Origin of the sequence: Psychrobacter sp. FME5 (assembly GCF_014861375.1) — a bacterium.
In the GTDB taxonomy this organism is placed as follows: Bacteria; Pseudomonadota; Gammaproteobacteria; order Pseudomonadales; family Moraxellaceae; genus Psychrobacter.
In genome coordinates, this window is record NZ_RRYX01000012.1 from 1 (window position 1) to 49480 (window position 49480).

At 43.3% G+C, this 49480-nt stretch carries 33 protein-coding genes; 6 read left to right on the top strand and 27 right to left on the bottom strand.

The window, feature by feature from the left end:
* Nucleotides 1–239: 239 nt before the first annotated feature.
* From EI161_RS03250 to mfd, 3 genes are all read right to left on the bottom strand, one after another.
* Nucleotides 240–1661 (bottom strand): adenylate/guanylate cyclase domain-containing protein, encoded by a 1422-nt coding sequence (locus EI161_RS03250; protein WP_192528995.1) that lies wholly within the window; start codon nt 1659–1661, stop codon nt 240–242.
* A gap of 313 nt (nt 1662–1974) precedes the next feature.
* The gene (locus EI161_RS03255) at nt 1975–2406 is read right to left on the bottom strand and encodes an HIT domain-containing protein (RefSeq protein ID WP_192522485.1); all 432 of its coding nucleotides are present in this window, start codon (nt 2404–2406) and stop codon (nt 1975–1977) included.
* A gap of 228 nt (nt 2407–2634) precedes the next feature.
* The gene (mfd, locus tag EI161_RS03260) at nt 2635–6342 is read right to left on the bottom strand and encodes a transcription-repair coupling factor (protein WP_192528996.1); all 3708 of its coding nucleotides are present in this window, start codon (nt 6340–6342) and stop codon (nt 2635–2637) included.
* Nucleotides 6343–6656: 314 nt separating this feature from the next.
* Between mfd and EI161_RS03265 the strand changes: the two genes are divergently transcribed.
* Nucleotides 6657–8291: a BCCT family transporter gene (locus EI161_RS03265; RefSeq protein WP_192528997.1), complete on the top strand. Its 1635-nt coding sequence runs from the start codon at nt 6657–6659 to the stop codon at nt 8289–8291.
* A gap of 204 nt (nt 8292–8495) precedes the next feature.
* Here EI161_RS03265 and rraA read toward each other — a convergent pair whose 3' ends face one another.
* Together rraA and EI161_RS03275 are read right to left on the bottom strand one after the other, a co-directional pair.
* Nucleotides 8496–9011 carry a ribonuclease E activity regulator RraA gene (rraA, locus tag EI161_RS03270; RefSeq protein WP_225735204.1) on the bottom strand — a complete coding sequence of 172 codons (516 nt, stop codon included), beginning with the start codon at nt 9009–9011 and terminating at the stop codon, nt 8496–8498.
* Nucleotides 9012–9146: 135 nt separating this feature from the next.
* Nucleotides 9147–9848: an NAD-dependent epimerase/dehydratase family protein gene (locus EI161_RS03275; RefSeq protein WP_192522481.1), complete on the bottom strand. Its 702-nt coding sequence runs from the start codon at nt 9846–9848 to the stop codon at nt 9147–9149.
* Nucleotides 9849–10505: 657 nt separating this feature from the next.
* Here EI161_RS03275 and rpsT point away from each other — a divergent pair.
* A complete protein-coding gene (gene rpsT, locus EI161_RS03280; protein ID WP_192522480.1) occupies nt 10506–10772 on the top strand; it encodes a 30S ribosomal protein S20 in 267 nt (88 codons plus the stop codon).
* Nucleotides 10773–10903: 131 nt separating this feature from the next.
* Here the strand turns inward: rpsT and EI161_RS03285 are convergent, their stop codons facing one another.
* The 19 genes from EI161_RS03285 to EI161_RS03375 all read right to left on the bottom strand — a co-directional run bounded on the left by EI161_RS03285 (nt 10904) and on the right by EI161_RS03375 (nt 33742).
* Complete coding sequence (locus tag EI161_RS03285; protein WP_192522479.1) at nt 10904–11740, bottom strand: histidine phosphatase family protein; 837 nt, start codon at nt 11738–11740, stop codon at nt 10904–10906.
* Between the two features lie 125 nt (nt 11741–11865).
* Nucleotides 11866–12666 carry a metallophosphoesterase gene (locus tag EI161_RS03290; protein WP_192522478.1) on the bottom strand — a complete coding sequence of 267 codons (801 nt, stop codon included), beginning with the start codon at nt 12664–12666 and terminating at the stop codon, nt 11866–11868.
* Nucleotides 12667–12785: 119 nt separating this feature from the next.
* Complete coding sequence (gene pyrF / locus EI161_RS03295) at nt 12786–13484, bottom strand: orotidine-5'-phosphate decarboxylase (protein ID WP_192522477.1); 699 nt, start codon at nt 13482–13484, stop codon at nt 12786–12788.
* Nucleotides 13485–13560: 76 nt separating this feature from the next.
* A complete protein-coding gene (locus EI161_RS03300) occupies nt 13561–13971 on the bottom strand; it encodes a LapA family protein (protein ID WP_192522476.1) in 411 nt (136 codons plus the stop codon).
* A 116-nt stretch (nt 13972–14087) separates the two neighbouring features.
* Entirely contained in the window at nt 14088–14393 is a 306-nt protein-coding gene (locus tag EI161_RS03305; protein WP_192522475.1) for an integration host factor subunit beta, read from the bottom strand.
* Nucleotides 14394–14677: 284 nt separating this feature from the next.
* Nucleotides 14678–16366, bottom strand: coding sequence for a 30S ribosomal protein S1 (gene rpsA, locus EI161_RS03310; protein ID WP_192522474.1), 1689 nt, complete (start codon nt 16364–16366; stop codon nt 14678–14680).
* A 326-nt stretch (nt 16367–16692) separates the two neighbouring features.
* A complete protein-coding gene (gene cmk / locus EI161_RS03315; protein WP_192522473.1) occupies nt 16693–17463 on the bottom strand; it encodes a (d)CMP kinase in 771 nt (256 codons plus the stop codon).
* Nucleotides 17464–17635: 172 nt separating this feature from the next.
* Nucleotides 17636–18226, bottom strand: a complete 591-nt coding sequence (gene tadA / locus EI161_RS03320; RefSeq protein ID WP_192522472.1) for a tRNA adenosine(34) deaminase TadA — start codon at nt 18224–18226, stop codon at nt 17636–17638.
* A complete protein-coding gene (locus EI161_RS03325) occupies nt 18227–18964 on the bottom strand; it encodes a uracil-DNA glycosylase (RefSeq protein ID WP_192522471.1) in 738 nt (245 codons plus the stop codon).
* A gap of 142 nt (nt 18965–19106) precedes the next feature.
* On the bottom strand, nt 19107–21716 hold the full coding sequence (locus EI161_RS03330) for an AAA family ATPase (RefSeq protein ID WP_192528999.1): 2610 nt from the start codon (nt 21714–21716) through the stop codon (nt 19107–19109).
* A 612-nt stretch (nt 21717–22328) separates the two neighbouring features.
* Entirely contained in the window at nt 22329–22736 is a 408-nt protein-coding gene (locus EI161_RS03335) for an ATP-dependent Clp protease adaptor ClpS (RefSeq protein WP_192522469.1), read from the bottom strand.
* A 148-nt stretch (nt 22737–22884) separates the two neighbouring features.
* A complete protein-coding gene (locus EI161_RS03340; protein WP_192522468.1) occupies nt 22885–23751 on the bottom strand; it encodes a hypothetical protein in 867 nt (288 codons plus the stop codon).
* A 103-nt stretch (nt 23752–23854) separates the two neighbouring features.
* Complete coding sequence (argC, locus tag EI161_RS03345) at nt 23855–24922, bottom strand: N-acetyl-gamma-glutamyl-phosphate reductase (protein ID WP_192522467.1); 1068 nt, start codon at nt 24920–24922, stop codon at nt 23855–23857.
* A gap of 55 nt (nt 24923–24977) precedes the next feature.
* The gene (hemE, locus tag EI161_RS03350) at nt 24978–26114 is read right to left on the bottom strand and encodes a uroporphyrinogen decarboxylase (protein WP_192522466.1); all 1137 of its coding nucleotides are present in this window, start codon (nt 26112–26114) and stop codon (nt 24978–24980) included.
* 235 nt (nt 26115–26349) lie between these two features.
* Complete coding sequence (gene proB / locus EI161_RS03355) at nt 26350–27522, bottom strand: glutamate 5-kinase (protein ID WP_192522465.1); 1173 nt, start codon at nt 27520–27522, stop codon at nt 26350–26352.
* A 70-nt stretch (nt 27523–27592) separates the two neighbouring features.
* Entirely contained in the window at nt 27593–28816 is a 1224-nt protein-coding gene (gene cgtA, locus EI161_RS03360) for an Obg family GTPase CgtA (protein WP_192522464.1), read from the bottom strand.
* Between the two features lie 331 nt (nt 28817–29147).
* On the bottom strand, nt 29148–30593 hold the full coding sequence (locus EI161_RS03365; protein ID WP_192522463.1) for a glyceraldehyde-3-phosphate dehydrogenase: 1446 nt from the start codon (nt 30591–30593) through the stop codon (nt 29148–29150).
* 354 nt (nt 30594–30947) lie between these two features.
* Nucleotides 30948–32141, bottom strand: a complete 1194-nt coding sequence (locus EI161_RS03370; protein WP_192522462.1) for a lipocalin family protein — start codon at nt 32139–32141, stop codon at nt 30948–30950.
* 452 nt (nt 32142–32593) lie between these two features.
* Nucleotides 32594–33742, bottom strand: a complete 1149-nt coding sequence (locus tag EI161_RS03375) for an NUDIX domain-containing protein (protein ID WP_192522461.1) — start codon at nt 33740–33742, stop codon at nt 32594–32596.
* A gap of 285 nt (nt 33743–34027) precedes the next feature.
* Between EI161_RS03375 and hemP the strand changes: the two genes are divergently transcribed.
* Nucleotides 34028–34186 (top strand): hemin uptake protein HemP, encoded by a 159-nt coding sequence (gene hemP / locus EI161_RS03380; RefSeq protein ID WP_227672156.1) that lies wholly within the window; start codon nt 34028–34030, stop codon nt 34184–34186.
* 93 nt (nt 34187–34279) lie between these two features.
* Here the strand turns inward: hemP and EI161_RS03385 are convergent, their stop codons facing one another.
* Together EI161_RS03385 and EI161_RS03390 are read right to left on the bottom strand one after the other, a co-directional pair.
* Nucleotides 34280–39274, bottom strand: a complete 4995-nt coding sequence (locus EI161_RS03385; protein ID WP_192522460.1) for a translocation/assembly module TamB domain-containing protein — start codon at nt 39272–39274, stop codon at nt 34280–34282.
* A 124-nt stretch (nt 39275–39398) separates the two neighbouring features.
* Nucleotides 39399–43016 carry a BamA/TamA family outer membrane protein gene (locus tag EI161_RS03390; protein ID WP_192522459.1) on the bottom strand — a complete coding sequence of 1206 codons (3618 nt, stop codon included), beginning with the start codon at nt 43014–43016 and terminating at the stop codon, nt 39399–39401.
* Between the two features lie 502 nt (nt 43017–43518).
* Here EI161_RS03390 and EI161_RS03395 point away from each other — a divergent pair.
* From EI161_RS03395 to EI161_RS03405, 3 genes are all read left to right on the top strand, one after another.
* A complete protein-coding gene (locus tag EI161_RS03395) occupies nt 43519–44850 on the top strand; it encodes an MFS transporter (RefSeq protein WP_192529000.1) in 1332 nt (443 codons plus the stop codon).
* A gap of 177 nt (nt 44851–45027) precedes the next feature.
* Nucleotides 45028–45666: a 2-polyprenyl-3-methyl-6-methoxy-1,4-benzoquinone monooxygenase gene (coq7, locus tag EI161_RS03400; RefSeq protein WP_225735205.1), complete on the top strand. Its 639-nt coding sequence runs from the start codon at nt 45028–45030 to the stop codon at nt 45664–45666.
* A gap of 189 nt (nt 45667–45855) precedes the next feature.
* Complete coding sequence (locus EI161_RS03405; RefSeq protein WP_192529001.1) at nt 45856–46977, top strand: tetratricopeptide repeat protein; 1122 nt, start codon at nt 45856–45858, stop codon at nt 46975–46977.
* Nucleotides 46978–49340: 2363 nt separating this feature from the next.
* Here the strand turns inward: EI161_RS03405 and EI161_RS03415 are convergent.
* On the bottom strand, nt 49341–49480 hold a 140-nt coding region (locus tag EI161_RS03415; protein WP_192528726.1), incomplete at its 5' end, for an IS1 family transposase.

The following is a 49480-nucleotide window of genomic DNA, read 5'->3' on the forward strand; positions in this document are numbered from 1 at the left end:
TTCTCTTTGTTGTGGTAAACAAGAGTGTAAGGCGTTGCTTATTTTTTTCAACTATTTCCCAATTCTATACAGCCCCTAGGGTGTGTCATAAATTTGTTTGTTGTTATATTAAAAAAGCCAGCTATCATATGATAGCTGGCTTTTTTCCACTTAAACGTATTTATGTACGTCAATCCAAAATAAAAGAAATACAAGTCAAATAGTGCATCCCATCTTAAAAAACAGTATTTCTTGAGCGCTTAATTAGGGTTGCTATCGCTACGTTTACTTTCTGCTTCTATATCAGTGGCTACCTTTTCTTGCTCCTGCTCAACACGCTCAAGCGCAAAATTTAATCGCGCTCTGATATCCTGATAATCACTGTCACTCATATCTTTAAAGTTCAGATGCAAGTTAAACCCTGGTAGCGTGTGGTCAACCCACTTTGATAAATGTCCCTTATGCGTATCAGGATCAAATACTTTCCAGGCGTTTACCTTGTTATCAAATCCTTTTAGCTGAAACGCGCCAGCATGCTGGCACTCATAATTATGGCAAATATAATCATAAGTACTTTCGCTTACCAATATCTCATCTTTACCCGCACTAGACTCTAGTCTTGACGCCAGATTGGCCTCTTTACCAATCAATGTATAGCTAAGACGGTTGTTACTGCCAAAATTACCAACATGACAATAGCCTGTACTGATGCCAATACGTATGTACAGCCCCTCAAAGCCCATCAACCGCCATTTCTGCCTCAAAGTTCGCATTTCACGGCGCATATCTATTGCCATTGCAATACAGTCTAAAGCATCTTGGCGCGCACCGCGGCTATCTGGCTCACCAAAAAAACACACCATGCCATCTCCAATAAACTTATCCAAAACGGCGCCATGCTTGTTGGCAATCAAAGTCATGCAATGCATATAGGTATTCAAAATATCCGCCAAATTATCAGGGCTTAGGCTATCAGAAAGTTCAGTAAAACCAACAATGTCTGAAAACATAATGGTCAGCTTGGCACGCTTATTAGAAACGTTAACGGGAATGTCTTCCTTAACAATTGGCTCCCAGACCTGCGGTGGTACAAAGCGCGTCAATTTATTGATGACCGATACCATGGTACTTAGCCGCCCTACTGCCTGATGAGCACGTGCTTCATGATTGATATATTCCCTATAAACATAGCGAAACTGGTATAAAATGACAGTTATAGTTGCTAATAGTACTACAGAGGGTAGCCAGCCTTCATAACAGTCCATATTGGGACCGTTTAAGGTCACACTGACATAATAAAAAGCAATAACCGTCACTATCGACACAGTAATGAGCTTAAGCTGGTTCTCAGAATTGCTGATAATGACGCGAAGGCTGATTAAGGCGGCTAGACTGATAGACATCACAGCGCAGAACTGTAACGACCCTATCACCACTGCCAATAAAATAACGACAATATTAGAGGTCCAAAAACTGCTTTGGCGTCGATAATTATAAATCAGGATCATTAAACTTGGCAGGCAAACAATGACAAGAAGTGCCATTGAGCGGGGATTAAAATTGAAATGTACAGCGAGAAGTATGACCGTGAGGATTAAGACAAATACTTCCGGATAGTCAAACCGATAGCTGCCTTCATTTACTGAAGGTAGCTTCGGTCTCAACGTATCTAAAAAAGGCATATGAGATGTTCGCTTAAGCAAAACAGATTATCAAAAAAATAAAGAGAACATAATTTCAGCAACGGCCTCTCATGATAAGTACAGTATAGATTATCTAATCAATATTATACGTTTTAAAGGTAATAAAACCTAGGTCACTGATAACTAAAAGCATACCACCTGTCATACAACCTGACTAAAAGCATGTTCAAATAGCAAAAATTAAACTAAAAATAGAAAAGCCAGATAATACTTATCTGGCTTTTCATAGCTCCTAAACCTATTCAGTATAGGACAGAAACAGTCAAATACCTTAACCTTTGCTTCAACTTTATTACATTTGCCAATCAAATGGCATTTGATGATGACCACGTAATGCCATCATCAAAGTTTGCTGCATTTGTGCCAGCACTTCTTTGGTATAAGGAACAGCAGGCACGCCCCATACTGGGTTTGGCCATTGCATGTCATTTTGATAGCGAACGATATGATGGAAATGTAGCTGCGGCACTTGATTGCCAAGGGCTGCCACATTCATTTTATCGGCTTGAAAAGTTTTGGCTAGCTGGCTTGATAACCAGCTCGATTCACGCAAAAACTGCGCTTGATCTGCCTCCGATAATTCATACAATTCTTTGATACCCGATACGCGCGGTACCAATATCAACCAAGGAAACTGACAATCATTAATTAAACGACAGGTTGATAATGGGAAATCACCCACTAAAAAACTATCGGCAGCAAGTTTATGATGAAGTTGGAACATAATAACGGTTCTCTTGTTATGACGCTTAGATAAAAGAAGGTAAAAACTTAAAAGGATAAAACATGAATAAGTAACGATTTAGTTCTGAAAACATAGTGCTAAAAACAATATAGTGCTGAAAATAAAGGCTTAAAATACGATATCACTATTTTATCAGTTATCCAGCCGATAAAATAGCACCACGACTCATTACCTTAGTCTTATCTAACCACGATGATTGGTTTATCGCTAAGCGGACTCCGCCACCATATGCTCGCTAAAATAGTGTAACAACTCCTGAATAACGGTCACACGTTGCTGCGGTGTTTCAAGCTTATCGCCATCTTGATAGCGAATACCAGACGCGCCATTCATACGATAGTTCTGCCCATTTGATTGAATCAATTTAATAATAGCTAGAGCATCGACTGGGGTATCTGGTGCGAACTCTAACGTCATACTACTACTATTGGCATCAATTTTATTAATCTTTAGCGGCTCTGCTTGTATGCGCAGTCCGTGAATGGCAAAAAGATGCTTGGTTTGATCAGGTAGTGTACCAAAGCGATCAATCATCTCAGTGCGAATATCGGTCAACGCCTCTTTATCATCGGCATTACCAATACGTTTATAAAATAATAAACGCTGATGCACATCGTGCAAGTACTCTTCTGGTATCAGCGCAGAGCTGTGCAGGTTAATTTCACTGGTGAGCGACAGTGGTGTGCTTAAATCAGGCTCCTTACCCGCTTTGATTGCTTTTGTTGCCCGCTCCAGCATGTCCATATATAAACTAAAGCCAATCGCCTGCATATTACCACTTTGCTGCTTACCGAGTATCTCACCGGCACCGCGAATCTCTAAATCTTCACTGGCCAGCATAAAGCCTGCACCCAGGGTATTAGCGCGCTCAATGGCATGCAATCGACGTTTGGCATCGCCTTTAAGTCCTTTAATAGACGGTACGAGTAGATAGCAATAGGCCTGATGGTGACTGCGACCCACGCGGCCACGTAACTGATGCAACTGCGCCAAGCCAAATTTATCAGCGCGTTCAATAATAATCGTATTGGCATTGGGCACATCGATACCGGTTTCGATAATGGTTGAGCATATCAGTACGTTGAATTTTTTATGATAAAACTGCTGCATGACTTGTTCTAGTTGACGCTCTTGCATTTGCCCATGAGCGACCCCTACTCGTGCCTCAGGAACCAGCTCACGGATAGTTTCTGCCATACGTTCGATACTGGCCACATCATTATGTAATAAGTAAACCTGACCGCCACGCAGTAGCTCACGTAAAATAGCTTCTTTCATCAAGGCTTCTGTTTTTTGCATCACAAAGGTTTTAATCGCAAGGCGACGGGCAGGTGGCGTAGCAATAATCGACATATCACGCATACCAGAGAGCGCCATATTCAGCGTTCTAGGGATTGGGGTCGCTGTCATCGACATACTGTCCACATCGGTTTGAATCGCCTTGATACGCTCTTTATGGCGCACGCCAAAGCGATGTTCTTCATCGACAATCATCAAACCTAAGTTAGAAAACTTCACGTCAGGTTGTAATAGTTTATGCGTACCGATAACGATATCGACCTTGCCTGCTGCGAGGTCTGTTAAAACCGTTTCCTGATGCTTTTTGCCACCAAAGCGCGAGAGCGTTTCAATACGTACTGGCCAATCCGCAAAGCGATCGCGGAAATTGTCTTCATGCTGACCTGCTAGCAATGTCGTAGGCACCAATACAGCCACTTGATAGCCGGCGCTGACCGCAATAAAAGCTGCGCGCATCGCAACTTCTGTTTTACCAAAACCCACGTCGCCACAGATAAGGCGATCCATCGGTTGGTTTTGCCTCATGTCTTCCATAACCGCATGGATAGCATTGGCTTGGTCAGGCGTTTCTTCAAAAGCAAATTGACTGGCAAATAACTCATATTGCGATGGGTCTATTTTAAAATGAATGCCTACTTTGGCTTCGCGCCGTGCTTGCATATTGAGAAGCTCAGCGGCAACATCGTGAATTTGTTCTAACGCTTTTTGCTTAGCCTTATCCCATTTGCCGCTACCGATTTTGTGTAATGGCGCAAGCGCAGGGTCGCCGCCACTATAGCGGTTAATCATTTGCAAATTAGCGACTGGCACATAAATACTGGCATCATCAGCGTATTTTAGATGAATAAACTCTTGCTCACCATCACCGACATCTAGCGTAATCAAACCGTTATAACGCCCAATACCGTGTTCGATATGGACCACAGGACTGCCATCCGTTATTTCGGTCACGCTTTTAACTAAGAACTCTTCTGACACACCGCTTTGGCGACGACGGCGTGTTTGCAGTACTTGCCGACCAAACAATTGTGTCTCACTAATCAGCACCAAGCGCTCAGGGACATATACCCCGCGCTCAATGGGTGCAACGGTTAGACCAACCTGTGGTAAATTTTTATCGTTAAGCGCGCGCGTTTTATCAGCGGCTAAAAACGCTTCAAAACTGTCATAGGCTTTGATATCGATTTTGCCTTTAAACAGCTCAATAAGAATCTCACGGCGACCCGCTGTTTCGGCAACCACCAATACTGGTGTCGCGGTTTGCGCTTGTAGCTCTAAAAATGCCAATAGCTCCGTAAGAGGCTCTGCCTTTTGATGGTTCACTGCTAGCTGAGGTGGTTCTTGAGCACTAAGCGTCACTAAACCTTGCTGTTTATTTGGTTGTTGCTCAAGCTCTAATGATAAATCGTCACTATCGATCGCGGCGACATCTGTCATTGTCGCTAGCTCATCACGCGCACTAAGTATCACGCGTGGATAATGATTGAGATGTTCATTAAGCGTATTAGACAATAAATATAATAACTCAGGGGCAACGATAGGTTTATCGATATCATGACGACGCTCTTCATAGCGGCGCTGGATTTGTGACCAATAATCTGCCTGTTTTTCGTTAATCAATTCATCAGTAATAAATAAAGCATCGCTTGGCAAGTAAGAAAACAAACTGCTCTCGTTTTCCCAATCTTTTAAATCAAAAAATAATGGCTGATAGTATTCAAGTCCACTACTCGCGATACCCGCCATCACATCTTTGTGCAGCTCAAACTTACGGCTACTGGCATTAGGAAACATCGCGGCAAAATTTGTCCGGAACGTCTCACGCCCTTCATCGAGTGGAAACTCTTTTGCCGGTAGTATTTGGAATTGTTGAATAGGTTTTGAGATATCTGGCAGTTTATGCAGTAGCGACAGTGATTCTTTGCCCATACTATTATCGTTGCCACTCATCATGGTTTTCAGGTCGTCAACGGTTAATGTGCGCTGGGTCTGCGGATTAAAAAAACGAATCGTTTCAATCTCGTCATCAAATAAGTCTAGACGCAACGGAAACGGCTGCCCCATCGCAAAAATATCAATGATACTACCCCGTACCGCAAACTCACCCGGCTCAAAGACATTTTCTACTGCGCGGTAGCCAGCCTTTGCTAGTAATGTACGCTGAGTATTGATATCAAATCGATCACCCACACTTAAATCAAAATGCTGTCCAATCAGCCAGCTGGGCGGTGCCACACGATGCATCAGTGCTTGTACTGATATTAGCAACACGCCTGAGGTTGGCATGTCAGTTAATAGGTTGATACGCTCGCTGACGATATCCTGATGCGGTGACAGCTCATCATAAGTCAGCGTTTCCCAATCAGGAAACACATAAGCATCGACCCCACTAAATGCCAACTCTGTTTCTATTTGATTGAGCTGATTTTGATCGCGGGTTACCACGACCTTTAGCCGATCAGCAATATCCCATATCGGTGTTTGCACCAAGCTTGCCAGCCACAAACTACTGACCGCACCATGCACAGGTGCTAGCCAACGCCTCTGGGCATTTTGGATAGGGAATAACTGCTGGTTAATAGGGTCAAAAGCGTCAGTCAAAGCAGTGATAGGCATAAAGGATAGGGTCAACGTTAAGAGTCAGAAAGCTATTATACGAATATTTTAGCAATTACCAAAATTTATGCCGTAACGGTTTGTCACTTAGTCTATTGCTTTGTCATCCGCCTGCTAATTATTTGACAACGGACTACTCTTTCTGACCACTGAGATTTATAGCCACCATAACAGGGTTGCGTGCTCATTTGACAAGGCTAGGTATTTTGTTAACATAGTTTGCTTTTTTACAAAAAAGTTCATATATCAACACAGGATGTTATATCTGCGCCTAAAAAAGTGCCCCTTCGCTAAAATCAGGATCTTTATTACCTATGAAAGAGCACAAAAAAATCCCCAAAGTTTTACTCGATAAATTCCAACGTAGGCTTTATACCACCAAGCATGAAGTTGGTGAAAACAATATTAATATTTTTGGGTTGGAGCTACATAACCCAGTGTTTTTTGTCACTGCTCTTGCGGTTATTGCCTTTGTATTATTCACCTTAATCCTTCCCGATGTCTCTAAATTATGGCTCAATGGTACTAAAAATTGGGTGGTAAATAGTTTTGATTGGTTCTTTATCAGCGCCGCCAACATCATGGTGGTATTCTGCCTGTTACTCATTGTCTCACCCTATGGCAATATTCGGATTGGCGGTGTTAATGCCAAACCCGACTTTAACCGACGTTCATGGTTGGCCATGCTGTTCGCGGCGGGTATGGGCATTGGCCTGATGTTTTGGAGCGTCGCTGAACCTTTAGCGTACGCCAGTGGCTGGGCGGGTACGCCGCTTGGTGTCGAAGCCGATAGCCCCGAAGCCTTTAGAGCAGCAATGGGCGCGACCATGTATCATTGGGGGCTACACCCATGGGCTGTGTATGCAGTAGTTGGCTTGTCATTGGCAATATTCGCCTATAACTTTCGTTTCCCTTTGACCATGCGCTCGGTATTTTATCCTCTACTAAAAGAAAAAACCTGGGGATGGCCGGGGCATATTATTGATGTGATGGCTGTATTGGCTACTATTTTTGGCTTAGCAACGTCTCTTGGTCTAGGCGCCCAACAAGCGGCGAGCGGATTGAACTACCTATTTGGCTGGGACTTTGCCGGCAATACCCTTGAGATGATCATCATTATATTGGTGACCGGTCTGGCAACCATATCTGTGGCACGCGGTATCGATGGCGGGGTGAAGTTTTTAAGTAATATCAATATGATCGTAGCGGCCTTGCTATTATTGTTTGTCTTTTTTGTCGGCGACTCCTTAGGATTACTCGTTAAAATAGGCGCAACAGCGGTTGATTATATCAGCTATATCATTCCCTTATCCAATCCTGTAGGTCGCAGCGACAGTAACTTCTTCCATACTTGGACTATATTTTATTGGGCTTGGTGGATCAGCTGGTCACCATTCGTAGGGATGTTTATTGCGCGTATTTCTAAAGGGCGTACGGTACGTGAATTTGTTATCTCGGTAATGCTAGCGCCTACTATCGTCACTATCGTTTGGATGACCGTATTTGGACAAACAGGCCTCAGTCAATATACCAATCAAATGGGTGAATTATCAGGTGGCATTAGCGATGCTTCGCTAACCTTGTTTCAGATGCTTGATAACTTGCCATTGGCTACCTTTACCTCATTGATTGCTGTTATTTTAGTGATGGTGTTTTTTGTGACCTCATCAGACTCAGGATCATTGGTCATCGATACTATCACGGCAGGCGGCAAGCTTGAATCACCGATGTCGCAGCGCGTATTTTGGGCGATTGCCGAAGGCTGTATTGCCATTGCCCTACTTTATGGTGGCGGTACTGAGGCGCTAACCACCATTCAAGCAGGCTCTGTTAGTACCGGTCTACCCTTCACCTTTCTGTTGATTATCATGTGTATCAGTCTATGGTTAGGGTTACGCCGTATTTACAAGGCTCGTGAACAGATGCTTTCAGAATTAGAAAAGTATTGATAGCAGAGTTTGAAAGTAGCTAGGTTTAGAAGTGGTCATATTTAAAAACGACTCTCTAAAAGCCTGCAAAAACTAGAAACTTATCAGTTATTTAAACGCAAAAATCCCAGCTTTTGACAGGCTGGGATTTTTTATTGGCTGTGTTTGTAGTGGTTTATTCTATAGGGCTAACAACATCCTTAAAAACCAAGTTTCGCTTCACCCTTATATTAAAGGTTTGTCGCTAGCGATAACACCATTATTGTCTGCGTAAACAAACATACCAGAGTTTAATACTAAATCACCAAAGCTGATTTCAATATCAGTCTGACCTTCATCGCGACGAGTCGATTTGCGCGGGATACAGCCTAATGCTATTACGCCAACATCCATCTGTGCCATATCATCGACATCACGAACACATCCATATACGACTACACCCGCCCAGCCATTATCAATGGCTGCTTGGGCAATCATGTCGCCTAACAGCGCGCAACGCATAGAGCCGCCACCATCGACGACCAAAATCTTGCCATTGCCGTCTTTATCTTTGCCATTGCTGTTTAGTAGTGATTTGACACGGCTGTTATCTTCAAAGCATTTAACCGTCACAATTTCACCGCAAAACTTGTCCTTGCCGCCAAAACTATAAAACGACTTACCTTCAATATTGGGCAAGCACACTTGTGATTCAGGATTGGCATCCAACAAATCACAAGTTACAAAGTTTTCTTTATTCATCGTTGTTGCTTCTGGCATGGTTAGACTCCTTGTCTTTAATTATGTTTTTAATCGTACTTTTAACTATGGAAACATCGTTCTTGATTAAGCTATTTAGTGGGTTAAGCCATTTCAAAACCTAGGCTCATTGATAGCTTAATGTTTTACTCGGGTCATCGCAAGCATCTGTTTATTTTCGATAATTTCAGTGGTTCTAATCATCGGTTCGGTACGATATTTACTGCGCTCATAAATGCTATGCGCGCTCATAGCCATGGCATTGGCAACACGTTTCGCAGAAATGGGGTGCAGTGAAAGCGACTCAGACACCAGCGGCGAGATAAGCTTAAAGGCTTTTTGACCCATACTTTCCAGTGGCCGACCTTTATGCTTACCCAATAATAATGAAGGGCGAAAAATGACTAGCTGTGCAAAATCTAACGCCATAATAGTACGTTCAGTTTCAGCTTTTACCCGATTGTATAAAAAGCGACTCTCGGCCTCGGCATTCATTGAGGACAATAAAAAGAAGTTTTCAACGCCTTTATCTTGGCACAATTTGGCAAAATTTACATTATAGTCGTGGTCTACTTTACGAAAAGCCTCATCACTACCCGCTTGTTTTTTTGTGGTGCCAAGGCAGCTAAAAGCATCCGTATTTCGATCAACACCAACATTTGCAAATATTTCAGCCAAGTTTTCAAAATCGTTCACCTGATAAAAGCGCATGCAGGCATTGATATAGCGTGGCGGTCGCCGTGCAATCACAATTAACGTATCATAAAGCTCACTAAGCTGCTTAACAAGATGCTGCCCTACCAGTCCTGTCGCGCCAATTACAATTGCTTTTCGCTGCATATCCTACCCATTTATATAGTGTTGGAGAACTTTACCAAGATGAGAAGAGGGGGTGTTAGAAAATCCTTGATTTAGTATCATACCTAAATTAACAGAAGACTGACGCTATTCTACAGAATTTATTGTAAAAGATTTTATCAGTAATGAGGCTTATTGAACCAACACTATTTTTTATAACTATAATGACAACCTGTTCGATAAAAAAAATACTGCGGGACTGGAAAGCTTTTATTTAAGACATAAATTTTGCAGCGTAGGCACAGCAAGCCAGAACAATCTATACCAGTCGCACGTCTAACATCATGTACCTATGTTATTTAGTATCAGCGTTATTTTAGTATCGACGATACAAAGAATGGCTCAATAAACACCCTAAAAAACAGTTATCCATATAGGGACACAACTTCTTTAAGCATTAATCATCAAATATATTGTTCTAAGCGCGATAATTTGCTAAGATAACCGGCTTTACACGTCAACGCTGTTTAATTATTCCAAACAGTTCTGGCGCTTGCGATGTTCCTATTGATATTAGATACTTTAATATTAGACATCGACATCATGTTTGACGAGACGGCTGCTCGTCACCGATGATTGTTAAACCCATTATTGTAATCAACATTCATATTTTTATCTGTCTTTATCAAGGAGATACGCGTGGCTAATACTGCACAAGCTCGTAAACGCGCCCGTCAAAACACCAAACGTCGTCAGGACTCTGCGTCACAACGCTCTATGGTTCGTACTTACTTAAAACGTGTTGACGCGGCTATCGCTGCTAAAGATTATGACGCGGCTACCGAAGCTTACAAAAAAGCGGTACCGGTTCTTGATCGTATGGCCGACAAAGGTATTATTCATAAGAATAAAGCTGCTCGTCGTAAGAGCCGCCTAAATAAAACAATCAAAGGCCTACAAGCTTAAGATTTGTATTGTTTGGACCCCATGATGCTTTGAGAGCATCATGACGAAAACCTTGTCACTGGTTCTAATACTGGGGCAAGGTTTTTTATGCCTGCTCAAAAATATCCCTTTCAGCACATAATAGAAAGATTTTATGTCCACTTAACCTCTGGTGGCAATAGCAACTTGTTAGGATGAAACCCAGCCGCGCGGTAACCATCCAACAAAGTATGAATCGGACGCACATAAACCTCACCGCGCCAGACAAAGTAGGCGCTGGCTTGTTCAAATGGCTTATCATCAAACCACAAAAACACTCCCTCCATCATCTTTGGCCAATCGTTCCAGTCAATCTCACTCACATCAAACATCACTGCTAAGAATGCAGACAACAAGGTATCATGGCTGACAGCCAACATGAGATGCCCGTCTTGCGGCTGATTTTGATAAAAAAGCGATAAAATATCAAGTCCCCCTTGATAGGCATTTTTAGTGCCTTCAAGATTGCCTTGTAAGAATCGATTAATAAAGTTGAGCACACCAATTTCTTTAAAGATTGGATTGGCTATATCAGGTTCGGTCACGAGGCTGCCAGGTTCGACCAGTAACGACTGATGCGCAATATCTCGACGCAGCCCTGCTCCTTCTTGCATCAACTGTGCAGTATCAATACAGCGCCCTATTGGGCTTGAGATACTATCGACATCGAGTGAATACGGCAGATGTCCTGATAACCAACGGCCCCAAGATTTTGCCAGCACACGACCTCTAGGCGTCAGTGGCAACTGATAACTGGCAAAGCCATTACCATCAGAACGCTCACGTAGAGAGTGCCTAGTAAATAAAATAAGGCGCTTATCTTTAGGCAATAAACTGACCGAAGAAATCATGCTATCAGGCAGGTGAGAAGGTGCTGGCGCACTTGGGATGTGATTCCCAAGCCTCTCAACAGATGGCTTTGATAATGGGTTATTAGAAGTTTTACTCATGACACAAGACTAGCAGATTTTCTGAGAGTAATGAACTAAATATAAATTCAGTTGCAATATAAGCAAGCTGAATGGAAGACACGCTCTAATAGCAGAGAAATTGAGGCACGTCCTCAAAAAGTCCCCTATTCGCCAATATCAATCACTCTATCCCATGCAAACGCTAATGCCGTACTGCTAACCTCATTGGGGTAAGCACGTGGATTGACGATCACGCGTGTCTTATTAATCTGATAATCAAATGCTTCGTGGGTATGACCATGTACCCATAATATTGGTGCCCAATCTTCATGCATCCATGCAGAAAAATCACTGACAAAAGCAGCATTACTCGGTAAGTCAGCAAATTTCTCAGATACAGATAACGGGCTAATACTATGATGACTCATGACTACAGTTTTTTTGCCCAACTCTTTAGCGGTTATTAATGCTTGTTTTAACCAATGACGGTGCTTAGCATGAATCTGCATAGATACTTCAGGTGAAAATAACTCGCTACCAGCATAGATTTGCTTATAGTCACGCATAAACCGCGTAACAACTGCCATAGTGTCTTCATTAGCTTGATACTGATAGTCCGTCCAAAGTGTACAGCCTAAGATTCTTACTTCGCCAATATCAATATGCTGGCACTGCAAAACGCGAACGCCAGTTTTTGATTCAGCATTATAATTGTCCCAAGTCGCCAGCTTTTTATCGAAATGTAGCACATCTTCATTGAAATACTCATGGTTGCCAGCAATGGTGATAAGAGGGACTTGTAAGCGCTCTGCTTGCTCTTGTAGCCACGGCATACCACTATCACTATTGGCAGTGTCTCCCGCCACTAGCACGATATCTGCGTCGGTTTTGGGGATGTGTCCCATCGGATGTGACTGACGCGCATAACTATCAATATGTAAGTCACTCAAAATCTGTAATTTCATATGATCCAATATTCTTAAATAAACCCAAATAGTTTAGCACCTTTTCACCTACCCGCAAAAACTAAAAAAGACAGCGGCTTAGGCTGTCTTTTTTAGTTTTTCTGGCGCATTATAAAGTATTAAATACCTTTAAGTATCGTCTGCAATTTAGCCGCAGGATCTGCAGCTTGAGTAATTGAACGCCCAATCACCAGATAATCAGAACCATCACTTAATGCCTGTTTTGGAGTACAAATGCGCTTTTGGTCATCTGTATTGTCATCAGGCAAGCGTATACCTGGGGTCACCAGTTTAAAATCATCACCGCACAATTTCTTAAGCGTTTTTGCCTCTTGTGCTGAGCACACCACGCCATCAAGACCTGCTTGCTTAGTCAATTGAGCTAAGCGGCTCACTTGTGCATCCAGACCGTCAGTGATACCCGTTTGCATGAGTGCTTCGTTATCCATAGAAGTCAATACGGTGACTGCGATCAACAGTGTTTCAAAGTTTCCATCTAACAAACGCTGCTTTGCTAATGACATCGCATCGTAGCCGGCGCTTGCATGGACATTTACCATCCATACTCCCAGCTCAGCAGCTGCTAATACTGCTTGCGCTGTGGTATTCGGGATATCATGGAACTTTAAATCTAAAAACACCTCAAACCGACGCTGATGTAATGCTTTGATTATGTCAGGGCCACAGCGGGTAAAGAGCTCTTTACCTACTTTTAATCGGCATAACGCCGGATCTAATTGGTCAGCGAGTGCTAGAGAGTCATCCTTAGTCATATTGTCTAATGCGACGATGACTGGAGAGCTAATTGTGTTGTTCATGGTTATGCCACTTTATATCAGGTTTATCACATAATTATAAGACGATTTATCAGCAACAGATTGACTATTTACCCAATCAATAATCTCGCTTTTTCTTGGTTAAGCTTGCACCTTCGTCATTATTATCTGCTATGCCATTCTGTACGTTTTCAGCCGTGGCGCCATAGACGGCTTCGTCTACTGTTGGCGAATTCGCTTGACGATCAATAACGACATTGGCTTGGTTTATCTGTTCTTGCAAATTGGCGTTCGCCTTTTGTAAACGCGAAATTTCCCACTTGTTTTGTAAAACACGGAAAATGAGCAACGCTAATAAAATACCAATGACGATGCCAAGTATCAGGCAGAGGATCAGTAGCAACCCTAAGTTCATCGTCGGTGCTTGCGAAAACAGCAAATTCACGCCGACTTCCGTATTATTTGCCAATACCAAACCCAGAGAATAAGCAAAGCTCAAAAACAGTAATACAAATAGTAAAAAGCGCATGAGACGTATACCTCGGTTTGAAATATTATTAATCTTTTAAGAGCAGGACGGTCACAAAGATAGCTGACAAATCATTTCATAGAGCACGCTTACTCACTCTATGATTTATGGCTACACTAGCTATTTGCAACGGTATCATTGACTGCTTCGCGTAGCGCTTTACCCGGCTTAAAATGTGGGATAGCCTTGGCGGGTACGGGGACGCTTTCCCCTGTTTTAGGGTTACGCCCTAAACGAGCACGGCGATGATGGAGACAAAAACTCCCAAACCCACGCACTTCTACCCGACCATCATTGGCTAAAGTATGGGTCATCAAATTTAATATTTCACGCACTGCATCATCGACAACGGTATCCGTTATGTTGTCACAGTTCGCACTCAAATTACTAATAAATTCGGACTTATTAATCGCTTGCTGCATTATTACGCTTGCCTTGTTGATTGATGGATAAGATCATTTTGAGTCCAAACCACATAAATTATGCTAACAGCGGTAAGTTTACTCGTTAAGCCAATTATTAACTTATAATGATTCAAATTCAGGTGTACATCTCGTTACTCGATGTTGTAAATGATAGCGGATATTAGTGTAAATGGAAATAAGAGTTTACCCATTTGGGCAAAACCCTAATAGCAATATCAAAATTCACTCATAAAAAAAAGCGACCGGGGTCGCTTTTTTTATATTACTTTTATATCAATAACTTACTGCATTTGTTCTTTGATCAAGTCACCAATGGTTTTTGGCTGTGCATCAGAACCTGCAGCTGGAGTAGTACCTGCGCCGCCTAGATCTTTAATCGCTTGACGCTCTTCAGCTTCGTCTTTCGCTTTGATAGACAAGTTGATGTTGCGTGTTTTACGATCAACACTGATGATCTTAGCTTCAACGTCATCACCAACGCTTAGATGCTTAGTTGCATCTTCAACGCGGTCACGTTGGATCTCAGAGGCACGTAGATACGCTTCAACTTCATCAGCAAGCTCAATAGTAGCACCTTTAGCGTCTACTTCTTTTACTTTACCATTAACGATAGCACCACGGTCGTTACCGACTAGGTATTCGTTGAATGGATCAGAGCTTAACTGCTTCACGCCTAGGCTAATACGGTTTGCTTCTGCATCTACAGACAATACCATTGCTTCAACGGTGTCGCCTTTGTTGTAGTTACGGATAGCGTCTTCGCCAGTTTCGTTCCAAGAGATATCAGACAGATGTACAAGACCATCAATACCACCATCTAGACCGATAAAGATACCGAAATCAGTGATTGATTTGATCGTACCAGTGATTTTATCACCGCGCTCATGTTTCTTATCAAACTCATCCCATGGATTGGCTAGAGTCTGTTTGATACCCAAGCTAATACGGCGACGCTCTTCGTCGATATCAAGAATCATTACTTCAACTTCATCACCCACTTGAACTACTTTTGATGGGTGGATGTTTTTGTTGGTATGATCCATTTCTGATACGTGTACTAGACCTTCGATACCTTCAGAAATTTCAGCGAAGCAACCATAATCAGTTAGGTTAGTAACGCGTGCTTTAACCACACTACCTACTGGGTATGTGCCGCCAACGTTATCCCAAGGATCAGTACCAAGTTGTTTTAGACCTAGGCTAACGCGGTTACGCTCACGGTCAAACTTCAATACTTTAACTTTTAGGTCTTGACCAACTTCAACCACCTCAGATGGGTGCTTGATACGACGCCATGCCATGTCAGTGATGTGCAATAGACCATCAATACCGCCAAGGTCAACGAACGCACCGTAATCAGTTAGATTCTTAACGATACCTTCGATCTCGATACCTTCTTCAAGCTTGTTCAGTAGCTCTTCGCGCTCAGCTGAGTTTTCAGCTTCCATAACAGCGCGGCGGCTTACCACAACGTTATTACGCTTTTGGTCAAGCTTGATAACTTTGAACTCTAGCTCTTTACCTTCAAGATGCGTCGTATCACGAATAGGACGTACATCTACTAATGAACCTGGTAAAAACGCACGTACTGAACCGATATCTACAGTGAAACCGCCTTTAACTTTGCTTGAGATAATACCTTTTACGATCTCATCATTGTCAGAGATTTTTTCAAGGATATTCCAGGTCTCAACACGTTTGGCTTTTTCGCGTGACAGTAAGGTTTGACCCATACCGTTATCAACCGCTTCAACCACGACATCAACGCTATCGCCAACTTCAACTTCAAGTTCGCCTTCTTCGCTTAAAAACTCTTCACGAGCGACGATACCTTCAGATTTAAGACCAGTATCTACTGTGATCCAATCGTTATCGATGGCCACAACAGCACCTGTAATAACCGAGCCACGCTCGATATCCAGACCCTGCTCTTCAATGCTCGCTTCAAATAGTTCAGCAAATGATTCCATTATGTCTACCTTTGTATAGCCGTATCCTGTCCAGCACAGTACGGATCAAATTTATGACTGCATAAAACGAGAATACTGGTTTTATATCTTATGCAATCATATATAAAAACGATTGTTGGTAATAAGCAAATGGTTCAGAAAACTCACTAGCAACAATGGTTTTACATCAAAAAATTTTATATTCTTAATCTTTATACTTTTTAAACAGAGCCTTTTAGATAGCATCTTTGATGCCTACCTAAAGACTATCAAACTATTACTACTATAATATTATACTAAAACCCATCCTCATTGTAAGCTTTTTAGTGCTTACTATGTTGTTTTTATTAACTATTAAAACAAATACCTTTCGCCTGACAGTGCCTTTTAACTTGCTCATAGACAGTATCAGCATCTAATGTTGAGCTATCAAGTAGCAAAGCATCTTTTGCAGGTTTAGAAGGTGACGTCTGACGATTTTCGTCACGATCATCACGGGCTTTAATGGTTGATAAAATTGCCTGATAATTAGCCTGTTGACCTGCTTTTATTAATTGTAATACACGACGTTCAGCACGTGCTTGGGCGCTGGCAGTCAAAAACACTTTAACATCAGCATCTGGAAACACTACCGTACCCATATCACGACCATCAGCAACCAACCCTGAGCGCGTTGCCATATCTTGCTGCAAAGCTAACAGCGCTTGTCGTACTGTTGGATAAACTGCCACCTGTGACGCATAACCGCCAACGGTTTCGTTGCGAACTTGCTCACCGACTGCTTCACCATTCACAACGATATCGACACGCCCTGAATCAGTATTAGGCTCAAATACAATCTGCAAGCTTTGAGTCAATTCTAATAGCGCCGCTTCGTCAATTGTTTGGCTAGCATCTGCTGTAATCAACCCCGCTTCAAACGCCTTGAGTCCGACAATACGGTATAACGCCCCTGAGTCTAGCAACTGATATCCTAAGGTCTGTGCTAAACGCCACGTGACTGTGCCTTTGCCTGCACCACTTGGGCCGTCAATACAGATAACAGGGTAACGCACTATTTGAGCCTGGCGGTCATCGTCACTATTAAGTGTAGAGCGATCAGTAGTAGAGACAGTCATAATACTCACTTAATAGTAGGCGATACTTGTATGGCTTTTTGCATATTAATAACAAAGCAATATTTACTTATATATCAAACATTTGACAGCAACTTAACCACTTCACCATCAAATAGGGCAATATTATAGCAAAGAAACCTGCCTATCACTAGCAGCAAGACTGATATCATTGTTAATGAGGCATACTGGCTTTATTTTTTGCCACTTTTCGGCGCTCACGAAAAAACGTTCTGAGCATCTGGCTGCTATGCTCGCCGCACAAGCCCTTATGTACTTCGATAGTATGATTATAAAAAGGTTGCTCAGGCAGATTCAGTTGACTGCCAACCATGCCAGCGCGCGGCTCACTCGCTGCATAGATTAACCTATCAACTCTTGCATGAATCAGTGCACCTATGCACATGGTACAAGGCTCCAAGGTCACATATAGGGTCGTCTGTAGCGGCAAGCGATAGTTTTTTAGACGTGCGCAGGCATCTCGCAGCGCCACAATTTCGGCATGAGCCGTTGCATCATGGCGACCAATTGGCTCATTAAAGCCTTGGCCAATGACTTGCTGCTGATGCACCAGTATCGCTCCTACAGGAACTTCCCCATACTTAGCGCCCTTTTTAGCCAGTTTCAGCGCTTGTTGCATCCATTTAACATCGTCAACCGACCAGAATGTACTGGTTTTAAGCTGCTCGCTTATGAACGTTCCATCGATGGATAAGCTATCTGATAAATAATAAGGCGGCAATTGGTGATGTAGAGAATTTATCATTTATTGCGGTAACTGCCAATCGATGGGTGTTTGACCATACTGTTTTAGATAATCATTGGTTTTAGAGAATGGTTTAGAGCCAAAGAAACCACCACGGTTGGCAGCTAATGGCGATGGGTGTACCGCAGTCAGAATTAAGTGTTTATCAGTATTGATATACTTGCCTTTTTTCTGCGCTTTACTGCCCCACAGAATAAATACGGTATGCTCTGTTTGCTCATTAACCACATCAATCACCGCATCGGTAAACTGCTCCCAACCTTTATTTTGATGGCTGTTTGGCTCGCCTTCTTTTACCGTCAATGAGCTGTTTAATAGCAAAACGCCTTGCTCTGCCCAATAGGTCAAATCACCATGTGCTGAATAGCTAGTGTCAATATCATCTGCCATCTCTTTCAATAAGTTGTTAAGAGACGGTGGCTTTGGGATCGCTTTGGGTACAGAAAAGGATAAGCCCATTGCTTGCCCTGGACGATGATAAGGGTCTTGTCCCAAAATGACGACCTTGACCTGAGATAAGGGGGTCAGATTAAAGGCATTAAACATCAGCGGCGCTGGTGGATAAATACTGTCATCTGATTGGTACACTTCTTTTAAAAATGCCCGCAGGCTATCCATATTATCAGAGGTCAATTCTTCCGCTAACGCTTCTTTCCAGTCTTCTGGCAAGCGCACATTGTCTAAAATCACTTGCTTTTGCGCTTGTGTCTTTGCTGGCTGTTCATCGAACAATTCCATAATATGTCCTGTTTTATTTGTTATAGGAGAAGAGAATATCTTATATTAGTACATCACGACTCATCTTAAAACGAATGGTAGCAATAAAAAAACGGCTACCGTAATAATAGGATAACCGTTTTTATAACACATAGGCTAAAAATTAGCTGGCTAATGATTCAGAGTCTGGCTGGGGCTCGTGAGTTTCAACGACCGTCAAGACAATACGACTGTCCGCTGATCCTTTATCAGAAGCCTTATAATCCGTCTTGCCACTATTTTTCTCAAGCTTAACAGACTCACCGTCTTGCTCATTTGCTTCTTCAGGCTCCAAGGTTAAATGCACAACGCCACCATTAACCAAGTCACCAAATAAAATCATACCGGCCAATGGCTTTTTGATTTCATCTTGAATCAAACGCTGCATTGGACGTGCGCCCATTAGACGGTCATAACCTTTTTCAGCCAAGTAATCACGGACATCATCATCGATCTCTAAGGTCACTTGCTTATCATCTAGCTGGACTTGTAGCTCAACCAAGAATTTATCGACTACAGATACAACGACTGACGTATCAAGAGGATTAAACTGGATAATCGCATCGAGACGGTTACGGAATTCAGGGGTAAAGACACGTTTGAGCGATTCAGTATTGTCACGGCTATGATCTTGCTGAGTAAAGCCCATAGACGAGCGGCTGATACTCTCAGCACCGACGTTGGTGGTCATAATGACAATCACTTGCTTAAAGACAGCAACCCGACCATTATTATCGGTCAACGTACCGTGGTCCATCACTTGTAGCAACAAGTTAAAGACATCGGGATGCGCTTTTTCGATTTCATCAAACAATACGACACAATGTGGATGCTGATTGATTTTTTCGGTCAACAAACCACCTTGATCATAGCCAACATAGCCTGGGGGTGCACCAATCAAACGTGAAGCAGTATGCGCTTCCATATACTCTGACATGTCAAAGCGTACTAGCTCAACGCCCAGTAGGTTTGCCAACTGACGTGAAACTTCTGTTTTACCCACGCCTGTAGGCCCAGCAAACATAAATGAACCGATAGGCTTATCTGGTGCTTTTAGACCCGCACGCGATAGCTTAATCGCATCGGCTAAAGTTTCAATTGCCTCATCTTGACCAAACACTAAATGTTTAAGATCACGATCTAAGTGTTCAAGAATGCTCTTATCATCACTCGATACTGATTTGGGTGGAATACGCGCAAGCTTGGCAACAATCGCTTCAATGTCTGCCACATCGATTTTCATCGGTGGTTTCTTTTTGGTTTTCGACACTTTTGACTTATCATCTGACTCACTATCTAACTTGGCACGGTCATCGGCTTTTGCCGTATTGGCCTCATCCCGCATCTCGTTATCAATAGCTTCATTACCTACAGTGCTATCAGCATTATCGCTATCAACACCTTCTTCGTCAGCATCAATCTGTGTATCAAAATCTTGCTCTAAATCAGCAATAAAGCTTTGTTCTGCATCGATATCATCCGCATCAGGAATCACGCCTAAGCGCTTATAAGCACCCGCTTCATCAATGACATCAATCGCCTTGTCTGGTAAAAAGCGCTCATGAATATGTTTGGCTGATAATTGAACGGCAGTTACCAAGGCCTCATCAGTATATTCAACATTATGGAACTCTTCGTAACGTGGTTTGAGACCGCGTAAAATATCGATGCTGTCATCGACACTAGGTTCTTTGACATCAATTTTCTGGAAACGGCGTGACAATGCATGATCTTTTTCAAAAACCTGACGATACTCGGTAAATGTCGTAGAACCAATACAACGCAGCTCGCCATTAGCAAGTGCGGGCTTAATCAAGTTTGATACATCCATATTACTACTCATCGACGACCCTGCGCCAATAATCATATGAATCTCATCAATGAACAAAATTGCATTGGGCTTTTTCTTGAGTGCATCGAGCAGTGATTTCATGCGTTTTTCAAAATCACCACGATACTTAGTGCCAGCAATCAACGAACCAATATCAAGACTATAAATCACACAGCCATTCAGCGGCTTTGGTGCTTTTTCATTGATAATCAACCATGCTAGACCTTCAGCGATTGAAGTCTTACCCACACCAGGCTCACCGACCAACAACGGATTGTTTTTGCGGCGGCGACACAGAACTTGTGCAGCGCGCTCAATTTCAGGACCGCGGCCGATCAATGGGTCGGTTTTGCCTTCAGCCGCGCGCTGATTTAAGTTGGTTGCAAACTCGACTAATGGGTCTTTACTGGTTTTTTCTGAGGCACTGCGGCGCTCACCCGTCATAGAAACTCGTGGCTCAGATGATTCGTCTTTATCTTGACCATGTGATAGATATTGGGTCAGCTCAAGGCGGCTAATGCCCTGCTTTTTAAGCAAATAAACCGCATAAGTATCATGCTCTGAAAACATAGAGACCAAAATATCTGAACCTTCGACGAGGCGACCACCACCAATAGACTGTACATGGAAAATAGCGCGTTGCAGGATACGATCAAAGCTTTGGGTTGGCTGCGGCGACTGCTCTGTATCTACGTCGACTGTTGGTGTGTGCTTGTTGATATAGGCCTCAAGCTCGCTACGCAGCGTTGAAACATTAGCATTACAGGCAGTCAATGTATTTGCCGCATGGGTGTTTTCTAATAAGGCCAGTAATAGATGTTCAACAGTGAGATACTCATGCGATTTTTGACGCGCAAGTGTCATTGCTAAACGTAAAGAAACTTCAAGATGACGACTTAACATAACGACTTCCTACGGTTATACCTATCTTTATAATTGATAGCTTTATGAATGAGTTAGTAAGTAAATCAGGGCGATAGATGGATTGTTCAAGGGCAATAATTTATTATTAAGAGACATTACTAAATGACCACATCCATGACTTGAGTGTTGTTTTCAGCTTTTCTTTATCTCAACACGATACTTGAGAAGAGTCAATCTATTAACGCAGTCTAAAATGTATCAAAGCATGCTGCTTATCGATAAGCACAGAAATAACAGTATATTAGGGCTGGGCAAATAAAAGAGAGGTTGGCAGTAAAATAATGAACGAAGATATAGATGATAGACAACACACGCTTCAAACAACTATTTGACGGTGTAGTATAATATGTGGGGCTTCTTTGTAGAAAAATCAAGGTTGAAACAATAACCATCGACATCGTTTAAGAGAAGTTTTTTAGGCAATTATTGGCTAAAAATATCTGCCAGGCTCACGCTATAAGGGTGATATTCATAACATATGCAGACGGTTTGAAAGGGTAAAACAGAGAAAGCTGTAAAGCAGAAGAATTAAAAATCGAGCCTAGAACCTAGCATTACAATCAAGAAAACCTCATAATCAAGAAGACCCTGCTACTCACCTTGGTGTGGTTCTATTTGAGTTAATAATGGATAGCCTTCACGATGAGCCAGACTGTTTACTTTCTTGGCTTTGGTTTCCGCAATATCCTTAGGATAAATACCCGCAATACCCTTATTGCTATGATGAATCGTCAACATAATCTCAACCGCAGAATCCATACTATGACGGAATTCTGACTGTAAAATATAGACGACAAACTCCATCGGCGTATAGTTATCATTGTACATAATAACGGCATACATTGGCGGCTTGGCCACTTCTGGCTCTGCCACCAATACATCTGCTTGTGGCGACGTTTCGCCATCTGTATCACCGTCTTGCGCACGGTGAGCAGGCATATTTGGGAAGTGCCAATCAGATACGGCTGGCATCGCTTGTAGGTTTTTTTGTTTTATCATAGTTAGAATACAAATTAATAAGTATATTTATAATAGGATAAAGCGCTATTAAAATAGATTGGCAGAAATAATACTAAGATTGGTTGGACATCGCGGTTCTAGATCATCAAAAGCTATAGACTGTCAGAGCCAACAACCATTAAAACGACTAAGGCGCAATCGGGCTTTCATCGACTTCTGGTAAGTCTAAAAGCGAGAGCGGCATATTATCAACTCGATCACCGAGTTTCCAATCATACAGCTGTTCTATCTTTTTCCCACCAGCTTGCAAGCTGATTTTTGCTTGTAGCGGCTTAAAGCCTGACGGCATCGTAAAGCGGCCGCGAATACGGACGATACCTTCAATCGTATAAGAGGAAGGATCTAGCGGTACTTCTACAAAATCATCATCGTTGAGCAATGTTAGTACTGGTGTTAGGCGCTTGGCTTTACCATCTTCACTAAGCATCGCAATATCAAAACCATATTCGAACGCATTTTCAGGCAAGGGTTGAATTTTGGCACCCAATATATGTAATGGCATACCACCCTTTTCACTCAGAAATTCAGCATATAGCTCATTGAGCTGTGAGACTTGTTTGTTTTCCACTGTCAGTTCTTGCTGATTTTCACGAAGCTCATCCAGATTCGCCAAACTAATGGCCAGCTCTTGTTTAGCAGTGCTGGCTTGATTAGTCGCGATTTTATTACTGATCCGTAAGTCCTCAAGCTCTTGGACGGCCTCGCTACTATTAATCATTGCTTGCTTGGTTTCGGTTTCTATGGAATGAAATCCGCGCTGATAGCCGATTTTATGTCCAAATATCAACCCCACCACTGCGGTCACTAATATGGCCACAACAAACAGTGCCAATACCAGCGTAGACGCCCCTCGTTGTGTGCTACTAATATTATTGACTAAGCGATCACATTCTTTAGGAGAATACAGTCTACGTCCCACATTATCTGGAACAGAAGCCTGACACGATAAACGTGCTGGCCGTGAGCAAAAGCGTAGTACGAGCTTAACACGCATCTAGACAGTATCTCTTAACAGGAAGGGCAAGTTATTATAGCGGAATTCATAATCAATACCTAGCGCCATAAATATGAAGGATTTTTTCCTTAGTAAATCTCTCTTAAGGAACGATAGGCGCAAAATTTAGCCCCATTGATTCATCGAAACCAAACATTACATTCATATTCTGCACTGCTTGTCCCGCTGCCCCTTTCACCAAATTGTCTTGAACAACGATAACCGTCAGCTCAGCGCGTTCATTGTCTTGATGAACAGCAATACGCAACCGATTACTGGCCCGCACGCTGCGCGTATCTGGGTAGATACCCTTTGGCATCACATCAACGAACAGCTCTGACCTATAGGCATTTTCAAACGCTTGCTGCCAATCAATAGCAGCCCCAGCATCCGTTAGCTCCATATGAATAGAGCTAAGCATGCCACGTATCATCGGCACCAGATGCGGTAAAAAACGAATACGATGGGTGAATTTACTATCCAATAACTGCGCAACGCCTTGCTCAATTTCGGGCAGGTGCCGATGGCCTTCAACGCTATATGCTTTGAAATTGTCTGTGGATTCAGCATAATTAAGTGCAAGCTTGGCTTGACGTCCAGCACCAGAAACACCAGATTTTGCATCGATAACGATACGCGATTCAACAAGCTGTACGGCTTGTTTATTTTGCGCCTCTATAATCGGTTTTAAGCCCAAAATAGCAGTGGTTGGATAACAACCAGGGTTACCAACGACTAAAGCATCAGCAAGCTTATCACGATTGATTTCAGGTAAACCATATACAGCTGTTTTTAGCAGCTCAGGACAAGCATGTGACTGTTGATACCAGTGCTCAAAATCCGTCAATGATTGCAGACGAAAATCAGCAGCAAGATCAATGACTTTGACGCCTGCTTGCGTCAGCGCTTCAGCCTGCTTCATTGCCACGCCATGCGGTGTCGCAAAAAACACCACATCGCACTTTTGCAGCGCTGCAAGCGTATCATCACCCAAGTCGCTAAAAACAATATCTGAGATACCGCGTAAGCTTGGAAATATCTCATCAGCTCGTGTACCCGCTTCACTACGCGAGGTTAGCAAATCAATAGATACCTCAGGATGAGCAGATAATAAGCGAATGAGCTCAATACCTGTATAACCTGTGCCACCGACAATCGCTGCTGAAATCATAAGACATCCTTTTTTCTGTTACTTAGTAAACATCTGGCTTTATAGATTATAAGCTTTAGATTTTATAATCATGTACCGCATCGATAAATACTTTGGCATTATCAGGGTTGACCCACTGGGTAATACCATGACCTAAGTTTGCGATGTAGCCAGTCTTTTCGCCATTCGCATAAGCGCTATCGAGCATCGCGTTTACTTCAGCACGGATAGTCGCAGGTGAACCATATAAAGTCGCTGGATCCAAGTTACCTTGAATGGCTTTGCTACTTTGTAGTTTTTTATGTTGTTTGGTCAATTGGCGCTGACTTTCTGTCAATACTTGGCGGGCACGATCGATCGGCATTGTCCAGTCTAGACCCAAAACGTCTGCTTCACTATCCGCTTGCACATCTAACCAAACGCCACCACCTTTGGTAAATAATACCACCGGTATTTCAGGATGACGTACTTTTAGCTCAGCGACAATACGCTTGTTATAAGCGTGAGAGAAATCGATAAACTGACGATGGGCTAACGCGCCGCCCCAGCTATCAAATATCTGTAATATTTGAGCACCAGCAACCACTTGCGCATCCAAATAATCAATGACAGACGTTGCTAATTTATCTAGTAATTGATGTAAAAACTCAGGATTGCTATATAAGAAGCCTTTAGTATAACGATAGTCTTTTGAGCTGCCACCTTCAATCATATAAGTGGCGAGTGTCCACGGACTACCAGAAAAACCAAATAGCGGTACCTGTCCATTTAGCGCGGTACGAATGCTGGTCACCGCACGCATGACATAATCAAGAGAGTCATTGACATCCAGCACAGGCAATCTATCCAAATCTGCTTGCTTACGAATAGGATGCTTAAACTTCGGTCCTTCCCCAGTTTCAAAATATAAGCCCAACCCCATAGCATCAGGAATGGTCAAAATATCACTGAATAAAATAGCCGCGTCCAAATCCATACGACGTAACGGCTGCAAAGTCACTTCAGTGGCACGTGCGGTATCTTTACACAGACTCATAAAATCACCTGCTTCAGCGCGAGTGGCTTTATACTCTGGTAAATAACGACCCGCTTGACGCATCATCCATACAGGCGTGGTATCTATTGGCTCAAAGCGGAGTGCCCGTAGCAATCTGTCGTTTTTTAGAGGCGCAAAGTTCTGCTCAAGCGCACTATTATTGTCTGAAGCACTCATGTACAAATCTCCAAAGCAGCACTGTATTTAATAAATATATAAACAGTACCGGATAAAATAAATTGAATAAGGGAATACTAAACGCTAATAACTTATAGGCCGCGACAGCTAAACTTTATGTTAACTGTCATTGACCAAATAAAACTTGAGACTAGGTAAAGGTATGTCGTTAGGGCATATCCTCACTCTGAACGAAGCCAGCTAAATGGGCTAAAAATGAGGACACACCCTAGTATTATACCGTTAACGCTAAATTATCTCGGTGTACCATGACCACACGCTCTTCATTACTGCCAAGGATTTTATCGAACTGCTCGGTACGCTCACGCGCAACGCGCGACGCATCACGAGAGGAGAAATTAACCTGACCGACCGCTAAACGCTCACCCGTATCTTGATGAATAATTTCTACCACATCACCTTCATCAAAATTACCGCGTACATCTACTACGCCGACTGGTAACAAGCTTTTGTTGTGTTCAGCCACCGCTTTAGCAGCCCCTGCATCCACAATAAGCGCGCCTTCCATGCGCAGATGCGCAGCGATCCACTGTTTGCGGGCGATTATTTTGTCTTCATCATTGGTTGTGAGCAACGTCCCGACCGCTTCACCTGATACCACACGAGTGATGACATCTTCGATAGCACCACTGACGATGACTGTTGGACAGCCGCCCATAGCAGCGAGGCGACCAGCACGGATTTTGGTCAGCATACCGCCGCGACCAAGCTTACCGCCGTCGCCTGCAATATCAAATAAATAGTCTTCCATCGCCCGTTCTTGACGAATCATTTTGGCATTAGGGTCGTTGCGAGGGTCCCCTGTAAACACACCTTCTTGATCGGTTAAGATAATGTATAAGTCAGCATTAACCATCGCTGCTACCATCGCGCCTAAGGTGTCATTGTCGCCAAACTTAATCTCATCGATAGTGATGGTGTCATTTTCATTAATCACTGGCAGTACATGCCATTCTAACAGCTGAGTTAACGCACTGGTGGTATTCAAGTAACGGCTGCGGTTAGATAAGTCGTCATGGGTGAGTAACAACTGCGAGCTTTGAATACCGTGCTGAATAAGTGCTGACCACCACGTCTCAATCAAGCCCATCTGGCCGATAGAGGCACAAGCCTGTAGAGCAGCCAACTTCTTCGGTCGCTCATCTAAGTTCATACGTACCACGCCTTCAGCGACTGAACCGGAGGATACTAATAGTACTTCAACCCCTTGCTTATGCAGCTCTGCAATCTGTTTTGCCCACCCATAAATGGCAGTTCGATCCAGCCCTCGGCCGTTATTGGTTAGTAACGATGAGCCAATCTTGACAATAACGCGCTGAATATCAAAGTTACGAGTTTGCTTAACAAACCTTGCTTCTTCTGTCGTGTTCTCTATGTCAACTGCCATATAAACTCCTGTTGCTAATGTAAATTGATTAAGGGGATTAATTTAAAAATACGCACAAGCATCTATCAACTTAAGGGACGTAAACCACTTCAACGCCATCTTCATCATCATCACGATCATCATCTAGACTGGCGTCGTCGGTTAAGTCTAACCCTTCGCGTTGTGCTTTGCGAGCCGCACGATAGGCTTCACGCTGTGCTTCAGTATTAAGACGCACTTCTGCTTCTAAACGTTCAAAGCGTTCTTGTTGTGCTTCAGCGAAAATAGGATCTTCTAATTCACGTTCGCGTTCAAGTTCAATTTCGTTCATCAAATGATATTTGACCGCGTCGACGCCTTCGCCTGTCAGGGTTGCGGTGCGAAAGACAATACCTGTCCAGCCAAGTTCCGCGACAATATGGGTACAAAGTGCATTCAAATCTTCGTCAGCGACCTGATCGATTTTATTTAATACTAAAATCTGTGGCAAGTTGGCCAACTCAGGTGAAAAACGCTCAAGCTCATTTAAAATAACGCGGGCATTTTCTACTGGATCGCTGCCATCGACAGGTTTTACATCGACTAAGTGTAACAGACGGCGAGTACGAGCGACATGCTTTAAGAAGCGAATGCCCAGTCCAGCCCCTTCTGATGCGCCTTCAATTAGTCCAGGAATATCAGCCATAACAAATGAGCGATGGCGACCGATATCGACCACTCCTAAATTAGGTACTAGGGTAGTAAATGGATAGTCGGCAACTTTTGGCTTAGCCGCAGAAACTTGGCGGATAAAGGTAGATTTACCCGCATTTGGCAAACCAACCAAACCCACGTCAGCTACTACTTTTAGCTCAAACTTAAGAATCTTTATTTCACCTTCAAACCCTGATGTGGCTTTGCGTGGTGCCTGATTGGTAGAGCTTTTAAAGTGAGTGTTACCCAGACCACCATCACCACCTTTGGCAATCAGTAATGTCTGATCAATCTCAATCAAATCACCCAAGACTTCATCTGTTTCAGTATCAACCACGGTCGTACCAATAGGTACCGATAAGTAAATATCATCAGAGGCTTTACCTGAACAGTTCTTACTATGACCGTTCTCACCGCGCATCGCGTCATAGCGGCGCGTATAGCGATAGTCAACTAAGGTGTTGGTGTTATCATCTGCAATGACGTACACATCACCGCCACTACCACCATCACCACCATCGGGGCCACCGCGCGGGACGTACTTTTCTCGGCGAAAACTGGCGATTCCGTTACCACCGTCACCTGCTTTTACCGTTACGACGGCTTCATCAATAAATCGCATTTCTTACGTTCCTTTATTTACACTCTGGTTTATAAGCCATAATTGAGATCATCGACCGCGTTTTAAGCCTATAGTTATCTTTTAAATAGCTATCTTTTAAAAATCTTAAAGATTTATCTCTATATTTTATTGCATCATTGCTTTCATGATGACAATAACACCCGATAACCAATCGGACTATCGGGTGCTGTCTATCCTAACTTTAAACTGTATTACTTTCAAAATCACATTTATCTATAAATGCTGTAACTGACCTTTAAGAATTGGCTCTTAAGAAATAACTCTTTTCATAAGAGTACGGTTAAAAAGTCGATACGGCTTTATAGAAGTTTTAAGCTGGAATCTGAGTATAACTGATACCGGCCATTTGCGTCGCCAAACGCAATACTTGTGTACTATAGCCTACTTCGTTGTCATACCAAATATAAACAATAGCATGATTATCAGTCAAAATAGTGGCTTGTGCGTCTACGATACCCACATGAGTGTCGCCGACAAAATCGGTTGATACCGCTTCTGTAGAATCGGTATATGCAATTTGTGTTTGCCACTGGCTGCTATTAGAAATTTTACGCATAAAATCATTTAGCGCGTCGGCACTGTCTGGGGCTGTTTTCAGATTCAAATTCAAAATCGCCAAGCTAACGTTTGGCGTTGGCACACGAATAGCATTACCCGTCAACTTACCGCTAAGCTCTGGTAGTGCTTTACCCACTGCTTTTGCCGCACCAGTACTAGTAATGACCATATTCAATACGGCACTACGACCACGGCGATCGGCTTTATGGTAGTTATCAATGAGGTTTTGATCATTGGTAAACGAGTGAATCGTTTCGACGTGACCGTTTTCGATACCGTACTCGTCATTTAATACTTTAAGCGTTGGGGTAATCGCGTTGGTAGTACAGCTCGCTGCACTAACGATCGTATCATCACCAACCGTATCGTTATTCACACCATACACGACGTTTTTGATATCGCCGCCAGCAGGTGCGGTTAATAGTACTTTTTTCACACCAGTAGATTGCAAATGCTTACCAAGGCCCGCTTCGTCTTTCCAGATACCCGTATTATCCACCACGAGTGCATCGTTAATACCATAAGCGCTATAATCGATATCGCTTGGATCGTTGGCATAGATAACTTGCACAAAACGACCGTTAATAATTAAACCATTGTTTTTATCATCAACAACTACGCCACCGGCGAAGCTGCCATGAATCGAATCACGCTCTAGCAATGAGGCACGTTTGGCTAAATCGCCTGCGGCAGCTGGACGTACGACGATGGCCTTTAATTGTAAGCCTTTCGAGCTTGAGGCTTGCGACAGCAACAGACGCGTTAAGATACGACCAATACGGCCAAATCCGTATAGCACTACATCTGTGGCACCATTGATAGACGCTTTAGTATTATCGATAGATTGTAATGCTGCTTGAATATCACTGTCATTGGCGATCAGCTGGCCCACATCGATACGAGTGGCTTGAAGGTCTTTGTTTTCTGCCAAAACTTTGACCATCGCTAGCGTATCAGCGATATCGATAGATTTTGCGCCTTGCTCACGTAGTGCTACTTTTTGATGCAATGCCAATATTTGACCAACAGAGGTGGTATCTAGCATGTCACCGAATAAAGTCACTTGCACGTCTTGCTCATTATAGAGCTTGTTCAATAGACCCATTAGCTCAATCGCTTGTTGCTCTTGATTGTTATAATTGCTCAAGTGGTCTTGATGTAATTGGCGTAAGGTATCAGCGTTGCTCACGAGAAACATCCTTATGGTCAGTAATGTATGATCAGTAAAGTATAAAGAGAGTTAAATTAGATAGGTATATGTGGTCTAAGCAGTCACTCTAGTGTGCCAACCAGACACTAACGGTGCTGGTTATTCGCAATAGAGTATTTAGATCGTCTAGATTTTAGCTTAAAACGGCCTATTTTGCTAGTGATAACCGAACTGCTAATACTTATATGGGATTTAATGGCAATATACCAGTGATTGTAAAAAACATCAGTGATGATAAAAAGTGATGATAAAAAATAAAGGCAGCCAATGATGCTGCCATCTTATTTATGCATTTCCACTTTATGCATATCCACATTAAAAATAAGTATTAAGCATCAATCATTAAGGAATCAGACTGACCGTTTGATTGGTTTGCGGGGTTAACTTAAATTCTTTTAATTCATAGCCTTGCTGCTGTGCAACTTGACGATATTTGGCATAAGTTTTTTGACTGATATTTGGCGAGCGCGACAATAACCATAGATAGTCTTTATCCGGCGTCCCTACCAAAGCAGTTTTGTAATCAGGGTCGCGTGCCAATACCCAATAGTCGGCGCGACCGACTGGTATCCAGCGAATCCATGACGGCAAAAACGTGACTTTCAGCTTACTACCGGTGTCGTCAGCTGGCTTCGCTAAACCCTCAGCAACAATACCAGAACCGTCTTTATCTGCACACTTATTGGTAACGATAATACCTGAGCCATCCGTTTTTTCGGTGTAATTAGCCGTGACGTCACTGGCGCAGTTACGCTGAAAATACATCGGTAAGCGACCTATCTCATACCACGTACCAGCGTATTTTTTGAGATCAACACTATCAACTGTGGTTGGCGTATTTGCAGACTTATGAATAATAGTGCTAGGGTCAACAGACAGCGTTTCTACTGTGGTGGTATTATTAGTAGGGGCAGCCGTTGGTTGAACGGGTGGCGTTGCCGCGTAAGCTGAAAATGCGGCTAACGGTATAATAATCGCTAAGGCAATACCCGTATGCTTGATAAGGCCATTCATAAATACGCGTTCCGGTATCTCTTTATATGATGAGAGGGTGTTTTGTTCAGAATCCTGTTTTTCAAAGGCCTCTTTTTCAGTGCCATGCTTTTGAGTGCTGTGTTTTAAAGCGTCTGTCTGATCATTCAAAAACTCTGACATTAGCGGTTGGTTTTTGACAGGTTTCTGTGGTTTTTTATACCCACCCGCACTGCTATCGTTTGTGTCATCAAAGCCATTTATATCGCTATACTTCAAGTCGTCATTTTCTGCATTATCATGATCAATCATAGCAGACTCTTTTATTTTCACAGGACTTTTAGCGGCGCTTTTGTAGCCAAAGCAACTGTCTTGCAAGGAGATGTTTTTTGAGCATTCATCGTTCGAGCTTTCATGGTTGTAGCTAGCATCGTTGCTAGCATAGCTTGTCTGCGGCTTACTATCATTTGGATAATAGCTGCTCGACTGGCTGGTCCGCATAGGTTGAGAACCAGCTTCCTGTGAATCAGACCATGCTGATTGAGGTAACTTATTGGTTTTCATAGGAATACCATTGTTAATAGTGTTGTTAAAATTTATTATACATGCCTTCAATATGATTCAACTTTCTATGCATTATCAATTTTAAAATCAATTCAAAACCACACTTTCAATATGAAAGCTAATGCGACGAAAAATTAAATTTTATCTAATAGAGCAGCTTTCTCTTTTTACAAGGTTTTTACAAGCAATTCACTTATAAAAAGCAGAGTAGATACTCTTTAATTCGATAATATATATTAAGGGCAACTCGACTATTAAAACAGTGTCGCAATGTAGGAAAACGCAACGGTTTGTAAGTAACTATGTGTCTATACTTGAGAACAAACACATAGTTACTGTTTGGATAAATAGATTTAAAATCAATTGTTTGTCATAAAAAAACTCGATAAACAACTATTATAATATAGGTTTTGTAAGAACTTTTAGCGGCGGTTATATGCTGGCTTTTATCCTTATAAAAACTGACGAATACCAGCAATACTAACTCCACCATATTGTAAAGCTTGGTCAATCATCATGGGTGACAATCCACCCAAACCGATAATCGGCATGTCAGCCAATTGCGCCAGCGCTGACCATGATTCCCAACCAAGCGGCGTAGCATCAGGATGTGTTTGAGTGGCTAAAACAGGCGATAAAAAAGCACCAATGACTGGTGGTAGCTGTTGTTGTAGCCGAGTATTGGCCAGTTGATTGGCAGCATCAATGCTAGTGGCGTCATGACAACTGACTATCAACGGAAAATCTTGTGATAGCAGTGGGCTGGATACAAACTCATCGTTATTATTAAAGCATTGCATCAATGCCTGATGAGTCAGATGGTGGGCGACGATTCGGTCAGTGATTTGATTGATGGGTTGGCTATTAACCGCCATCTCTTGAGCCACTGGCAATGCCTTAACATCTAAAGGCTGACTGTCAACAGCACAGGGTACAATCACATGGATATCTGGTCGTGCCTCTATTAATCGTGCAGCGATACTATCGGCACAAGTTTCTTTGACTCGAATATATAACCAAGATTCTGGCGCTACATTCTGTTGATGATATTGTAGCCATGCCAATTCTGGATTAGGATGCGCGTTGAAATGTGCTAACGGATAGGTAATCGCTATCTGTGTAGGCAAAGCCAACCATTTAAGAATCGTCTTGTTGGCAGCCGGCAGAGAATACTGCCCTGCTAATAACTCATCCTTATTTACCCATGTCAGCGCCTGCCCTTCTAAACCATGCTGGCAATACTTATATTTCTCGTATTGCAGCGTTGTCAGCTCTGTTATATATACCTGTAAGCTGACCTGCTTGTCACCATAATCATGATGCAGACGCCCAAGCTTGACGATCGTATTGCCACTGATTGCCATCCCTGTCTCTTCCGCGACTTCTCGTATCAATGCCTGCTCTGCACTTTCATTGGCATCTATTTTGCCGCCTACAAACTCATAGCGATTGCCTTGATGCTGCGCCGCGTTGCGAAAACCAAGCAAATACTGCTCTTTATAATGAATAACTGCCACCGCAACATTGACGATGGTTGCTTTTTCATTTGTGGCTTGGTTTTCAGCTTGTTTTTTGGCGGGATTGACTGACTGGCTTGACATGAGATTGTCCTTTATTATTTTTTAACTTAGGTATTAAAGCATGCTGAATGTTTCTAGGACATAGAGCATGTCCTCAATCTGAACGAAAGCAACTAAATGAAGACACGCCCTAATATATTTACTTTATAACGCCTGCTTTAGTTAAATTTACATAATGACTGCAATTCATTTTATTAATTAGCTTGCAAAAGCACTTAATCTAAATGATAATTATTATCGTTAATAGCTTGTTTGCTGTCACTCTTTACTGTTTAATTATTTCATCAAAAGGAATTTATTATGAGCATGGTTATCTCCCGTTATTTGAACTGCCGTGAAAACCGTCTGCCTACTCTACAATCACAGCATCTTTTTGCACTAACCAAAGAGGTACGTATCGAGCATGAAGGCGAAGAATACCGTCTACGCCTAACGCGCAACAACCGCTTAATTTTGACCAAATAAATTAAAATTAAGAACCGTCCTATCTATAAAAAAACGCCTTCATTACAAGGCGTTTTTTATGGGATTGACTAGGGGCTGTATAGAATTCATCTACTAGAACTGCCAACTGTAGACCACATCCACGGCATTCTCTGCCGCTGAGGTTGCTTCGACATAGATACGGCGTGTCAGCTGATAACGAATCGACAAGCTGTTTTGAGCATTGAACACCCCTACGCCGTAGCGAATATACAAGTCAGGGGTCACATAACCTGTGACATTGACATTGGTGTCTTCGCTGCTACCTGAGGCATCAACGGTGAGGCTTTGCAAACCGAAAGCTTGACCAATTTGATTGGTTAGGCTGCGGGTTCCACTAAGCCCAAAGCTCAGTCCTGCTGCTGCTAAGTTATTGGTGACTTGTGATTTAAACCCTTGCTCACTGATTTGCGTGGCGCCCTTATTATTGATTCGACCTGTCACCAAGGCATTCATCGCTTGCTGCTGGGTCAATCCAGCATTATTAAAGACGATAATATTTGGATTTTCAGTACTGCCTTTGACACGTAGGCCCACTGTTTTGCCATCAATAGTTTTGACCGCCTCAATACTCAGGTTAGGTTTCATCACGTCGCCATTAAAGCGTACTTGACCATAGTTCAGCTCTAAACTCTGTCCAAAAGCGTTGACGTTGGTACGACGCGATACTTGCACCACCCCTTTAGCGCGCATAATACCAGTGCCATTTTGATTGATATTGATCGCACCCGCCAGAGGAATAACCGCACCAAACCCTCGGAAATTAATATCGTCACCCAAGTCTACACCGACATCTGCGTTGATCGACCAAGGTTTTGAGATAGCCAATACCTCATCGATATTACCAATGAGGCGACGATCAAGGACGACCGCATCTTCGGTTTGGGTAATGATATCTTCACTGGCTTCTGGTGGACGGATGGTCGCTGATGGCACACTGACAGCACCTTTAATATCGACATAACGGTCACCTGGGCGCACAATAATGTCAATATCAGGATTCACTTCAGCCACTAGTAATGGCGGTTGGGTGATGACCAAGCGCTCGCCAATAACGCTGAGTTTGGCTTGTAGCTTTTGTTGCCAGTTGACCGAACCAACCAATTTACCCGTCCCCGTACCACTATTGAATGTCCCATCAATAGTCGCTTGCGTACCTCGGATTTTGGCTTCAGTATTAACATTGGTTAGATTTACGGGCAAGTCAAGCATAGCGATACGACCGTCAGCGAGCTTTACATCACCATAAAACTGCGGCTTGTCCAAGGTGCCACCCAGTCCACCTGCCATCGTGACGTTACCTTCTAATACGCGCATACCTGGGAAGAAAGGCTTAAATATCGCTAGATTCAGCTCATTTAGTACCAACGCGCCCGAAATAGGCTTAGGTGCTTTGTAGGGATCAACGACAACTTCAGCATAACCACGAGCGCCGCGACCAGTATTAATATCTGAGCGTAACTTGATACCTTCAGGGACTGATAAAGCGATGAGCGAGATACGCTTATACGGCAGCGTGACTGGCGCACTATCCCCTTCTTGGATTAAGCCAATTTTACCATTATCCGAATATAGCGTGGTGTTAATGGTCGGTGGACGCCCACGTTGCCAGCCGACAATAGCTTTACCATTAATCTTGCCATGCCAATCGATGTCTTTGGGTAAAAACACTGAAAACAATGAAGTATCTATATTTTGTAAAGCGATATTGACGTCACCTTTATCTGGTGATGCGACCAAGTTTTCACGTAAGCACAGTTTGCCAGTTTGGTCGGTCGCCTGCCAACAATGCGCTGCCAATTGTACTTTTAAATCGTTACTATTGCCATTTTGCTCATTAGGTAAATTCACAATTAATTGCGCTGGCTGTAATTGATTCAAGGTAGCGTATTTAGATTTGATGCGCCCCTTACCAATCACACCTGACCAACTAAGCTTATCTCGATCGAAACCGCCTTTTAGACGTGCCGCAATATCGAGCTGCTCATTGGCGACGTCAAGGTTGACCACATGCGCCTGTTCAGTACCATTAAACGAGGCTTTGATATTCTTGAATGTCTGCCCAGCGGCATCTAAGCCTTCAGCCGTAACGATAAGCTGACTGGGGCTATTTGCCAAATTAACCAGCTTGCCGCGCACTCGACCTTGGCGCAAAATAAAGCCTGGCAGCGCAATACGCTCACCGACCAAATCGATATAAATAGTGGGTAACGCTTGACCTGCTGGCTGTGATAACGTCGCACCGCCAGAGACTTTACCAGCGAGCTTATCTGATAGCTGATCTAGACTGGTAAGATTTATTTTGGTTTGTAATTGCTTGGCGTTACCATTAGCCGTGAGGTAATTATCACCCCAGCGTAGTACTAAATTATCAGCATCTAAGCTATCGATTAAGGCATTGACTTGTTGGTATTGCGCTTGAGCATCTTGCGTTTGTAGACGTTGAAAGTAACTTGCCAAGTCTTTTGGCAGACGCATTTTTGCCGCCAAGCTGCCTTTTGCACTCAGTGGCTTGCCTTTTAACATACCGCTTAAGTCAATTTTTTTGATATTAACAATTTGCTGCGAGTCGCTCCAGCGCCCATCAGTATTGAGTGTTCCGGTGATGAGACTTGGGGTGTCTTTTAGAAAATATCCAACGTTAAAGCGATCCATCACCGCATCAATATCCCAAGCGATACCTTGGCGGACATCGACGGTGCCTTTGGCATCGATACTGCCCGCCGCACCTACATGACGTAAGCGCTTGATACGAATCAGCTGGGCATCACCACTGGCATTAATAGTCAGCTTACCTGCTGGCAATTGCTCAGCATCTAATACGCCATCGAAGTTTACGGCAAAGTTTTTAAGCTGACCTTTCGCATTGGTGTTATTTTTAGGTGCGCTCTGCCATGCACCACTGGTTTTCAGATCACCAGTAATAATCGCTGGATTATTGGGTAAGAAATAACCTAGATTAAATTTATCAAAACGACCCTCTACCGTCCAGCCGATATTTTTACGCAAATCGATAACACCTTTCGCATTCACTGCGCCGGCTTCACCGTTATAATTTAATTTTCGAATACTGATAAGCTTTGGCGTACCAGCAGCATCGATAGCTAGCTGTCCTTTTGGCACATCAGCAGTATCGACTTGCCCATCAAAGCGCGCATCGAACACCGATAGCTCACCACCAACGATATCAACACTGGCATCGCCGCCACCGGTCAAACCGATCTTACGACCATCCTGCGAGGCATCAAGTTGTGCCTGCAAGTCAGTATTATTCAAGGTAATAATATGGCGCTGACCACTGATGCCGCCTTTATTGATATTTAGCAAACGCCCGCGCGCGCTGACACTTCCTGTCAAACGCTCAAGCGGTAAGTCACTGCGATACTGTTTGGGTAGTAAGCCATTGGTACGAGCGTCAACCTGCCATGTTAAAGGACGCTTGTTACTCGCCAGTTGAATCTGCCCAGTACCCGATAAATCACCCACTATCCCATTATAATCAAGGCGGTTAATACCAATGACATCACCTGCTTTGCGCACGCGCACATCATAGTTGCCTTTGGGTGCGGCATTGAGCTCATTAATCACTGCATTGGCATCAACGGACAATCGTGACCCACGAACGATGACATCTGCCTGCCCACTCGGGCTATCGATATTACCAATATTAGGGACATCGCGGCGGATAAGATTTTGCCATTTTGCATCAATATACCAAGGTGCCACCTGTTTAGACTTCGCTGATGTTTTACCTTGAGCAATGTTAGCATTGATATGCTCGCCATCACGCTGGCGCAAATCCGCATCAATCTCTGTATTACCAGCAAGATTTTGCTGCTGATAATGTACTGACAGTCGACCATTTAACTTTTGCGGGGCATAGGCTTTAAAATCGGCGTACTCATCAGGAATAGCTCGGCGAACATCAAAATTGCTGCCTGTCGCTCGTACTTTTGCATCAAAGCTGTCTTTCCAATCTAAAATACCTTGCAGTACCAAGTTTCCAGCTGGAACTTGTGCATCTAAGCGATCAACGCGCAACTGGCTGTTGGCAATGATAGCGCGGCCTTGATAATGACCTGACGGAATGTCTTTGGCTGTCAGCTCGGTGTTGATACGCAGACGTATCTCAGAGATGACACCAGTGGCGGTCGCGGTACCACTTTTTAGACGAATATCTTGACTGTCGGCATAAGGAATAAGGATGTCATCCCATTGCAACTTTGCCCTAAATGGTGCATCGTCATCCAATCCTTGCACCACAAAATCACCGCTGACATCGCTGTCGTTATAACGACTACGCACCTTGCCGACGGTGCGTTTTAGCGTACCTTTTGCGGTAATATTCAGTGGGTCAACGTAGGCTTTTTCTAGTGCGCTAACTTCTACAATGGCGCTCAGATCCAGCGGATAATCGCCTTGTAAGTCAATCTTACCCTTTAAGGCGTTGATCTTGACGATATCGGCATACTGTAAATTACCGCGACCCACCGTGACTTCAGTACCCACCCATGCCAAATCACGGGCAACAATATCATGGACAACGACAGGTTCTTTAGTCACTTGCTTATAAGTGATATTTTTGATTTTGGCTTGATCGAAACGCAAGTTGACGGGTAGTTGTAGCGTTTTATAATCGAACGGCTCACCTGTCGGTGGCGCATTATTGATAATCTCGATGGTTTGTATATCGGCATCACGCAAATGCACTGTTTTAGCAAATACGGCGCGCCAGCCTATCTTGACGTAGGCTTTATCGACCAATATTTCAAGATCTTCGGTCGCTTTGATGTCGATATCAGACACCCAAATACCGTCACGCAAGTTACCGCGCCCGTATTTGAAGTCGATACCCGTCTCGACACTAATTTTCTCTAGGATAAACTTGGTGCCTGATTCTGTCCCAGCCGCATACAAAAATATGGCGAACATAATCGCCAATACGATGAGAATGAGCACAGACAGTTTGATCAAAAATGACAGCGGATACCAACGTTTGACTGCACGGGCATCGCGTTGTGCTGGATCTTCATCTGATGAGTTATTGGGCGGGGTATTTTTTGTCAGCATGACACTCAACTACGTTAAAGAATGATTACCAGCAATCGGTATGATAAATAATACATGGAACAAATCAAGCGATGGGTCTAATTGGTTACTTTAAGCTATTTATTTAAGTCACTAATTTAAGCAACTATAAAGGCGAGCCAATAAAGAAGTGCAGTCTAACTGGAATACTACTTTCTGTCACACCAGCCGCGACATCGACGCGCACCACCCCTACAGGAGATGCCCAGCGGATACCGACGCCGACGCCGACCTTTGTGTCAGTCTCAAATTTTTTGTCGTAAGCATTACCCACATCGGTGAAGAATGCCCCGCGGAAGCCTGGTTTAAACTCATAGTTATACTCTGCACTACCGACAGCCAGTATTTGCCCGCCGGTTAGATAGCCTTTGTCTATTGGTGATAGGCTCTCATAGTCATAGCCACGGATACTTTGATCACCACCAGCAAAGAAACGTAATTTATAAGGCACTTCATTAAAATCATCCGCCCAAATATAGCCAGTATTTACACTGCCCAGTAATTGATGTTTTTTGTCCTCGCCAAAGCTATAGATACCGCTAACACCTGCGCGAGCGATTGCCAAATCAGTGTCGCTAAGTGCTTTATCAGCCCCTGCTTCGACCGAATAATACTGGCGTATACCGCGAGTTGGGTTGGTCGCACTATCCACGTCTGCCTTATTGAGACCATAGCCAAATAACAGCGCTCGTTGCTTGGGCTTAGAGGAGACAAAGCGAATAGGCAAATCGTCCAAGTCCGCTTTATCAACGCCCGTTTCGAGCTCATCCAACCGATAGCGCATGGAATAAACACGATTCCAACCACTTTCACGGCGAATATTGCGTGCCAGCCCTGCTTTTAGCGTTTTGGTCGACAAGTCGAAGTTACCTTTACCTTGGTCGATCACCTCTTCTTCATAGCTAAGACGGGCATCCAAGGTATCATTGAGAGGATGTTTCCAGGGTCGGCTCGCATAGACGGCCACATTCTTAGTGATTCTGGACACCTCTGTCTCTACGCCCGCTTGATAACCTTTACGATTGAGTAAGTTATAATCTACCTTTGCCGTGGCACGAACACCCGTATCCGTCCCATAACCCAGACCGACTTGAGCATCGCGTGGTTTATCAGAAGATACAAAGACATACAATGGTACTTTTTTACTCTCTGCCACTTGCTGCGGTGTTTTACGTCCTTCGAGCGTCGGTGGCACGAAGTTTTCATCAGAAATTAGAGTCTCTTCATCAGGGAAGATTTTTTGCGCAACATTACTGATTGAGTCGCTAATTTTGCCTAAAACACTATCTGCTTTTTGGTCTTTTTCATCCAATACACGATCGTTTGGCAAGCGACTTAAGCGATCTGCTTTTTGTTTGACAGCTTGCAGTTTATCGAGCGTTTCTTCATCAACCTCAAACTCGATTGCGGCAATGTCAGCGTCATTGACTGACTCTCCACTATCAGCATTGAGACTCTCTTCACTCTCTGCATCGATTTCGCCATCATCGACTTTATTACTGGCATCATCACTAACAACCTCCGAGCCACTTTTATTTTCGATGTCACTTTTACTTTCTTCGATGTCACCATTATCAAGAGTAGCACTATCAAGATTAACATTATCGCTATCATCATCTGGCGTATCATTGTCGTTAGTTGGTGCATTATCAAAAGCCAATGTACTGGCTTCACTGCGCTCATCTGGTGGTAATACTGACTCAACGTTGACCGTATTAAAATAACGAGTCGCTGATAAATCATTACTAAATTTGGTGATGGCTGGGCGATAAAACGGATCCCCTGGTTTAAAATCGAGTAATTGCTGCAACAAAGGCAACTCAACAGGCAGCTTTTCAGGATCTCGAGTTAAGGTGTTGGACTCTCGGTCATAAGTAAAAAAGACAACATCATCAAACTCATAACGATCGCCAGTATTATAGACCAAGGACACATCCGCTATGTTGTCTGGTAAGATGATACCAACAGACTTGTTGAGCCAATATTGGTCAAAATACCCATAAGTACTGCTTAGTGACTCGAGTGCCGCTTTACTGTTTTTATAAGTGCGATGATTGAAGATATCACCTTCTTCTGGGGGCAACTCTTTTTCTAAGGCTACAAATTCTGGTTGCTCACTGCCTGCACCGCGAACTTCGACAACACGGCTGTCCACAAGCACAGGTTCGCCCAATGCTTCAATAACCACATCGATGGTGTCTCTGTTAGGCTGACGCAGACGCAAAGTAACGTCATAATAGCCGACTGCATTGGCAGCATCTAATGCCGTTTGGCGTAGACGTGGTAAGGCCGCGGTAAAGTCAACGACCGATTGAACGGTAGTGTCATCAAGAGCGGCTTTGATATTTTTCATTGGCTGAACATCGTCATCCGCTTTGGTTATTCTAGGCTTACCATCAATGGTGTCTTCAGCAGCGGCTTCTTGCATGTACACTGTCGTTTCTACATGCGGTAATGCCTTAACGCCACCTTTAAACAAACGATTATAAAGGCGCTTGACGATATTGCCTTTATTGCGAGCCAGCGGCTTAGGTTTACTGGCTTGCTCGACACTTTCGCTGACGGGCTGATTGTCTGTCTGATAATCTGGCAAATATTCATCGGGATCTATGACGTTTGACGCCGACTCATCCTGATTGTCTGATGCCTCATTCGCATTCGCTGAAAGATCATCACTACTATCTGTAACGTCATCAACACGCCCACTACTGACGGAGTCGCTGACGTTAACTGGACGAGACGCAACCTCAGACGTTTCGGCCTGTTTGGCTGCTGTTTCGTTCTTACCTAAGGTGTCAAGGTTACTAGGGGTGGGCAAATTGGTGGCATCTAGATCGGTATCTAAACCCATCGGTACGGTTGTACTGCCTAGCGTCGCGATTGGCGCATCAAAGTCACTGTCGTTAATATTATCGTTAACACTACTGTCAATATTGTCGTCAACATTGCCATTGGCACTAATTTCGTTGCCATTAGCGTTGTTGCTATTATTGATAGCATCAAATTCTTCGGCATTCTGTCTATCCAGCTCAGCAAGCTCACGATCAATCTCTTCAGGCGTCATCATCTGATAGCCTTGTTGCTGTATCGCTGTCGCTTGCTGCAACAAATCCTCATTGGTGGTGTCAGGCATATCGGACGGATTGCTATCAGCACCATTCACACTATCTGAATTATCTTTATAATCTGCATCGACATTGGTATCGACACTAGCATCAACATTGGCATTAGGATTTGATTGAGAAGCAGGCGTTTTTTGAGCATTAGAATTTTTAATCCCTAGACTTTCCTCACTATAATCATCCAATACGGACTGGTCGATGAGGCCTTGCTCTACCGCCTTTTTAAGACGCAAGGCATCTAAGGCGATATCAACCTGAGTATCATCCTCCGAAAGTGTGGCTGATTGTTTAGTAGGTGTTTTTTTCGCAGGGGCTCGTTCAGTAGAGGCTTGACTGGCAGATGGCTCATTCACAACGATTTGGTTGCTGATAGTGTCATCTACGACACCTGATTGATTGACGGTGTCAGCCACCGCCGTAGGGGCAATACCAAAACCTACCAAGCTGGTCGCTAGCGCAGTAAAAAGTGTTGAACGCGTGAAATGAGTACGCGGGGCATGACGATGAATATTTTCAGTATTAATACCATCAAAAATATTGACAGTATTATGCTTTTTATTAACCGCTACATCGTGCGCTAGGGTTGTAGGTTGCTGTTTCATGTTGGTTTCCTATCACCTCACGCGGCACACTATTATTGACGATAATGATGGTTAAATCTCACCGGTGAATAAACGTATAGCAGTTGGCTGGGATTAATAATTTACTATCATACTTATGATAACGATGGTCTGTAGGACGAATCACAGCGCCCATTCAAGCGCAATTTCAAATAATGGAATCGTAGCATATACAGACAGTCTTAAGTGCTAGAAAGCGTTTGCCGTCGCCCACACTTTGAGACACAAGCATTTAAAATTTACAAATCATAACTTAGATAATTATGAAATCATAGCGTCGAGCGCATGTATTTTTACCAAAGCCTTGCTATTATACGGCTTAATAATGATAAAACCTATGCTATATTCTATTAAGTTTTTGATACTATTGATAATTATAACAAGCGTTGGCTCAAGAATCATGTCGACCGCTACCTTTACTTTCAAAGCGGCGTTCAGTGTCTCGCTTTAATCTACCAGCTGCGCCCCATCTGTAGGAATTTTCATGGCCAATCAGTTTCAGTTATTTAAGCGCCGCCGTTTTAGCGCCATGTTTTTTACCCAGTTTTTGGGCGCGTTTAATGACAATATTTTTAAACAAGCACTCATTCTAGTTTTGACTTATACCGCTGCCAGTCAGTTGGGTATGGAAGTGAGTATTTTAAATAACTTGGCCGCGATGTTATTTATTTTGCCTTATTTTTTGTTTTCGGCATTGGCAGGTCAGATTGCAGATAAGTTTGAAAAATCAAAACTCACGCGATTGATCAAATTACTTGAGCTGGCCATTATGGTGATTGCGACAGTAGGGTTTGTATTTGAGTGGTATGCCCTATTATTTGTCGCATTATTTCTCATGGGCACACAATCCACCTTTTTTGGACCTATTAAGTATGCCTATTTACCACAAGCGATGAGGGAAGACGAATTGGTTGGTGCTAATGGTTTATTCCAAATGGGCACCTCCTTAGCTATCTTGCTCGGGATGATTATCGCAGGGTTCTTAACCCAGATAACGCAGCCGCTGTATTGGATTAGCGTCACCGTATTAATAGTGGCTGTATTGGGTTATTTTGTCGCACGATCGATACCCAACATGCCCGCGATGCAGCCCAATTTAAATATTAATTGGAATATTTTTACCACCAGTCTAGCGACTGTACGCTATCTATACTCTCTGCCCTTTTTATTCTTTGTCATCCTTGGCAACAGCTGGTTTTGGTTTTATGGGGCGACGTTTTTGACCCAAACACCAGAGTTCAGTAAGGTAATCTTGTATGGTGATGAGTCGGTGGTCATTTTCTTATTGACCTTGTTTTCTGTTGGTGTGTCGATTGGCTCGTTGTTATGTAAATCGTTGACTAAAAACCAAGTGAGTCTACGCCTGCTGCCTTTTGGTATTGCCGGCTTAAGCATCTTCGCTATCGACTTATACTTTTCGCTTTCAGGGTTGAATATCAATGTCAGTAGTGACACGCTACTTGGCATCAGCGACCTGTTTGGGATGAGCGGTAGCTGGCGCGTCTTTGCGGACTTGTTCTTTTTGGGCTTTAGTGGCGGTCTATATATCGTGCCGTTATATGCGTCTATGCAGGCCTATGCGCCCAAAAGCCATCGCGCGCGCATTGTTGGTGCCAACAATATTTTTAATGCGATATTTATGGTCACTTCAGCGATTTTTGCCATTGTGATTTTAAATACTTTCGGGCTGACGCTGCCACAGCTATTTTTGGTAACGGGACTGTTAAATATTGTCTTCGGTGCCTTTTTATACATCAAGCTCAACAAACATATCAAAAAAGCGGTTATCCAAACGCATGATGAAATCAGTCAATAATATTCGTGCCGATAATTTGGATTGTTTGCTATAGTGATGTTTGTGAGGCAGTGGCTGTAGTATAGAAACTGCGATTATATTGCCTCACAAACTGAATAATATTATTTTCTAAACAACCTTATTTTCTAAATAGCTTTTTTTGATTGTCCATAAAGCCATCAGGAGTGAATCATGGCCCTGCGTCCCTTATCCAAAATCGATCAGTTATTACTTGGAGTTGACAAGGCTTTACGAGCTGTCGTACCGCATTCAAACCCCAGTACCCGTCCTTTACCAGTCAGTAACGATGAGATTCCTGAGCTGACCATCACTGAGTCACGCCATGTCGCTGGACTGATGCGTATCAATCATACTGGCGAGGTATGCGCGCAAGGCCTTTATCATGGTCAAGCGTTTGCTGCCAAAGACAACGGCGTCAAGCAAGCCATGCAACAGTCTGCTGAAGAAGAAGTCGATCATCTGGTCTGGTGCGAGACTCGATTAGACGAGCTTGGCAGCCATGCCAGTGTATTTACCCCGCTATGGTACGGCATGTCTTTTGGTCTTGGCGCGGTAGCTGGCGCTATCTCTAACGAGTTTAGCTTGGGGTTCGTAGCCGAGACGGAAGCCCAAGTCAGCGAACACCTGCAAGACCATATCACGCAATTGCCCGAACACGATCAGCGCTCAAAAGAAATACTGGCACAAATGGATATTGAAGAATTACACCATCGTGAGCTGGCGCTGGCGAGCGGCGGCGCGGCATTATCACCACCTGTACGTTATACCATGCGCTGGATGGCCAATCGTATGAAAGCCACCGCCTATCATTTGTAACGGTAGATAATGTATCTTTGGTCACTTTGTCTATACGATTGGGCGTGATTAATTCTTACTATTAACATTCCTACTACTGATAGCGTTTGGCTTACTTTGCTAAGGTATTAAAAATTTGTACGATTTTGCAGCCACAATACCGCATAATTATCCATTAATAAGTAATGACGAAATAAGGTAACACCTTTTATGAAAGCCACTAACCAATCGACTCTCTCTAGCCATTTATCTACCAAGTCGCCCAAGTTTGCCACGCTAACAGCATTGGCCGCGGCATGTACCATGCTGCTGTCTGCGCCTATAAATGCTGCTGAAACTGATACTACAAAAGAAGATGCCGTCACCACATCTTCTGTCCCTAGTGCCACAGATTCAAGCAAGCGTGTGATTCGCCGTGCTAGCCCTAAAGCTAATACGACGGCCGATACTCAACAAAACGATGCACCGAAAAATGATAAGGATGTTGAACAAACAAACACTCAAAAGAGTGAATCTCAGAAAAACCGTGCTCCTATGAGTACAGCGCAGCCGCAAACGCTCAAATCAGTCCCATCAACGCCTGAATTTAAAGGAGCGACTCACGTTTATAAGCGTGGTCCGATGACGGCGACTGGCGTAGATTTGCGTAGTGGTCAACTGACTAATATCCCAACCCCGCAGCTAGAACTATCTGACGTGAGTTTTGTACCGACAACATTGATTCCACAACAAACCGGCGGCAGCATCGATAAGCTAGACGTAAGCTTACTTGATGATTTCATCAAAGAAGTATCACCTAACGCCCGTCATTATCCGCCAAACTTCCCTAACCGCTCGCAGCGCCACTATACACGTGAAAAAATCAAGGTATTGGCCGAATGGATCCAGCCTTATGCTGAATCGCCAAATGCCTCTTACGATGTACTACTTCGTGCAGCCAAACTGAATGGCATGGGACGTAATCTAGATTTGGGCTCAGACTATACTATACGCGGCGGAAGGTATATTGACCGAGCGATTAAGCTACAATCAGATAGTGGTGAAGCCAACTTTTTATATGGTTTGATGCTATCAGAAGGCGGCGGCTTTAAAGAAGGTCAAAAGTACCTAGACCGTGCAGTGTCTATGGGCTACACCGAAGCCGAGCAAAGCTTGGCTCAGTCAGACTTGTTGAGTGATCGTCGTGATGAAGCTTTGGAGCGTCTGCGTCGCCTCGAAGGTCAGCATCCTGACAATAAAATCATTCCTAAGCAAATCAAAATTGTTGAAGAAGGCAAATTCTATATTTGGGATATCCCTGCGCCTGACATCGATATTAAACCAAGTGCGTAAACGTACCCTATTTACTAGAGCGTGTTCTTATTTTAAAATGGTGATAAAATAGGATAATTCGCAGCATTTAAAACAAAAGCTCTGAGCGTCTTTCTTTTATATGGATATTATTTCAATATAGAAGACAGGCGTTTTTTTGTGCCTGTTAATTTGTGCCTGTTAAATAGTTTAATATTAAAAGTTACGCTACACTCTTTCTTTCCAATTGCTGATTCAATCAATCATGGTTTTACGACTATTATTTACTGGACTGACCTATGACTTTCGCTAACCCCATTAAAAGTATGGCGACGCCTGCCAAGAATAACGCTACTTCTATCATTTCCATAGCCTTGATAGCGGCGGTCACGTTATTGCCTGCCTGTAGTACGGTATCGGTGAATAAACAGGCATCAGCGAAAACCATTACGGCGCAGCGTGGCAACATCGTCACTAGCAAAAAACTCAGCAGCGACACGGAATCGGCGTTATTATCAGCAGGGCTCAATGAACAAGCCTGTATGCAGCAGTTTGACTTATGCTTGACTCAGCTTACCGACAGTATTTTAAATGAACACTATCGTCCTGCACTGGCTGTTTTCTCAGAGCTTCATTACACCAAGGCTCGCCAGCTTAAAGACTCTGAAGACTGCCGCAATGCCCTTGCCCGACCACCAATTGATCCTTATTATGCCAATGCGCCTTTAGACGATGCTGAAGCCAAAACCCAAGAAGAAAAAAACAACCGTTGTCTCACTGGTTATCAAGAACGGCTGTTTGATGCGATCAAGTACAGTTATACCTATTTGTTTTATGACAGTTTGACCCACGATTTTGAGGGTGCTGACCAAGATAAAAGTCTGAATGCGCAAAACCGTATTCCAAATGACAACGATATTCAGACTCAAGATATCTATAATTCCGCCAATAATGATGTCATTACCCAGTTATACAGATCAGTCAATGGCTCAGGTAAAGTCATGGGTGATACAGACGTAGACTATCTACCAACGACTGCCAGTCATATCGATGACAATAACCTAGCAGCGATTGCCAATCACTCACCACTAAATCCACCACTAAAAGGCAAACTGACTGACCAAGTCAAAGTCATGAAGGTACAAGTTGATGATTATGACCTTGGTATTTATTTGCCCAATGAAAATAGCTATCTGCAAAATGCCCATAAACAAACTTCTGCCCTAGCAGATCTAGTATCTACCTACGATCTACGTCTATCTGGGCTTAACTCAATCAGTAAACGTCCAGGCTTGGGTATCAGTTTAGTGGCTTCATTAGATGATCGTTATACCACCACCATCCGCCAGTTATTGGTGTCATCACTTTCAGATAGATTGAATCGTGAAAAAGACAACGACAGTCAAGGTGATAGCGAGCCAAGTTCGCGCATCTATCCTACTGGACACCTGCTGTTAACGGGATTGATTAAACCAAGTGGCGATAGCGTGCTAGATGTACTGAATAATCGCAAGCTCGATGTGCATTTATATAACCCGTACCAAAGCGAGAGCGTCAATATTCTAAATAGCGACTATCCTCTAGCTGCCAATTTCTCCGCAGGTTATGGCTTGTGGCTGTCAGAGAATCAACTGGATGGTGTGGGTTATCTCAATTTAATAACCCGCCAGCCAGATGCCAGTCTACCCAAACTATTTATGCTTGAGCCTTATGATCCCAATAAGCGCGTACTGATTATGTTGCATGGCTTGGCCTCTAGTCCTGCCACTTGGGTAAATTTGACCAACGATATTCTCAACGACGATAAATTGCGCGATAACTATCAAGTTTGGCAGATATTTTATCCAACCAACTTGCCTATTTTAGAAAACCGCTATCAAATTCAACGTTTGATTAATAGCACGTATCAGCAAACGGACCCCAAAGGACAGAATCGTGCCAGCCAAAACAGCGTGATTATCAGTCATAGCATGGGTGCCATCATCGCGCGTATGATGTTGTCCGATGAAAATCTGGTCGACGACCTAGACACTCTGGATGATAGAGACATTCTATCTAATAGTGAAAAACGTAAAATTCGTGATGTACTCAAAGAGTCGTTCGGCGAAGAGCAACTAAAAGAACGGTTTGAGCTAAGTGCATTACCGCAAGTAGATACGGCTGTGTTTTTATCAGCGCCTTTTCGTGGTACTGATTACGCAGACCGCTGGTTCACACGAGCACTGCGCCGCATTGTCTATTTGCCCGTTGGTTTGGTAAAAACAGTCACTGACAACCTAGCAACGATTGCAACCCAAGGCGACTTGGCACAGAACCCACTGGGAGCTTTATATTTACAAAATGGTGCCAGCCAACTAAGTGATAAGTCTTCCTTTATAGGTGGTGTTCTAAAAAGTATGCTGGCATCAGACGTAGCCATAATTGATGTAAAAGAACACCAAATCAAACACTTTAAAATGATTATCAAGCTTTTTTGAGAAGCAACAAGTCTTTCTAACCGCTCGTCTTAATCGGTGTCTAAGGCGACAGTTATTACCCTCTATAC

What these genes read in the sequence shown, in the direction of transcription:
- EI161_RS03265 (WP_192528997.1), top strand. Translation starts at nt 6,657, where the DNA reads ATGAAAGAGCACAAAAAAATCCCCAAAGTTTTACTCGATAAATTCCAA.
- EI161_RS03325 (WP_192522471.1), bottom strand. Translation starts at nt 18,964, where the DNA reads ATGGAATTGTTCGATGAACAGCCAGCAAAGACACAAGCGCAAAAGCAA.
- EI161_RS03375 (WP_192522461.1), bottom strand. Translation starts at nt 33,742, where the DNA reads ATGTCAAGCCAGTCAGTCAATCCCGCCAAAAAACAAGCTGAAAACCAA.
- EI161_RS03390 (WP_192522459.1), bottom strand. Translation starts at nt 43,016, where the DNA reads ATGAAACAGCAACCTACAACCCTAGCGCACGATGTAGCGGTTAATAAA.
- EI161_RS03285 (WP_192522479.1), bottom strand. Translation starts at nt 11,740, where the DNA reads ATGAGTAAAACTTCTAATAACCCATTATCAAAGCCATCTGTTGAGAGG.
- EI161_RS03250 (WP_192528995.1), bottom strand. Translation starts at nt 1,661, where the DNA reads ATGCCTTTTTTAGATACGTTGAGACCGAAGCTACCTTCAGTAAATGAA.
- EI161_RS03290 (WP_192522478.1), bottom strand. Translation starts at nt 12,666, where the DNA reads ATGAAATTACAGATTTTGAGTGACTTACATATTGATAGTTATGCGCGT.
- cgtA (WP_192522464.1), bottom strand. Translation starts at nt 28,816, where the DNA reads ATGCGATTTATTGATGAAGCCGTCGTAACGGTAAAAGCAGGTGACGGT.
- EI161_RS03395 (WP_192529000.1), top strand. Translation starts at nt 43,519, where the DNA reads ATGGCCAATCAGTTTCAGTTATTTAAGCGCCGCCGTTTTAGCGCCATG.
- EI161_RS03275 (WP_192522481.1), bottom strand. Translation starts at nt 9,848, where the DNA reads ATGCAGCGAAAAGCAATTGTAATTGGCGCGACAGGACTGGTAGGGCAG.
- EI161_RS03300 (WP_192522476.1), bottom strand. Translation starts at nt 13,971, where the DNA reads ATGCGCTTTTTACTATTTGTATTACTGTTTTTGAGCTTTGCTTATTCT.
- pyrF (WP_192522477.1), bottom strand. Translation starts at nt 13,484, where the DNA reads ATGAACAACACAATTAGCTCTCCAGTCATCGTCGCATTAGACAATATG.
- EI161_RS03255 (WP_192522485.1), bottom strand. Translation starts at nt 2,406, where the DNA reads ATGTTCCAACTTCATCATAAACTTGCTGCCGATAGTTTTTTAGTGGGT.
- rraA (WP_225735204.1), bottom strand. Translation starts at nt 9,011, where the DNA reads ATGAATAAAGAAAACTTTGTAACTTGTGATTTGTTGGATGCCAATCCT.
- EI161_RS03385 (WP_192522460.1), bottom strand. Translation starts at nt 39,274, where the DNA reads ATGCTGACAAAAAATACCCCGCCCAATAACTCATCAGATGAAGATCCA.
- mfd (WP_192528996.1), bottom strand. Translation starts at nt 6,342, where the DNA reads ATGCCTATCACTGCTTTGACTGACGCTTTTGACCCTATTAACCAGCAG.
- EI161_RS03335 (WP_192522469.1), bottom strand. Translation starts at nt 22,736, where the DNA reads ATGATAAAACAAAAAAACCTACAAGCGATGCCAGCCGTATCTGATTGG.
- EI161_RS03405 (WP_192529001.1), top strand. Translation starts at nt 45,856, where the DNA reads ATGAAAGCCACTAACCAATCGACTCTCTCTAGCCATTTATCTACCAAG.
- rpsA (WP_192522474.1), bottom strand. Translation starts at nt 16,366, where the DNA reads ATGGAATCATTTGCTGAACTATTTGAAGCGAGCATTGAAGAGCAGGGT.
- EI161_RS03340 (WP_192522468.1), bottom strand. Translation starts at nt 23,751, where the DNA reads ATGCGTGTTAAGCTCGTACTACGCTTTTGCTCACGGCCAGCACGTTTA.
- EI161_RS03370 (WP_192522462.1), bottom strand. Translation starts at nt 32,141, where the DNA reads ATGAAAACCAATAAGTTACCTCAATCAGCATGGTCTGATTCACAGGAA.
- EI161_RS03330 (WP_192528999.1), bottom strand. Translation starts at nt 21,716, where the DNA reads ATGTTAAGTCGTCATCTTGAAGTTTCTTTACGTTTAGCAATGACACTT.
- argC (WP_192522467.1), bottom strand. Translation starts at nt 24,922, where the DNA reads ATGATTTCAGCAGCGATTGTCGGTGGCACAGGTTATACAGGTATTGAG.
- cmk (WP_192522473.1), bottom strand. Translation starts at nt 17,463, where the DNA reads ATGACTGTCTCTACTACTGATCGCTCTACACTTAATAGTGACGATGAC.
- EI161_RS03365 (WP_192522463.1), bottom strand. Translation starts at nt 30,593, where the DNA reads ATGTTTCTCGTGAGCAACGCTGATACCTTACGCCAATTACATCAAGAC.
- EI161_RS03305 (WP_192522475.1), bottom strand. Translation starts at nt 14,393, where the DNA reads ATGCAGCAAGCGATTAATAAGTCCGAATTTATTAGTAATTTGAGTGCG.
- tadA (WP_192522472.1), bottom strand. Translation starts at nt 18,226, where the DNA reads ATGATAAATTCTCTACATCACCAATTGCCGCCTTATTATTTATCAGAT.
- hemP (WP_227672156.1), top strand. Translation starts at nt 34,028, where the DNA reads ATGGTTATCTCCCGTTATTTGAACTGCCGTGAAAACCGTCTGCCTACT.
- hemE (WP_192522466.1), bottom strand. Translation starts at nt 26,114, where the DNA reads ATGAGTGCTTCAGACAATAATAGTGCGCTTGAGCAGAACTTTGCGCCT.
- proB (WP_192522465.1), bottom strand. Translation starts at nt 27,522, where the DNA reads ATGGCAGTTGACATAGAGAACACGACAGAAGAAGCAAGGTTTGTTAAG.